Source organism: Bartonella jaculi (assembly GCF_039543045.1).
Classification (GTDB): domain Bacteria; phylum Pseudomonadota; class Alphaproteobacteria; order Rhizobiales; family Rhizobiaceae; genus Bartonella; species Bartonella jaculi.
The window spans coordinates 1-57,671 of the sequence record NZ_BAABIZ010000007.1; the positions used below are offsets into that span (position 1 = coordinate 1).

Below are 57,671 nucleotides of genomic sequence, written 5' to 3' on the forward strand. Positions count from 1 at the left end.
TGACATATGTTTCTGTTGCATTATCAATGTGATTGAACAGTTGCGTAAACATTGTGAAGCTCATGGCATTCCTCTTTAATGAATTTTCACTTTTCCATTATCTTGCAACATGGGTGCGTGTTGTATGCTTTATTTGCATTTACATAATTCACCCCAGCATTTTTCATTGGGATTGGGGTGGATTAAATTCTTGTCTGTTTCTTTAGTACGTTGAGAGAATACTCAAACTTATGTGGTTGGCTTTTCTCGAAAGCGAAGGTAAAAAGAATTGACGGCATAGGAAGAATTATTTAATACTTTTCATCGTATAGATCGTATAGTTGGCATTCCTTTATTTTCACTGTTAAGAATTTTCATATTGCGTTTATATTTTTTTTGGCTGATAAGCTCTCGTTCCGCATTGCGTAAATGCGCAACCAATTGCAATTTTACAGTTTCATTTTGAATCATGGCTAATTCACTTTTAATGTACGCTTGCAATTCGGCAATACCTTTCAAATCTTTCGTTTTGTTGATGTTATCCTTCAGTGATAGAATTTCCTTACTGCGATCATCTGTCTGCTGAAAAGCGTGCAAACTTAGAGCTTTATCGGCTGCCATTGCATACTGGCTGCGTGCTTCGATAGATTTACGTGCCTCATTGATCGAATTAGAAACTTCTTCTTCTTGTAAAATTTTCTCAACTGAAGCCGATATATCAAGATCTTTATTTTTATCTTTATTTTTATTGTAGATTGTTGCTGGATTTTTAAGAAAAAAACTGTCGTAATTCTTTGATTTCGTGCCAAGTTCTCGGTTTTCTGTTATAGAATCATGCATTTTTTTTATTAACTCTAAAAGCTCCGTTTGTTGTGGAGGAGATTTTTTGGGTTGTTCCGATGTTTTTTTTGAAACCCAATTTATTGAGCTTGGTGTCCAGCCCCAATACCAGGATGATGCTACTGTTACATTTGTTGTTCCTAAAATTGCCATTACTACTATTGAAATAATTTGTTTTTTCATGTTTCCCTCCTATCAGTTTTTACATGTTGTAAAAAAATTGGTAACCACACTGCCGGATCATCGCCTACTTTACTGATAATGCTTTCCGCTAATTCTGCGTTGTCAGGTGTACCTGATAATACCAAGAGTTCGTCACTAAAATCACGCTCGATGGTTTTTCCATCGGCTGTCATAGGAAATTTGCCGAGATTTAGCTCTGCGAGTGCGGATTGGTCACCCTGCTTGATGAGGAACTGGCGGCTAAATTCACCAAGTCCTTTAATCAGCTCAAATTCAGCATCTGTTAGTTTGAACCCTTGTGTATAATCTTCGTAATTCGCTTTAGGATTGGCTAGAAAAATGTAAGTTGCGCACTGCTGAATAAGCGTCTTGGCTATATTACTTTCTAAGGCATCACTTGGCTCTTGTGTAGCGTAAACAAAAATACCATTCTGTTTACGAATCGTTTTTTGTTTATTCTTTGCCAAATCCTCAAAATACGGGTCCTGCAAGGGTTTCCAGAACTCATCAAAAATATACATAAAGCGTTGACCGCTAATCATTCCCTCCGTTCGATAAAGCAAATACATCATCACCGGAGTACGAGTCTCTGGGTTATCTAAGAATTCGGTAATATCAAAGCCGTAAATTTGGTGTGTCGAAAGATCAAGTGCATCTTTAGGATTATCAAATAACCATCCATAATCACCACCTTCACACCATTTTATCAAACGAGCGTGAACTGATGGGCGTGCATTATAATCACTTAAATGCGGATTCGGTAAAAATTGTACCAGAAAAGACAAGCGACGCAGAGATCTGTCAATATTGCTACTCATAACAGACATGACGGCTTGGTTAATTTCTTCTTCGTCGCGGTGTGTGACTTCGCCACCAGCTTCTGCTAACTTTTTAACAAACTGTTTTAGAAAAATTAGGTTTTCTTGTGTAGGAGGGAGCTGGAATGGGTTAAAACCACTTTGCTTACCAGCTTTAAATGATAAATATTCTCCCCCCATCGCCCGAATAACAATTTCCATACCACGATCTTTATCAAAAACAACGGTCGTTGGCTTGAACTTTTGTGCTTGCGTTAATAGAAACCCGAGTAGCACTGTTTTACCAGAACCAGACTGTCCGATGATTGCAGTGTTACCAAGGAGACGCTTGTCTGTTGAATCTTCTTCAAGTCTGGAAGCATGAAAATTGAAATAAAGCGGCGTTTTACTGGTTGTTTTGAGAATTGTAACTGCGGGTCCCCATGGATTTCCAGTCGGCTTACCTGACATAAAATTATGAAAGGATGAGAATGACAAAAAATTCAGTGATGTAATTGGTGCTGGACGTGGTCGCCATTTCCAATTTGCAGGAAGCTGCGCCCAATAACCAGCTTCTATGGCTAAATCTACAGGTTTTGGCAATACTGCAACGTCTAGCAATGCTGCACTCGCTTTTGCCATATAATCGCGAACTTGTTGAATTGTATCCCCGTAGAGTGTTAGTGTGCAATGATGTTCCCCCATGACAAAATGCCCACTTACAAGCTGGTTGAGAGCTTCATCAATTTGTTCAATTTGACTCGTTGCCACATCGCGTGCGTCGATAAGATTACGCTGATGTCTCTGCAAATAATCCTTGGCAGCATGTCGCGAGAGTATAGAAAAACTTTGTGTTAAGATGAATTCGAAATCGCTTTCCAGTAAAACATTAAGTTGCCCTGGTTTGGTTGTCGTGTCGTATTCCTTAATTTCTAACATCCCAAAACGGCGTGTTCCAGCAGTCGTACGTAGCTCACCCACTGCACCCCATTTCGAGAAAAAAGGTCGATTGATAGACATATAGTCCGCAAAACGATCATGGCATATTGGCATGGGCCGGTATTCGCCGTTGACAAGCATTCCGAGAAATTCAAGAGCAGAAGAATAGGCATGCCCATTTTTTTCATAAGCACCAAGAAGTTCCGCACCGTAACGTTTCAATGATTGACCTAAAGTGCTATTGATGTCATTGAGCGCTTTGATACATGATTCTTGCCGCATTTTTTTTTGATCGAGCGTTTCGCGTTCATGCTGAGAAAAGAATGACATAACCTTATCGGCTATCGGTTGGAAAACAATCGTCAGATACAGATCATTGACCATTAGGTTATAACCAGTAAAACTTTGTCTATATTTTTCATCAAGTTGATAGCAAAACATTTGATCAAATGTTGAATTGGGATATTCATAAACGCGCCGGCGCACGATATGGGTCCATAGCGATAAATTAGCCGATGCAATACCACGTAGAGTATTGTTTAGCTCTTTTGTCCATTGGAAAATATCCTCTTGTGAAGCACTTTGATGTGAACGCCCATCAATCTTCCAGACCGATAGATATTCTGCATTTTTAGTAGAAATAATCGTATCTGTAATGTGGTGTGAGTAGGGTATGAACAGACTTACTGGCGTTTCTGATGCGAGACGTTTACTGCTTTCAACAGCCGTCATGTTTATCTCCTTTTGCGGTAGTTAGAGGGACTGTAACTTGATGCGCCCCAAAAGGCCTTATTGCGGTTACGAAATTTGGTATCGATCCACAACCACCAGATACGAAATGCTTTATCATCATTCTTGGTGATTTGCGCCATAATGAACCATAGTGGCGGTGCAATTATCCACAAAAAGATATTTACTGTCATAGCAACAGAAGCAACACCTATAACCATAATAATGAGTGGCATCATCGGCACACCCCAAATTGTTGGAACGCGAGTTGCTCCTTTAAATAAAGGAAATGCTTCATGTTTTTGTGGTTTCACGGGCTGCTCCGATTAAGTAATGTAAAACAATATACTACTCAGATAAAATGCTGCACCTGCCATGATGACACTGAACGACCATCGTATGAATGTAGCTTTTGAGATGATGCGAAACAGATAAATCAGAAGTAGAAATAAAAAAATGATAGCGCCAGCAATAGGAATAACCAAACTTAGCCCATATTGCATGCCTATAAAAACATCTATGCTTTTGGTTGTCGATTGAGCATTTGCAGGTTGAGTTGCTAAAAAGATGATCAAAGTAGAAAAAACAGCTATGCTTTCTCTACTTTTACTGTTCATTTTTGTCTGAAGAGCATTTGATTGTTTCATGTTTTAACCCTCACTATAACTGAAGTTGCTGTAAAGAAGCTCCTTCCCTTGCAGCATAAGTAAAATTATCACTGATCTGTTTACACCTGACGCATACAAACCTCACTTTTTACAAAAGAAACATCTTGTATCATACTGGTTTTATAATTGGCTTTAATTAGGAGAGAACAACATCGTGGTGAGTTGAATTGCCGATCCAGCGATAACCACGCCAATTGCCCACCGCACGAATGTATCTTTTTCGATGTAGCGTCCAGCATAACCAATTGCTAAGCACAAAAGGATGACCGCGGCGGCTATGGGGATAATGTTGCCGATAAGGTCGTTCCGCAGGTTTTCTAAAGCTTTTTTAGCATTAGCCAGTTGGGCATATGCAGGATGAGCTACAAAAAGAACAGTCATAGCTGCAGTAATTGCGATAATTCCATTTTTATTTTTTGATGGGAGGTTAATTAATCGCTTCATAAGTCCACTCTTTTTAGATTTTTAAACAACATTTTTCACTTTTCAGCATAAGTGAAGATTATCACTCGCGTATCTACAATTAATGGATAGGTGCTACCTTCGAAAAAGAACGCTTTGCTTCATATTGTTTTACAATATAATTCATTGTGGTTTAAACAACATTGTAGCAAGTTGAGTTGCTGAGCCAGCGATGACAACGCCGATTGCCCAACGCACGAATGTATCTTTTTCAATGTAGCGCCCTGCATAGCCAATTGCTAAGCACAGAAGTATAACAGCAGCAGCTATAGGGATAATTTTTTCGGTAAGGTCATTCTGCAGACTTTCTAAAGCTTTTTTAGCATTCTCTAATTTGGCATATGCAGGATGAGTTATAAAAAAAAACGTTACAGCTGCGGTAGTTGTAATAATTCTATTTTTATTTTTTGATAGGAGGTTAATTAATCGCTTCATATTTTATTCTTTCTATTTATAAATGACATTTCTTTTTTTGTGGTACAAGCGAGGTTTTTATTTATACGTCTACGACTGGTGAACATAGGTCTCGCTTCTGAAAAAACATTTTGTGTTATCCAGCTACTGGTTTAAACAACATTGTAGCAAGTTGAGTTGCTGAGCCAGCGATGACAACGCCAATTGCCCACCGTACAAATGTATCTTTTTCAATGTAGCGCCCCGCATAGCCAATTGCTAAGCACAGAAGGATAACCGCAGCGGCAATAGGGATGATGTTTGCAATAAGATCATCCCGTAATTTTTCTAAAGCTTCTTTGGCGTGCTTTAGTTCGGCATATGCAGGATGAGACATAAAAAATAAAGTTATAGCTGCGATAATTGCCATAATCTTATTATTATTTTTCTCTGATGGAAGATTATTTTGTTTCACATTCTTTGTCTTAATTGAAATTACAGTTGGCACGAATAGCTCCTTTTTCTACCGTAGAAGAAACACTTTCATTGATATGCATGAAATTACTGAAATTCAGCTCTCTCCTTAAATGCAAAGAAACATTTACATGAGATAGTTTCATGCTTCATTTTCGTTATGCTGTTTTGAATAACATGTTGGCAATTTCGACTGCTGATCCAGCAATGACAACACCGATTGCCCACCGTACAAATGTGTCCTTTTCTATATAGCGCCCCGCATAACCAATTGCTAAGCATAAAAGGATGACCGCGGCGGCTATGGGGATAATTACATTCAGTTGGACTTTAAATGCTTCTAACGCATCTTTTGCTTTAGTCAAATTTTGCGCTTGAGCATGGACGGGATACTCAATAAGAAGTACGGTTATAACTGTAACAGCTGCGATGATTTTACTGTTAATCCTCGACTGAGAAACACTTGATTGTCTCATGTTATTTACCCTAATTAAGATTGAAGTTAGCATTAATAGCTCTTTTTCCTGCAGTACAAATACATCCCCATTCTTCCTCAAAATACTGTTGAAGCCGGTATTTCTTTTCGAATAAAAGAGACATTTCATGCCTTTGTAAACAACATTGCAACAATTTCGCTTGCTGAGCCTGCGATAATGACGCCGATTGCCCACCGTACAAATGTATCTTTTTCGATATAGCGCCCCGCATAACCAATTGCTAAACCCAAAAGTATAATGGCAGCAGCTATAGGAATAATTATATCCAGCTGAGCCTTAAATGCATCTAAAGCAGTTTTTGCTTTACCCAAACCGCTTTGTTGTGCTTGGGCATAGACAGGGTGCGCTATAAAAAATACGGTCATAGTTGCAATAGTTGCGGTGATTTTATTACGAACTACTGTCTGAAACATATTGGATTGTTTCATATTTTTTATCCTAATCTAAGACTGAAGTTGTTATAAATGGTCTTTTTTAACAACAGAACTAACTTTGTCATTGATATACGTGAAATTACTGAGATTCAGAACTCCCTACGAACAAACAGGATCTCTCATGCCTTTGCTGTAAATAACATTGTAACAATCTCGGTTGCTGAGCCTGCGATAATGACGCCAATTGCCCACCGTACAAACGTATCTTTTTCGATATAGCGCCCTGCATAACCAATTGCTAAACCCAAAAGTATAACGGCAGCAGCTATAGGAATAATCCCAATTAATTCAGTTTTGAATTTGTCTAAAGCATTTTTTGCATTGTCTAATTTTTGCGCTTGAGCATAAACAGGATGCGCCATGAGAAATACGGCCATAGCCGCAACAGTTGTGGTGATTTTATTACGAACTACTGTTTGAAGCATATCGGATCGTTTCATGTTTCCCCTCTTGATTAAGTTTAAAATTACCATAGGTAACACCTCGCGTATGAAGAAATTTAAAAAGATATTTGGGATCAGCCCAAGTTCTCAGTTTCCCTCTCTGTGTAAGGAGGGTGTATTCGTTTGGTTTGCCAGTTACTGGATCATCTGCAATAAATGTAAAATACCATTCTCTTTCTGAACGCATCACAATTGTAATTTCACGTGCTGCTTTTTGGTTAAATGCTGTGTCAACACTGTTTTGCTCTATCATTTTCATTATTTTAGCCCTCGATTAGAATAGATTCTATCCAATCTTACTAATTAGAGCTTTAATATTCTTTTATCTACTGTTCATCATTGTATCCTATCAAAATTGCAGTTCTAATCCATTATCACTCTCTTCCAAAGAAGAGGCATTTGCTGCTGTAAAAGCATCACGAGCACTACTTGCCTTCTGTGTAAATGCATCTGGCAACTCTTCCGAGACGGTAGAAAGAGCTTCTGTTTTCATTGTCTGTTCTGCTTCTTCCGTATGAAATCCTACAGATTTCTGTGATTCTTGATCTAAACGCGCAGAAGTTTTTGCTCCAACATGTGAGGCAACTTTTTGTTCATAGGCGTTGGCAGAACCATTCTTGAAGTCTGCTGTGTCATAATAGCTTAGTGCAGTTTGCAGTGTAGTTTGTTCAGAGCTATTTTTCGACACAGCATGTTCATAACAATGTTCATAACAGCATACTAAAGCAGTTTGCATAGCTTTGAGATTTTTGCAGGGATAAAATAAGTTAGAAAGAGACATGCTAAACCATTCCAAGTTTCGGGCGTTGATTTGCCCTAAACCCATGTCAAAATTATGACCATTCTGTTTAAGTTGTTTGGTTGTTGCAACGTCCTCTTTTAACATGAAAGGTTGATGTGAGAGTTTGTAATTATCCTTGAAGCCTATTGCATAGATATGACTGCATGATTCTGGCATGACGACAGCTGAAAGCGTCGTGGGGCGAATAGCGTGTGCGTATGCAGCAGCGAGTATCATGAAACTTGAAACAGTCATTGGCAATACACCTGATCAGCAGTTTTATCGATAGAATCGTCAATACTGTACGGATTTTCTAAATACCACGCTGTATTGCTGTAGATTCGTAGAATGAGACCGCACAGCCCAAAATCTTGTTTCTTGTAACGATGGATTTTGTTGTTTCTGAAAACGCTTTTGATACATATCAATATGCGCTTAACGGCACAAATATGCGAGACAAAATAGAATATATCACGCCAGCTGATATTATAATCATTGAGGTTATAAAAAGAGGAAGGGCATCTAAACCATAGACATTCCTGCCGCTTCATTGCGGTTGGTTGTGTAATATAATTTTCTGCACGTTCCAGTCTTTTTTTGTATGGCTGATATGGAACAGAAATCGATTGTATATAAAAGTGCTTTTTATTGTTATGCGTAGAGGGCTTGTCCTTTGTCAAAGTTTGCCATAATTTATAAAATGGCGATTTATATTCACTTTCGACTGCTGCTTTATGGGCATCAGAGAGACGCAATAGCGTCTTCATACCCAGATTACCAATTTCAGCAATCGAACTGAAAAAGGATACGGCAGTGGTAACTGAGGCACAAATAAACAATCTTTCTTGGTTCAAAGCACAACTCCGTGAAAGTGATATATTCATCGTAATCTTAATTTCGATAACAAATAGGCAAAAATTGTCTATAATTGTGTTTAAAATATGGCGAAGTGCAATTCTTTTTTGCAAGGGGAGTATTAAAGTGAATAATCTCAAAAATATGAATCTTGATGAGCTACAAGAGATGCGGATCCAAATCGATGCAGAATTGAAAAGGCGGCAAGCAAAGGAGAAGCAGAATGCTCGGAGGAAAATTCTTGAAATTGCTAGTGCACATGGAATTAATATCGCTGATCTTGTGAGCAAAGAGCGTCATTATAGAAATCCCAATAACCAATGGGAACTATGGAATGGACGTGGACGTAAACCTAAATGGATTAAAGAATGGTTGGAAAATGGTTATGCGCTTGAAGAACTAGAAGTAACATAATTTGTAAGGTGTGAGGATCTCGAGAGATAAACATGTGTTTTTTCTGCAATATGATGCATTAAGATATAAGGCTAATGCGTTAAAATGTTGGGGCTTTAGCAGTTTACTTGTAATCTATCTATATCTTTGTAATCTTATCATGGATAGAGTTGTTGGGATAGGTAAAGGCAGCTCAAGTTTTGGGTGTTTCGATCTGCACCCTACGCCGTTGCAAAGGTGAAGGCGAAATTATTTCTGAACATACGGCAGGATGTTACTGCTGTTATGACCTTTCCAAGCTGAGACTTGAGCTTTTTCGTTCGAGAGAACTGTCTCAAAGAAAAACCATTGTGTATACTCGTGTTCGTGTATCGAGCAATGATCAAAAAGACGATTTAGAACGACAAAAACAGGTTTTCAAGCTTTATGGAGCAAGCCAAGGCTGGATTTATGAACTCATCTCTGATTTGGAATCAGGGATGAATTATCGTAAAAAGGGTCTTAAACGTTTATTGGATGCTCTCATTGAAAATGAAATTGGTCGTTTGGGTGGTTGAATAAAGCCCATATGAAGCGCGAATGTGTTCTTTCATAAGAACTGTGCTTTTGGCATATATATCCTTATGGCGCTGAAATGCTGCTCTATAGAGCAGCAGTTGAATGCTTTTATGAATTTTACTCCAATATCTTTCTGGAGGGGGACTGTCTATCAGATGTTAGCTTGTGTGTCTTACCATTTATCTAGCATAGATGAGAATGTCTTGAAAAATTTCATTTTTCTGTAATTGGTGTTGATTAGAGCACTTTTGTTTTGATAGAGTATTTGTGATAGGTGGTGTTATGTTTCTCACTAAAATTGATGATGTGGGTCAATTTAAAGCGTGCGTGAAGGCTGAAAGGAGAAACTCTCTTCCGGTTTGTCTGTTTTTTTAAGAGAGTGGTAGAAGGGGGGATTACATGCAAAATAGAACACCATTGTATTGCGAGTTCGGGCTTGTTTTAAAGAAACCTTTCTTAAGGCACCCAAGCCCATTCCACAACGGCGCTCGTGAATGGTTTTGTTTGATTCATCATGAATAGATTGGAAATGAGAGAATCTTGCGATATTCAGGTTTCTCATTCAAGTTGCAAAAAAGATAAATTATTATCATAAATCAATGTATTACATGAATGATTCATCAACTCTTGTGATGGTGTCGATTGTAGACAACTTTATTATCGTATTGTGATAAACTCTAGAAAAATTTTGGTACTTTGAAAATGAACAAAGTGGGTTATCTTAGTAAAAACGAGTCTCGTTCATAGATTGCAAAAAATGTGATAGTGCAATTTTGTGCTTATTTTTTTAGAGTGGGAAGCCGTGTAGCAGACGTGGGGCATTAGGGGTGAGTCCGGAAGCTTCTTGAATGAAATATTTTTTTATTTTTGGTGTTTGATTGACAATTCCAAGGCCAGCATCGCGGAGTATTCGCAACAGAAGGTTGTCATTGGAAAAGAGTTGGTTAAGCCAGTCATTGCTCAAGGCCATACGTACAATTTCAAACCGTCTCCAGCTTTGATAGCGCTCTAAAGCAGTGAGGGATCCAATATCAAGACCCAAGCGCGCTGTTTCAATAATGACTTCGGCGAGTGCAGCGCTGTCGCGTAACCCTAAGTTAAGTCCTTGTCCTGCAATGGGATGGATTGTATGTGCAGCATCGCCAATGAGTGCAAAACGCGGTTTAATGCATTGACGTGTTAAAGAGAGGCGCAAGGGAAAAGCTTGGCGTTTGCCATTCCACGTGAGTTTTCCAAGTCGATGACCAATGCGTTTTTCGAGTTCCGTTTCAAAAATAAGAGCATCAGCATTGAGGTAATATTGTGCAGTTTTATGGTCTTCATTCCATACAATGGCAGATCGATTGCCTTTGAGAGGGAGAAGAGCGAAAGGGCCAGCAGGTAAGAAATGTTGAATTGCTTGGCCGTGATGAGGTTTTTCATGTTCAATCGTGCAGATGATTGCTGTTTGTTTATAGGGATGAAAAGAGTTTTTAAGTCCTGCTTTTTCGCGTAATTTTGAATGTGCTCCGTCAGCTGCAATGAGCAACTTTGTTTGCCAAATTTTTTTATTGCTTAAAGTGACAGTTGTGTATTGCTCTTCTTGATGAAAATCAACAACACGCGTATTTGCGAGGACAGGGATGCTTAGATCTTTTGCACGCTTTTTTAAAACACTGATGAGCTCTTTATGTTCCACTATAGCGGCAAAGGGTTCATTGGGGGTAACATCTCCTTCAAAGGTTAAAAGCGTTGGTTTGACAGGATCATTTGTGTATGCATCTGTGATGATCATGGAATGAATAGGTTGGGCATAGGGTTTTATATGTCCCCAACATTGTAATTGTTTCAACATACGAATAGAAGCAGCAGCAAGAGCTAGTGCTCGTATATTGGAAACAGGCGTATCCTCTCGAGGAGCAGCATCAACGATATTGATTTTCAGATCAGGGGCAGCTTGTTTGAGTGCTACTGCTAGCGTCAGACCAACAATTCCACCGCCTGCAATGAGGAGATCGCATTGTTTTATGTTTTTATGAGAGCTTATATTTTTATTGGATTTTACACCTTTATTGAGATCAGAATACACAACGCTCTTTCCATTGTTCGCAGGTTGTTCGCTCTTAGACGAAAAGGGTATCTTTCTTTCATATCACTTTTTATACGATATTATAAGGGGGGGGATGATTGTGATGGTTAAAACTGTATTAATATTTTGCTGTCATAATTTTATAACTTTTTAATATGAAAGTTTTGTATTTGGAATTAATGGATGCACCAGAGTTCTTCCCCTTATGATTCATTAGAAGCGCGAAATTTTCAAGGTTCGCGGCTCATTGGAATGTTTTTACGCCAGATTGGTGTCTTTATTGGGCTTGGACTTTTGGGTTTCATTGTTTTTTGCGTTTTTGCTTTGGCAACTTGGAATGTTGCAGATCCCTCATTAACGCATGCAAGTACAAGTGAGATTACAAATTTTATGGGATGGCCAGGGGCAATTTTCTCAGATTTTTTTATGCAATTTTTTGGTTTAGCAAGTCTTGGTGTTTTGTTGCCGCCATTATTTTGGTCGTTTCTTTTGCTGGCACAAAAAAATATCCACAATTTGATCTTTCGCTTTTTCTTGTGGTTAGTCTCAACGATTTGTTTTTTGGTTGCTTTTGCTCTTATGACACCTGTTGCATCTTTTACGCATTGGCCATTGCCGATGGGCTTGGGAGGCGTTTTGGGTGATAAAGTTTTAAGTATCGCTTCTTTAATCTTCCCTTTCCCTCTCTCTTCTTTTCAGAATATGTTCTTGGGCGTTGCTCTTATCGTTTTAGGTTTTCTCATGGCTGCTTTTGCTGGCAATGTAGTGTGGCGGCGCCAGATAAATAAAAGAAAAGCGAAAAATGCTCAGAAAAACCAAATCATGGATCAAGTCTTCGATGTGTCAGAAGAGACAGAAGCTGCCACAGAGGAAATACAGCACGGCTTTTTTACCACAGCTTTTGGTGCTGTTTTACATCTTTTTTATTTTTTACAAGCGCGTTTTTTTCACCTTTTCTCTTTCAAAAAACAATCTAAAAAACAAAAAAAACCCTTTGATCGTATTGAACCAGTTTTTTTTGATGAAAAAACAAAATGTGAAGGATCTCAAGGCAAGGCACCCGATTCTCCCCGAAAAAGCCGTGTTTTCAAGCCTTTAACAGCTTCTTCAAATGGTGGTTTTCTTCTTCCACTTTTGGATTATCTTTCGGTTTCTCCACCAACCGCGAGGGATGAAAAACTTTCTCCTTCAGTCTTAAGAGCAAATTCTCAGGAACTTGAGGGTATTTTGTTAGATTTTGGAGTCAAGGGGCAAATTATTGATGCGCGTCCTGGTCCGGTAGTGACTTTGTATGAATTTGAACCGGCTGCCGGCATTAAGTCTTCCCGTATCATTGGTCTGGCAGATGATATTGCACGCTCTATGCGTGCGATTTCAGCTCGTGTTGCTGTGGTTCCAGGGCGCAATGTGATTGGAATAGAATTGCCTAATGCAAAGCGTGAAATGGTTTATTTACGGGAAATGTTGCAGGCGCAAGAGTTTATTGACAGTAAAGCAAAACTAGGACTTGCTTTAGGCAAGACAATAGGTGGTGAAGCGGTTATCGCGGATTTAGCAAAAATGCCGCATCTTTTGGTAGCAGGTACAACAGGATCAGGAAAATCTGTTGCCATTAATACGATGATTTTATCGCTTCTTTATCGGATGACACCTGAGAAATGCCGTCTCATTATGGTGGATCCAAAAATGCTTGAACTTTCAGTTTATGATGGCATTCCACATTTGTTAACACCCGTGGTAACAGATCCTAAAAAAGCTGTGATTGCGCTTAAATGGGCTGTTCGTGAAATGGAAGAGCGCTACAGTAAAATGTCAAAACTTGGCGTCCGCAATATTGATGGATTTAATGCACGTCTTAGGGAAGCAGGAAGTCAGGGAGAAACAATGGTGCGTACAATTCAAGTTGGATTTGATTGTGAGACCGGTGAGCCCCTTTATGAAACGGAAACACTTGATTTTAGTCCTATGCCCTACATTGTTGTCATTATTGATGAAATGGCTGACTTGATGATGGTGGCTGGCAAAGACATTGAAGGAGCGGTTCAACGCTTAGCGCAAATGGCACGCGCTGCCGGTATCCATGTAATTATGGCTACACAGCGTCCTTCGGTAGATGTGATTACTGGAACGATTAAAGCCAATTTCCCTACACGCATTTCTTTTTCTGTGAGTTCAAAAATTGATAGCCGAACAATTCTTGGTGAGCAGGGAGCCGAGCAATTGTTGGGACAAGGAGATATGCTCTTCATGATGGGAGGTGGGCGTATTCAGCGTGTTCACGGACCCTTTGTAGCCGATGATGAAGTGGAGCAAGTTGTGGCGCATCTTAAAGCACAAGCACGGCCTGATTATTTGGAAACCATTACCCAAGAGATTGCAGAGAATACGGAAGATGTTTCTTTTAACGCGCCTTCAGAAGATGACCCATATAGTCAAGCTGTTGCTGTGGTTCTTCGTGATCGTAAGGCTTCGACCTCTTATATTCAGCGCCGTTTAGGCATTGGCTATAACCGTGCTGCTTCACTGATTGAGCGTATGGAAGAAGAGGGGATCATTAGTCCAGCAAATCATGCGGGAAAACGCGAGATTTTGGTGCCTGCTGAAGAAGAACGCTTTTGAAATAAAAAGCTCTTGATAGTTTTTTTAAACAATAGATTTTAAAGAATTCTATGAATTCATCATTTCTGTTTATCTTAAATGAATATATAAATAATTGGAACCGTTTTTATAAAAGCGTTTTTTACCACTAAAAAAGCAACGATATTAACTGAAATCATTGTTTGTAGGTATTTAATTTTCTTGTTGAGCATTGGCTATAACAGTGCTATTTTGCCCCTTGAATATATAGAAGAAGAAAGCATTGTTAATTCAGCAAATCATGCGGGAAAATGTGAGGTTTTAGTGTCTGCGCAAGCGCAAGCAGAGACTGATTATTTGGAAACTCTTACGCAAGATATCGCAGGGAATACGGAAGGTGTTTCTTTTACCATACCTTCAGAAGATGATTCCTATAGTCAAGTTGTTGCTGTTGTTCTTCGTGATCGTCAAGCTTCGACCTCTTATATTCAGCGCCGTTTAGGTATTGGATATAATCGCGCTGCTTCACTGATTGAGCGTATGGAAAAAGAGGGGATTATTAGTCCAGCGAATTATGTGAGTAAACGTGAGGTTTTGGTGTCTGCTGAAGAAGAACGCTTTTGAAATAAAAAGCTCTTGATAGTTTTTTCAAACAATATCTTTCTTTTGTAAAGGAGGGTATTTATTCAGTGTTTGCTACTTTATTGTAAGGTAAAACTGTACTGCTTTGGAGCTTTTATGAAAACGTTTTTTTTACCACAAAAAAGAATCTTTAAGAGAAGATGCTTTGGATTTGTTGGAATCATTGTCTTTTGTTGCTTAACGTTTCCTGCTTTTTCGCAATCATATAGTAAAGTGACACAGGCGCAAAATGTCGCCAATCGCTTTACAGCAATTAAAACAATGACAGGTGATTTCATTCAGTTTAGTCCAAAGGGAAAAATGTCTCAGGGGACATTTTATTTAGAGCGTCCAGGGAAAATTCGTTTTATTTACAAAAAAATACCCTTACAGATTATTGCAGATGGTCAATTTGTGGGCATTAACAATCGCGCTCTGAATACTTGGAACTTCTCACAACTTTCTCAGACCCCGATGAAGTTTATGTTAGATGATAAAATTGATGTATCATCAGGGCGTTTATTGGCATTTCGTGAAGATCCGGGGGCAGTGACAATCGTTTTGCAGGATAAAAGCATTGGGGCAGGACAGATAAGGATGGTTTTTGATTCTAAAAATTATACTCTACGGCAATGGACAATTGTTGATCAACAGAATTTGGAAACAACTGTTCAAATCATGAATGTGCGGACAGGCGTGAGATTTGCTGATGGAATGTTTACACTTCCTTCGAAAAAATAATGTGGTGTTGCGTTATGGAGATTGAAACGAATGTTTTTTCGTATTGCAACTTGGAATATTAACTCTATTCGTTTGCGTCTTGCACAGGTTTTTCAATATTTAGAGCTCTTTTCCACAGATGTTTTGTGTCTACAGGAGACAAAATGTCCAGATGCTTGCTTTCCATGTGAAGCTTTTGAAGCAGCGGGGTATCAGTATATCGCATTGAGTGGACAAAAATCTTACAACGGTGTGGCGATTGTTTCGCGTGTGCCTTTTAAGAGCGTTGAAAAGCGCTTCTTTTGTCAAAAGGAAGACTGTCGTTATATTTCAGTTATCGTTGAAACTTGTGGCAAAAACATGCGAATTCATAATTTCTATGTTCCTGCTGGCGGTGATGTGCCTGATGCTGATGTGAATGAAAAATTTCGACATAAACTTGATTTTTTAGAAGAAATGTCTTCTATCCCAGCAGATCAGGGAGATGGACTCTCTTCTCTTTTAGTGGGTGATTTGAATATTGCTCCTTTGCCAGAGGATGTTTGGTCTCACCAGCAATTGTTGAAGGTTGTAAGCCACACCCCAATTGAAACCGACCGTTTACAAGCTTTATGCTGTCAAGGTGGGTGGGTGGATCTGGTGCGTAGGCATTTTCCTGTTCCTGCCAAGCTTTACACATGGTGGAGTTATCGTGCACGCGATTGGGCTCTTGCTGACCGTGGGCGGCGGCTCGATCATATTTGGTCTTCTCCAGATTTAGCGCCTTTTGTTGCTGATCTTTCGATTTTTCGTGACGCACGGGGATGGGAGCAGCCGTCAGATCACGTTCCAGTACAAACTGTATTTGATTTTTCATGCTGAATTTGAAATAAGTATTTAGTAAATAAAATATTAATAAATTGATTCTGAAAATATGTAGGAGAGTGGATGCATATCAGAAATTTAAAGTGTATTACTTCGAAAAACTTATTTTATAGTGCTCTTTTATGTTTTTTTAGTCTTTCAGGATGTATGGTTGGTCCTAATTATCAGAAAACATCTTTTCATGTACCAGTAGTTTGGGGACAGAAATCTACACAAATATCTGGGGATTCGGTTACGCTTGCAGGATGGTGGCGGCGTTTGAATGATCCTGTTTTAAATCTGTTAATAAATTATGCGATTTCTGGAAATAATGATGTTGCCGTTGCTAAAGCACGAATTCGCGAAGCGCGCGCTGGTTTAGGGCAAGCCGTGGGATCTCTTTTGCCAAATGTATCCAATTCAATTTCCGGAACCCGTAGTTCTGGGCAATCTGATACTTCTTTAACGCAATACCGTGGTGGTTTTGATGCAAGTTGGGAGCTTGATCTTTTTGGTGGGCATAAACGAGGCGTTGAAGCCGCACGTTATGGTCTTGAAGCCGCCGTGGAAGATATGCGTGCTACAATGGTCACGCTGTTGGGAGATGTGGCAACAAATTATGTTCAAGTGCGCGGTTGGCAACAAAAGCTGTTGATTGTGCGGCAAGTTGCTGCATCACAGCGTAAAACATATGAATTGATGCGTGCTAGATTAACAGCTGGTGATGTTGCTGAGCTTGATGTTTCAAATGCACGAGCGCAAATGGCCAATACCGAAGCGGATATATCACAGATGGAAGCCAATTTGGCAATGGGTATTCATCGTCTTTCTGTCTTAACTGGTCGTGTGCCTACAGCTTTGAAGGATCTTTTGCAAAAAGACGCTAGACGGGCAAAAATCCCGCAACCACATTGGCCGATACCAGCAGGAATTCCTGCTGATATTTTGTTAACACGTCCGGATTTACGACGGGCAGAGCGTCAATATGCGCAAGCCACAGCGCGAATTGGTCAGCGTGAAGCAGAGCGTTATCCATCCATTACTTTGACAGGTAATATTTCAACAGCGGCAACCGAAATTGGTCAATTGTGGAAAAACTCGACAATTGGATGGTCTTTTGGACCTGGTCTTCGTTTTCCCTTCTTTAACGGGGGACAACTGGCTGCTTCTGTTACGGTAGCACGTGCGCAGCGTGATCAAGCTTTTATTGCTTATCGGGCTGCTGTGTTAGGAGCTCTAGAAGATGTAGAAAATGCGCTCGTGAAATTGACTAAAGAACGTCAGCGCCTAGAAAAACTTGTCATTGCAAATGCAGCTTCTTTGCATTCTTTAAAGCTTTCAAGGAGCCTTTTTGAAAATGGAAATACCAGTTTCCTTGAATTGTTAAACGCTGATCGTTCTTATTATTCTTCACAAATGGCACTTAAAGATAGCCGCATTTCCTTAGTTACTCAATATATTGCACTGATGAAAGCATTGGGGGGTGGTTGGGATGGCGTTGTTGATGTATCCCACCCTGAAATAGTTGATGGTGCACCCCGTTCGCATATGAAGGTAGGGCAATGAAAAAAAGTTTAATCAAAAATTTCATTATAAAACACAAAAAACTTTCCTTCTTTTTAACCGCTATATTCCTTATTTTCTTGTGGTTATGGTTGCGTTCTGTTTTCTGGGGAACATCATCGCCGGATTATATGACAGCGGTGGTAAAACGGGGTGATATCGAGGAAAGTGTTTTGGCTTCTGGTCTTGTGCGTCCTTATCGGTTGGTGGCTGTTGGTGCGCGCGCAACAGGGCGTGTGGTGTCAATGCGCGTTTCCCCTGGGAGTGTTGTGAAAGAAGGCGATCTCTTGGCAGAAATTGATCCTACAGATCAGGAAAATGATTTAAAAAGAAAAAAAGCAGCATTATCGCATTATTATGCGAGTTTGGTAGAACAAGAAGCTTATCTCGATCTTGCACAGAAAAATTTAGTGCGTCAGAAAAAAATGATCGAAACACGTGCGGTTTCACGGGCGAACCTCGATGAGGCTGCAACACAGGTAAAAATACGCGAGGCGCAAATTGAACAACTTCGTCAGCAGATTGTGCAAGCACAAATTGATGTGGAGAGTGCAGAGGTCAATTTAGGTTATACACGCATCACTGCCCCTTCAGCGGGAACGGTTTTGGCAACAGTTGTGGAAGAAGGGCAAAATGTCAATGCGGTTCAGTCGGCGCCAACAATTGTTATTTTGGGTGATTTATCAAAGATGACGATCAAGGCGCAAATCTCAGAAGCTGATGTTCTTAAAGTTCAGGCTGGACAACCTCTTTATTTTACAGTTCTAGGTAATTCTCAGCGTCGTTATGAAGGCATTTTAGAAAAGGTAGAACCGGCTCCTGAAGCAATTCGTGCTGATGTGAGTATTAATCCTGGTATGGTAGGTGGTTCTAGTGCTTTAATATCGTCGGCTATCTATTACAATGGAATTCTACATGTTGATAATGCGGACAATTTTCTGCGCACTTATATGACTGCGCAAGTCCATATTATCTTAGGTCGTGCTCAAAATGTCTTGTTGATTCCAAGTGATGCTTTGCGTGATGAGACAAAAGAGCATAAAGCATGGGTTTCTGTTTTGGAGGGGCAAGACAAGGTGGTGGAAAAAGAGGTGGTCGTTGGGCTTAATAACAAGGTGATGGCAGAGATCGTTTCAGGACTGAAGGAAGGCGATGTGGTTATCACGGGCTTGCGTAATGGAATGATGCCAGAGTCTTCTGGTGCACATAATGAAGATGAGATATAAACTATGAAAACAAAGCAAGCAGATGCTGTCTTCGTTTTGGAAAATATTGTACGCAAATTTCCTGCCGGCGAGACATTCGTTACTGTTTTGAAAGATATCAATCTCACTATTAAGCGCGGTGAAATGGTGGCAATTGTGGGAGCTTCTGGTTCAGGAAAATCCACGTTGATGAACATCTTAGGGTGTCTTGATCGACCAACTTCGGGGCGCTATTGGATCTCAGAGAAAGAAATAGCCTCCCTTTCCGCTGATGAATTGTCAGCTTTGCGGCGTAATCATTTTGGATTTATTTTTCAGCGCTATCATTTGTTGAATGAATTGACAGCTCTTGGTAATGTTGAAATTCCAGCTATTTATGCAGGGTGTGCACCGGAGGTGAGAAAAAAACGTGCACAGGATCTTTTAACGCGCTTGGGTATGGGGGATCGGGTGAACCATCGTCCAAACCAGCTGTCAGGTGGTCAACAACAACGTGTGTCTATTGCTCGTGCTCTCATGAATGATGCAGAGGTCATTCTGGCAGATGAACCAACCGGTGCATTAGATAAACAGAGTGGTCAAGAAGTGTTGCGTATTTTGGATGAGCTTCATCAAGAAGGGCGCACCATTATCATTGTGACCCATGATATGCAAGTGGCTGAAAGAGCAGATCGTATCATCGAAATTAGTGATGGGGAAATTATTGCTGATAATGTTTCAAAGGCTGTAAAAACAAAAGCTAACAGTAAAGCTCTTCCTGAAACACGAAGTCTAAAAACCCCAAAATTAATGGGTTTTTTTCGTTCTTTCGCGGAGCGTTTTCGTGAGGCGTTTGTCATGGCTTTGTTGGCAATGAATGCGCATCGCATGCGAACTTTTTTAACAATGTTAGGGGTGATTATCGGTATTGGTGCGATTATTGCAATGGTCGCTTTGGGAAATGGTACACGAGAAAAAATCCTAGAAAATTTTAAGAGTTTGGGTTCCAATACATTGACAATTTTTCCTGGAAAAAGCTTTTCTGATCCACAAGCAGAGAAAATAACCAGTTTGGTGGAAGCTGATGCAGAAGCTCTCTCTGGATTACCTTATGTTGCTGGCGTGACACCTCAAGTTTCAGCAAGCGCAACGGTGCGTTTTGATGCAGTTGAAGTCAATGCTGTGATTATGGGGGTGGGAGAACAATTCTTTCAGACACAGGGGCTCAAAGCTATTAAAGGGCGGTTGTTTGATCAGAAAAGTGTGCACGACCGAGCGGTTGATCTCGTGATCGAAAAAGAAGCACTTGCTGTCCTTTTTCCCCATAGTCGTGAGAGCCCCCTTGGAAAAGTGGTGCATGTGGGTAATGTTCCTGCGCGTGTTATTGGTGTTGTGGAACCGCAAAATAACGCAAATGGAGGCGCATCAAATACGTTGCAGATCTATTTGCCCTATACTACAGTGCAAACACGTTTTCTTGGAACAACAGAAGTCCGTGCAATTACGGTTAAAATTGCTGAAGACGTCGATTCACATTTAGCGGAGAACATGGTAAAACGTTTTCTCATTATGCGCCATGGTGGGGAAGATTTCTTCATTAGAAATTCCGAATTCTTTCTTAATCGTATCATGGAGAGTACACATATTTTAACGCTTTTAGTCTCTTCTATTGCAGCCATTTCACTGATTGTGGGTGGTATTGGAGTGATGAATATTATGTTGGTTACTGTTTCTGAGCGGATTAATGAAATCGGAGTAAGGATGGCTGTGGGCGCACGACAGAGCGATATTTTGCAGCAATTTCTCATTGAAGCAATTTTGGTTTGTGTAATTGGTGGTGGTTTGGGAATCCTGTTTGGATTTTCTATTGGGGGCTTGTTTCTTCTGTTTAAGGCACCTATCCACTTGGTTTATACGATTGATTCAATTATCCTCTCTCTTACTTTTTCAACTCTTATTGGAATATGTTTTGGTTTTTCACCAGCAAGGCAGGCTTCACGGCTTGATCCCGTTGTTGCTCTCTCACGCGATTAGGCTTTGACAATTGCAGGGGATATGTTTGTTGTTTGTGAGTGCATACTGGATAAAGTGTTCGTAAAAAGGGCATTGATCAGGAAAGTAGTGCTGTATGGCATGCCTGTTTTCATAAAACAGCCGGGAGGTATGGTTGAGGGAAATGGAAGCTTTTTCTGTTACTCTTTATCGTGATAATGAAAAGTGTGTGAAGTGGTTTCCATAAGGTTCCTATACAAGGATTTTTTGTCCTCTTTAATGGCGAATATTCGTTACAGATTTCCTTTGATGATGAAGTTTTTGCAATGAGATATTTTCCTTTTTAAATGGTTAGGCAATGGAACCAGTCCTATAAAATTGCATCTGGAAAATTATCATAGGCGCTGGCGTAAAGCCCTTTAAATCCTTTGATTGTATTGCGCAAAAGTATTTCAACTTATTAAGTTGCCAAATAACTAGCATAATGCAAAAAATGGATTTGGTTTGTGATACAATTAATGCGTAATGCGAAAATCTTGAACAACGGAGCAAAAAATGTTCTTTGGAGAAGTTGACGGAGTTTGTTTCGGAGGCAAAAAAGAAGACAAACACTGCTGCAAAAAAATATTCTAGAAAATATGCGTTATTAGGTTTCAAAGAGAGTCTTTATCAGAAATGCATGATTGATATCAAAAAGGGATTGGTATGAAGAGAGTGCGGTATTGGTAATGAGTTTTGTGTAAAGAATCTATCCTTGTTTATGATCTAAAATGTTCTTTTCAATACGGCTTATATAGTGAAGAAGCTGGTTGGGAGGTTTTCAGAAAACCAGTGTGAAAAGATCAGAATGTTGTTCTGATGTATACTCCGATCATTTTAATATATTCGAATACAAGAATGCGTATTTGATTGATCTGTTGTATTGTGCTTTCCGTGTCGTTCTTTTTAACGGGATAGGCAATGAAATTTATCTCAGGCATGAGATATTTAAGTTCACGCAAGGAACGCCACATGTGGTAATCATGGGTGACGATATAAACTGTGTGGTAGTGATGTTTTTTAATCCAAGCCGCGCTTTCTTCAGCGTTCCCTTTGGTGTTGGTCGCTTCATGTCCGATGTCAACGCAACAGGTAAAGAGCTGCGGGGTGATATGCGTGCTGTACTTTAGTCTCTGGAGATTGGTTGTTGTGTTTACTCCACTGATCAAAAGCCGCGAACCAAGCCTCTTTTGTAAGAGATCCAGACCTGTTTCTATTCGGTTTTCTCCCCCCGTAAAAACGATGATTGCATCTGCTTTCGGCAAGGGACTTGGTGGTTGAAGCCGCTCAGTTCTCTCAGAAAAAATGACAAAACCAGCGCAAAAAAAGAGAACAATTATTAAAAGAGAAAGTGCTGTCGGCGGAAAATAGCGAAACCAGCAGCAAGGATGCCAGAGACTCGTGCGCTTGGAGCGAGAGTGTTCCAGATTGTCTTGTGTCAATGATCTGAAATTATATGAATTGTGGGTCATAAAATTAAAATAAGCCGTTTTCACATTGATCAATTTTTTTAAGTTGTGCCAAAATAGTCATTCGGTTTGTCAGCATGGTCAGAAAAGAAACAAACAGAATAAGGCCAATGATTTTTCCATAGGGAATGGAGCTTATGGAAAAATGTCCAAATAAAGCGGTTACTTGGTTGGCTTCTACTGTCCCTAGATTATAGTTTGTCCAGACAGAGAAAGCAGAAAACAGCAATGCGCTTGTAGCACCACCATATAATGCACCGCGTAGCGCAGTTTTAAAAAAATGCCAATCAAATTGTCGCGCAATGAAAAGAGTTTCAGTGCCTAGGAAGTAAAGGACATTGATAATATGCGCATTCTCTGCCAGTGCATTGCGTGTGGCAAAGATAACTGTGAGTATCAGTGAGCTTAAAACCAGTATTAAAATTGAAAAACCAATGAAAACAGTTGTGTGTGCCATTTTTGCAAAACGGTTTACCCAAACACGGTGATCATCAAATTGACCTCCTGGAATTTGTGTTTTAATGGCATGATTAATGGCGCTAAAGTTGATCTCTGCATCCTCTTGCAATGTGACAATGATAAGGCGGGGAAGAGGCAGTTCATTTAAGCTTAAACCCGTTCCAAGCCATGGTTCGAGCAATTTTTCAGTGGCTTTTTGATCAACAATTTTGGCGTTTTGTACACCATGAAATGTCTTAACCAAATTAACCGCATCATGAAGAGCTTTCTCGATATCAACATTTTCAATAGGGCGTATTTGAATTGTTGCTTCATAGCTAATTTGATTGCTCCAACTATTCGCAGCACGTTGCACAAAATCAACACCGATCAATGTCAAACTTGAGAGAAATGTCATAATAGCAATGACTGCAACAAGTGCTTGTCCAGAAATGTTACCGCTGGGAATGATAGGCGTTGCATGTTTTTTATCGCTTGTAAAAATTGAAAAAGACTTATTCATGAATTGTCATCCGTCCGTTATGAAGAAGCATACGCCGTGCTGCCACTTGTTCCATTAGTGCGATATCATGGGTGGCGATGACGACCGCTGTTCCAAAACGGTTTAATTCAATAAACAAGCGGAGAAGGCGTTTTGCCAAAGGTGGATCAACATTTCCTGTGGGTTCATCAGCCAGAAGGATTTCAGGTTGATCAATAAGTGCACGTGCAATCGCTACCCTTTGTTTCTCTCCACCGGAAAGAACTGGTGGTAAAACATGAATATGATTTCCAAGACCGACCCAACAGAGAAGATCTTCCACTTCACTGCGATAAGTTGCTTCTTCTTGTCCCTTAATGCGTAAAGGTAAAGAGACATTTTCATAGGTGGTCATGTGATCAAGCAGACGAAAATCTTGAAAGACAACCCCAATGCGTTGTCGTAGGGCGGGGAGCTCTTGTCGTTTGAGTAATGCTGTATCGTTTCCGAAGAGATCAATATGACCACGGGTGGGTTTCAACGCCAAAAACATAAGACGCATCAATGATGTCTTACCCGCTCCAGAAGCGCCGGTTAAAAACTGAAATGATCCAGGAGGAATATGAAAGCTGATATCACGGAGAACTTCAGGGCCCATTCCGTAGCGTAAACCAACGTTTTCAAAATGAATCACTTTTCGTTACCACTTCTGTTTTTATCTTGCGTTATTGTAAAGACCTTTTCTCTCATTGCTTTGGGCTCTTGGTTGGGGTTATGCTCTATAGTTATAAAATGCTTCTGGCTTGTTATTGAGAAATATCCTCTGTGAGAATATCATCAATACCATTTCTGTTTTTATCTTGCGTTTGTTCCATTTTTCTTTTGACTTTTATTTGTGATTTTAGCAGGAATTTCAATGTGATTCTAGCAGAAACATAAGAGCAAGCATTCCTGTTTTTTGGTGCAGAGGTCGTTGCTCTTTTTTAGTGATGAGCCAAGGGAGCTGCGCTCTTATTGCTTCAAGTTCTTGTGAGAATTTATATGCCTACAATTGTGCGCGTTTTTCTTCTACCGTTGCTGATTTGGTATTGAGAAAGAATACCTGTTGAATTGTTCTTGTTTCTTTTTACCTTCATCGGTGACTTTGAGTGTGCAGAAATAATTCCAGCAGGCACGCTAAAGTCACCGTTGGGGGTTTTCCCTATTAAGTCGTGGCTTCTCTATTTTGGCGGTTGGCAATAAGATCATCAATAACTTGTGGTTCGGCAAGGGTTGAAATATCTCCTAAGTTATCAAAGTTGTTTTCTGCGATTTTTCGCAAAATACGTCTCATAATTTTTCCCGACCGTGTTTTGGGCAGTTGAGGGGCAAATTGAACTTTATCCAATATGGCTATGGAGCCGATTTCCTTCCTGACATGCCGAATAAGCTCTTTATGTAACTCTTCACTAGCGGCTGTTCCTTCCATTAAGGTGACAAAACTGTAAATCCCCTGTCCTTTAATGGGATGCGGATAACCAACAATCGCTGCTTCTGAAACAGCAGGATGAGAAACGAGCGCTGATTCAATTTCAGCTGTTCCTAGCCTGTGTCCAGAGACATTGAGAATGTCATCAACCCGTCCTGTAATCCAATAATAGCCATCGCTATCGCGTCTACAACCGTCGCCTGTAAAATATTTTCCCTCATATGTGGAAAAATAGGTTTCAATAAAGCGCTCATGGTCATTGTAAAGAGTGCGCATTTGACCTGGCCATGAGTCAATGATGCAGAGATTGCCTTCTGCTTCTCCTTCTAGAATATCTCCTTGTTCATCAACAATTTGAGGTTGTACACCAAAAAAAGGACGGGTGGCTGATCCTGCTTTTAAGTCTGTTGCACCGGGCAAGGGGGTGATCATATGCCCTCCTGTTTCTGTTTGCCACCATGTATCAAGAATAGGGCAGTGATTATTGCCAACCGTATGATAAAACCATTCCCATGCTTCTGGATTAATCGGTTCGCCCACCGTGCCTAACAGACGTAGGGATGTTCTTTTCGAGCGTTCAACAAATGAATTGCCTGCCCCCATTAAAGCACGAATAGCCGTTGGTGCAGTGTAGAATGTATTGACTTGGTGTTTATCAACGATTTCCCAGAATCTGCCTTTATCAGGAAAGGTTGGTGTACCTTCAAACATTAAAGTGGTAGCACCATTGCATAAGGGACCATAAACTAAGTAAGAATGACCCGTAATCCAACCAATATCAGCAGTGCACCAGTAAATTTCACCAAGATGATAATCAAAAACATATTTATGGGTCATCGCCGCATAAACAAGATAACCCGCTGTTGTATGCAAAACACCTTTCGGTTTGCCTGTAGAGCCCGAGGTGTAAAGAATAAAAAGGGGATCTTCAGCATTCATTTGTTCTACAGGACAATCTGTTTTTGCATGGGGTATTTCCTCATGGTACCAAAAATCTCGTCCTTCTACCCAATTAATGGGTCCGCAGGTACGTCGTATGACCATGACTTGGTTTACATGCACGTTTTGGCGGGCGGCAATCTCAATAGCGTGGTCCACATTATCTTTTAAGTTAATTCGCTTTCCACCACGCAAACCATGGTCAGCGGTAATGATGAAGGTCGATTCACAGTCAACAATGCGTCCTGCTATTGCCTCAGGAGAAAAGCCCGCGAAAATAACCGAATGAATGGCACCAATGCGAGCGCAAGCGAGCATGGCATAGGCTGCTTCAGGAATCATGGTTAGGTAAATCGTGACTTTGTCACCTTTTTTGACGCCGTGGTTCTTTAAGATATTGGCAAAACAGCAAACATGTTCATGAAGCTCGTTATAGGTTACTTTTTTATCATGATAAGGGTTATCTCCCTCCCAAATCAGTGCGATTTGATCACCATGGTTTTTTAAGTGGCGATCAATGCAATTATAGGCAACGTTTGTTACTCCATCTTCATACCATTGAATGGAGACATCACCGTTAAATGAAGTATTTTTTACTTTTGTATAAGGTTTAAACCATTCAATACATTGACCATGTTTTGCCCAGAAGCTTTCTGGATTATTGATACTTTCTTGATACCACTGTTGATAGGTTTCCTCATTGATGAGAGCAGTTTTTTTTATATCTTCTGATATTGGATAGATTTTTTCAGACATATGTTCCCTCTTTTCATATTGTTGGGAAAAATTAGCCACTGTATCCTTTAGGCAAAACTTCCCCGTAAGCTTTTCATTTTGAGATTAGATTAAATGACAAAAATTAAAATAGTCAATTTTTAAAATTTAATGTGATGATATTGAAGAGAGTGTTTTATGCTGCTTTTATGTGCGCAAATGTGGTAAAGTATCTTATAGAGCTTTTTATAAGCACATAAAAATGAGCGTTTTTAAAACGGCTTAAAAAAGGAAGATGAAGGCGCTTTATCGCTTTGAATGTTTTTATTTTTATTCTCTTGTTTTGAAAAGAAGTATTGTTACGATATTAATATAAACCAAAATATCTACGCAAAAAATTAGAGATAAAGAACATAATAACTGACGATAATGCCATTAGAATAGACAATTTCCAACCAATACCAGTGAATATTTTAAAAGGAATGGCAATTATAGGAGTCATTATAATGAGCATGAAAAATAGTCTTACAATTTCAGAATAAATATCCATTATAACAAAATCCTTTATATTATATGATACATAATAAGTACCTCTGAAAATTATTTTTTTCAGTGTTATCGCAACTCATCCAATAAAGATTAATATAAACCGAAGTATCTACATAAAACATCAGAAATAAAGAACATAATACCTACTGATAATCCTGTTATTATAGCTACTTTCCAATCCCAACCACCGAATACTTTAGCAAAAGTAGCATATATAGGGACAAATACAATGAGCATGCAAAATAGTCTTGTAATTTCATAACGAATGTTCATTATAAAAAAAATCCAATTATTAATATTACACATAATAGATATCTCTGAAAATTATTTTTTTCAGTGTTATCGCAACTCATCCAATAAAGATTAATATAAACCAAAGTATCTACACAAACTATCCAAAATAAGGAGCATAACTCCTCCCGATAATGATGTTATGATAGCTAACTTCCAACTCCTCCCACAGCATACTTTGATAATAGTAGTATAGAGAGAGACAAATACAACAAACATGCAAAACATTCTTATTATTTCATAATGAATATTCATTATAACAAAATCCTGATTATAAGATGTGACCCATAGTAGATATCTCTAAAAATTTTTTATCCATAGATGTAGATATTTTATTTTGGTATATTCTTTCGAATATATTTATAAAACTACTAATTTCAGAGATATCTTTGTTGCTATTCTCTATAAATTAGAACCAACACTCATGAGCTTTCTGGACGAACCCCCAACCAGCACCTGCTAAGAAGCCCCCTCCGGCACCTATTAGCCCGCTTGAAAGTGCACCTGCTGGTCCTCCAGCCCAAGCACCTGCAAATGCTCCGCCTACTCCTCCATGAAAAGCTCCATTCAAGCCTCCTACAGCCATGTTATAAGCGAAATCATTAACGCTACATGCATTTCCATAAACAGGTGTTGAATCATTTAAATTATAAACTAAGCCTGAACCAAAATTACGCATATAAATCCCCCTTTAATTTTGGAATAAACGTATCATCACGATACATGCAAATGCTTATCATTTCTCTTTTTAAGGTGTCAAATATAATTTAAAAAAATAGTAATAAAAATATCTATAAACAATTCAATATATTATGAATGTAAGAAATATTCTTCTTAAAAAGATAATAATATTATTTGTAATATTTTAAAATATGAGAAATATTTCCATATTTTTTCTTAATTGAGGTTTGAAATTAGAATAATTATGCATCTGAAAAGTTGGTATTTTTTCTTGGTTTATAAAGAACATAAGGAAGTATATTCATATGGTTATTGAATTCAGTTGCATTGCCATTTTTTGCGCATGTACTGGGTAAATTCATTTATTTTTCAGGCGATTATCGACCGTATTTTACTTTTTTAGTGTGTAGAAAGCCTTTGTGCTATGCTTGGGGCATTATGATTGCTATCCATGCTGTTTTGCAAAGCTCTTAGCGATTTCTTGGGTACTTTAGGGGCTTATTTGGCTCATTGGCTTATATGAGAATTTGGGTGCTGTATTTACACTCATGTTTTAAGCCTTTCCTTGGCTTGCTTTGCACACTTGGTAAGTGCGGGATTGTTTATGTGGATTGGTGAGATTGATACAATTTATGTTTTTTAATGAGAACTATTGTGCAACTATGCGGAATTTTTTTGTGATCATTTAGCGCGCGGCACTTTTTTCACGCATCTGTCACGCACCTTTGTTGTTCTTGCCATTTTATCGTTCTCATCATTTTGCCTTTACAAATGGGGTTCTTTTTTGCGGCACTTTTGGTGAAGGTGCGCTTAGACAGGGCGTTTGCCAAATAAAGCAGAGCCAATGCGAAGGACGTTAGAGCCAAGTTGAAGAGCTGTTTTAAAGTCATTAGACATGCCCATGGAAAGCTTTGGGAGACCGGCTTTTTTTGCTAGTTTTGCTAGCAGGGCAAAATAAGGACCAGGGTTTTCTTGTACGGGGGGGATTGCCATAAGACCGATGATATCAAGTCCATAGTGATTTTTGCATTGGGTGACAAAAGATGTCACTTCTTGTGGTGCGATACCACTTTTTTGCGGCTCTAAGCCAATATTGACTTGAACATAGCAGGGGAGATGCCTTTTTTGTTTTTGCATTTCTTCTGCCAAGCTTTTGGCTATTTTTTCGCGGTCAACTGTTTGAATGACATCAAAAAGTTTCACTGCTTCTGCTGTTTTATTCGATTGTAGAGGACCGATGAGGTGAAGTTCAATGGTTGCAAATTGCTGGCGAAGGCTAGGCCATTTTTCAGCAGCTTCTTGCACTCGGTTTTCTGCGAAAAGACGCTGTCCTGCTTGCAAAAGCGGGCGTATGTTATCTGTAGAGACCGTTTTTGAAACCGCGATAAGTTCAACCTCTCTCAAGGGGCGATTATAGTCTTGACATGTCTCAGCAATGTCTTTTTGAAGGTTTTTCCATGCTTCAATGGAAGGGACATCAGGTGGGATGCTCAGTGTGCTCATATTTTTGTACTTTCCCTTTTTATTTACGGATTTGGCAATTGTTTGTAAAAACTTTGTAAAATATTTACTGAAAATGTTGACGATGGGGTTAATCCATGGTCAAGCATAAAACAAGTTTTTTAGTTCAATTTTATAAAGAGTATAATAGAAATGACGATTGAACGTTATCATTTAGGTGAACGCTATAATCCACGTGCCCGAGAACAAAAATGGCAAAAAATTTGGGAGGAAAAGAAACTTTTTCAGATCTCCCAAGAAGATTGCCGTGAAAAATACTATGTCTTAGAAATGTTTCCTTACCCTTCTGGACGCATTCACATGGGGCATGTGCGCAATTATGCCATGGGAGATGTCGTTGCACGCTATAAACGCGCTAAGGGGTTTAATGTGCTTCATCCTATGGGGTGGGATGCTTTTGGAATGCCGGCAGAAAATGCTGCCATGCAAAATAAAGTGCATCCTAAAACTTGGACTTATCAGAATATTGCTGTAATGCGCGGGCAATTAAAGCAATTAGGGCTCTCTCTAGATTGGGTGCGAGAATTTGCAACTTGTGATGTGGATTATTACCATCGCCAACAAATGCTCTTTCTTGATTTCTATCAAAAGGGATTGGTGGCACGCAAAGTGGCTAAGGTGAATTGGGACCCCGTTGACCACACCGTTTTGGCCAATGAACAAGTTGTTGATGGGCGGGGATGGCGTTCTGGCGCGTTGGTGGAACAGCGTGAATTGACACAGTGGTTTTTCAAAATTAGCGATTTTAGTGAGGATTTACTGGCAGGGCTGGAAGAGCTCGAGCAATGGCCTGAAAAAGTTCGAACGATGCAAAGAAATTGGATTGGAAAGTCACAAGGACTCCTGATTCGTTGGGCTTTGAAGTCGACAGAGGCTGCTGCTGATGAGGCTTCTGGGGCGTTTGATGAGGTGGTCTGTTATTCAACACGGCCTGATACGCTGTTTGGTGCTTCTTTTTTAGCATTGTCTTTCGATCATCCTATTGCACAAGCTCTCGCACAAAAAGATAAGATGCTCAGCGCTTTTATCGAAGAGTGTCGGTGCGGTGGCACGACAACTGTAGCACTTGAAACAGCTGAAAAACAAGGATTTCGCACGCCGCTTTTGGCTGTTCATCCTTTTGACCAAACAGTGCATATTCCTGTTTATATCACTAATTTCGTGCTTATGGACTACGGAACAGGGGCTGTTTTTGGTTGTCCTGCCCATGATCAGAGGGATTTGGATTTTGCACGGAAATATGACCTTCCTGTGCAGCCGGTGGTTTTACCAAAAGGAATTGAGAGAGAAGATTTTGTGATTGGGGAAACGGCTTATACCGGTGATGGTGTGATGATCAATTCCAGCTTTTTAAATGGTTTGACACCACAACAAGCTTTTGAAGCAGCAGCTAAAAAGCTTGAAGGGCAAATGCTTGGAGGGCAGCCTCAGGGGCAAAAAACAGTGCAATTTCGCTTGCGTGATTGGGGTATTTCGCGTCAACGTTATTGGGGGTGCCCAATTCCGATGATCCATTGTGCAACTTGTGGAGTGCTTCCTGTGCCGCGCGCTGATTTGCCAGTTGTGTTGCCTGATGATGTCACTTTTGATCAACCTGGCAATCCACTTGAGCGTCATGAAACATGGCAAAAAGTGGCTTGTCCTGGCTGTGGTCAACCTGCCAAACGCGAAACCGATACCATGGATACATTTGTTGACTCCTCCTGGTATTATGCCCGCTTTACCGCACCTTTTGCACAAGAACCTGTTAATAAACAAGCGACAACAGAATGGTTGCCTGTACAACAATATATCGGGGGAATTGAACATGCCATTCTTCATCTTCTCTATGCCCGCTTTTTTATGCGTGCCATGAAATTGATGGGGCATGTGACTGTGGACGAACCTTTTAAGGGGCTTTTTACCCAAGGTATGGTCGTTCATGAAACTTATCGGGATGAACAGGGATGGGTTTCACCAGCCGATATTTCAATTGTGGAAAAAGATGGAAAACGTCAGGCTTACAAATTGACCGATCAAAGTGAAGTGATGATTGGTTCGATTGAAAAAATGTCAAAATCTAAAAAGAATGTTGTTGATCCTGACGATATTATCGCATCCTATGGAGCGGATACTGTGCGCTGGTTTGTATTATCAGATTCTCCTCCTGATCGGGATGTTATCTGGACGGAATCTGGTGTTGAAGGCGCACATCGCTTTGTGCAACGCGTTTGGCGCTGTGTGGCTTTGGGTGCTCCAGTGTTAAGGGACGTTTTGCCTTGTGCTGGGCATCAGGGTGAAGCTTTAGAACTCTCAAAAACGGCGCATCGCATGCTCCGTGCTGTAGAGGATGATTTGGAAAAATTTGCCTTTAATCGGGCAATTGCACGCCTTTATGAATTCTTAAACATCATGGCGCCATTGTTAAATAGGATAGAAAATGCTGAGGGTGAAATGAAGGCTGCTTTGCGTCAAGCTCTGGATTTTTTCCTCGCGATGATTGCACCTATTATGCCGCATTTGGCGGAAGAATGTCATGCGGCTTTAGGAGGAAAATCTCTTGTTTCTGAGCTTCCTTGGCCGGTTTATGACCCTGCGTTAACTGTTGAAGAGTGCTATACTTTACCGGTGCAGATTAATGGTAAAAAACGTGGTGAGGTGACTGTTGCCGCAACGGCAAATGAAGAAATGATTAAAGAAGCTGTTTTGACTCTTGATTTTGTACAAGCGCATCTTGTCGAAAAAACAGTGAAAAAAATGATTATTGTTCCACAAAGGATTGTGAATGTCGTTTTCTAAAAATTTTATTCTTGTGGTTTTAGCTGGTTTATTCACACTTTTGTGTGGGTGCGAAGTTGAGCCGCTTTATCGTCAAGTGTCGCAGAGTTCGTCTACAATGAATTCTATTTCTTATGGTCCACATTCTGGCAAGGCTTCTTCGGGGCTTGCTGCAAAGCTTGCGTCTATTATCGTTGCAGAACCTGCAGATCGTTTTGGTCAAATGGTGCGCAATCATTTGTTATTTCTTTTGTATGGTAATGGCAGTAAACCCTCCATTCCGGCTTATCAATTGGCTTTGCAAACGTCCACTTTTACAAGGGAATCTGTACAAATAGAGGTTGATTATGATAGAAAAAGAGAGGGGCGGCCTTCCGTTGGAACCGTGGTGGGGAAGGCTTCTTATATCTTGCAGGATATGAAAAGTGCTCCTGTTGCCAAAGGAACGGCAACAATGCGTGCTTCTTTTGAAAGACTCCGGCAAGAATATGCAACGATGCAAGCAGAAGAAGACGCTAGGAAGCGTGTGGCTGAGGAATTGGCTGAACAGATTTTACTGTTGCTTTCAAGGGACCTTACAAATAAAACTTCTGGACGTTAAGCGATATTTTGTCCAGTTTTTTTCCAATCATCGAGGAAGAGTTGCAAGCCTTTATCGGTTAAAGGGTGTTTGACCAGCGCTTTTAAAATTGCCGGTGGAATAGTTGCAACATCTGCACCACTTAGTGCTGCTTCTTTGACATGATTAACCGTGCGAATTGAGGCTGCTAAAATTTGTGTTGCAAAATTGTAGTTATCGTAAATTGTGCGAATTTCGTGAAGCAGTTCAATGCCATCACTGCCGCAATCATCAATCCTGCCGATAAAAGGTGAAATAAATGTTGCGCCTGCTTTGGCAGCTAATAAAGCTTGATTAGCAGAAAAACAGAGTGTGAGATTTGTTTTTAATCCTTGTGCTGTAAGCGCTTTACAGGCTTTTAATCCATCGAGCGTTAAGGGAAGCTTGATGCAAATATTATCGGCAATTTTTGCTAAAATAGCCGCTTCTTTCATCATATTTTCAAACTCTGTTGCTGTAACTTCAGCAGAAACAGGTCCTTTGACGAGGGCACAAATTTCTTTTGTCACTTCAAGAATATTACGTCCCGATTTTAGGATAAGAGAGGGATTGGTGGTGACACCATCAACGAGGCTTAAATTTTGTAACTCTCGGATTTCTTCAATATTGGCACTATCCACAAAAAATTTCATCTCCAACCTCCTTGGTTTTTTAGTTCTTTACTTTAAAGCCTCTGATGTTTCAGCCTGTTTTTGTTATGCGCCATTGTTTATCACAAAAGCAAGAGGAAGGATGCGTCTCTCATAGGGTAAGTTGAGAGATGAGTTGGGAAGAGGGCAAAAATGTGGGAAGGGGATGTTTATGATGCTAGCGCTTACGGTATTTGCGTTCCCTATATGTTGAAAATGCTTATCGCTGGAAAAATTGGTACTGAAATCAAACGTGATAAAAAAGAACTTTTCGGTTTTAGTACTTCTTTATGGACTCTCTCCATTTGAAAAATAGAAAAAAGAGACATGTTCCTTTTGTTTGTATTTTAGCCATGGGGGGCGCAAAGAATCATTGTTGATAAGATATTGTTCACTGAGGAAATGAGAGATCATGCGAAGTTGTAATCCTTCACACTGGATCAGATGTCAAAAATAGCTGCTGAGATAGTGTTGGTATAAAATGAGATAGTGTTGGTATAAAAGTTGAAATAGAAGATAATGGCAAAAGTGGTAGGGGAGAGCGACGGGAAAGAGAGTCTTAATATTGGTGCCCTCTATTGGCTGCGCATGCTTATAGTTATAGGGCTTATTCTGCTGTGAAGGGAGACTTTGGTTCTTTATTTGCGTTTTGCAAAGGGGGGCGGATTGAAAAGACCATTGTTTCCAAGGTATTTGTTGGGGGAGGGAATGAGAGACCATGAAAAGGGCAGATTTTTCATAACGGATAGTGAAATGTCAAAAAGATATAAAATGCAAGGACAATATTTGATAAAAGGGGTTTGATAAAAGAGACTTGTATAAAAGGGCGCGTCTAAAAAGTTGGGACAAAAGATGAAGCCATATGTGACAAAAAACGTGAGAGAGGTGAACAAGAGAGGAGGGATATGAGAGAGAGAAAGATTGTTTCCGTATTGGTGCCTCTTCCTGTTGCTCAGGCTTATAGTTACGGGGTCCCATCTGCTATGGCGTGTGAGGTTGGGTCTTTTGTTCGTGTTCCAGTTATGGGGCGGGAAGTTTGTGGTGTTGTCGTGGATGTTGGAGAGCAAACGACAAAAGAGGGGCAAAGTGCTCCACCTGTGGCGCGTGAAAAATTACGCTCTCTCCTTCATGTTTTTGATTGTCCGCCGTTAAAGGCAGAGATGATTACGTTTTTGCGTTTTGTTAGTCGCTATACAATGGCGCCTTTTGGTCTTGTTGCTCGATTGGTTTTGTGTGTACCAGCTGCTTTAGAGCCTGAAGCGCAGATGCTAGGATTGCGCTATCGTGGAGGGAAAGTGGCGCGTCTCACACCAGCGCGATCACGGGTTTTAGAGTTGGCATGCCAAGGTGAGGTTTGGACGCGTTCTGGTCTTGCGCATGCGGCGGGAACTTCCGTTTCCGTTGTTGAGGGGTTGAAAGCGTTGGGGGTTTTTGAAGATGTTATGGTGCCTCCACCCGATCTTGTGGCGATGCCTGATCCTGATTTTTGTCTCCCCGTATTGGAGGGAGCGCAGAATGAAGCAGCGCGCCTTTTGCGAGAGGGGGTTTTGTCTTCTCAGTTTCAAGTTTTTTTGCTGGATGGCATTACCGGATCAGGAAAGACAGAAGTTTATTTTGAAGCGGTTGCTCAAGCACTGACCTGTGGTAAGCAGGTTTTGATTTTGTTGCCGGAAATTGCTTTAACACAACAATTTTTAGATCGTTTTCATATGCGTTTTGGAGCTGCTGCTGCTGAGTGGCATTCAGATTTGGCGCCGCGTCGTCGTGAGCGTGTGTGGCGGCAAGTTGCAGAAGGGCGGGTGCGGGTTGTTGCCGGAGCACGTTCGGCGCTTTTTCTTCCCTTTCCAGATTTGGGCTTAATTGTTGTCGATGAAGAACATGATAGTGCTTATAAACAAGAAGAGCGCATTTTTTATCATGCGCGTGATATGGCAGTTGCACGGGGCTCTTTTGAGCATTTTCCGGTTATTTTATCTTCAGCTACACCGTCAATTGAAAGTCAGGCAAATGTCTTGGCTGGGCGTTATCAGCGTGTAAATTTGCCATCGCGCTTTAAAGCAGCAGCACTTCCACAGTTGCGGGTGGTTGATATGCGTCAAGGTGGTGTGCAAAAAGGGCGCTTTATTTCTTCTGCCCTTGAAGCGGCTTTGACACAAACCATCGAAAAGGGTGAACAGGCACTGCTTTTTCTCAATCGGCGTGGTTATGCACCTTTAACACTTTGTCGCATTTGTGGACATCGCTTTCATTGTACGGACTGCTCGAGTTGGTTGGTGGAGCATCGCTCGCAAGGACAGCTCAAATGCCATCATTGTGGTTATCATCAGCCGCTTCCAGAAGCGTGCCCTGAATGTGGCACTTTAGACCATCTCGTGGCTTGCGGACCGGGGGTGGAAAGAATTGCTGAGGAAACACGGGGGCTTTTTCCACATGCGCGGTTGTTGATTCTCTCAACCGATCTCAAAGGTGGAATTCGTCAGTTACGACACGAATTAGAAGCTGTTGCAAATGGCGATGTTGATATTATCATTGGAACGCAGCTTGTCGCTAAGGGGCATCATTTTCCAGGGCTATCCCTGGTTGGGGTCATTGATGCTGATCTTGGTCTTGCGAATGGCGATTTGCGTGCGGCTGAGCGCACCTTTCAACTTTTGTTGCAAGTTACAGGCAGGGCAGGGCGTATGGGGTTGAAAAGTTTAGGATTATTACAAACTTATCAACCCGATCATCCGGTGATACAAGCTTTACTTGCGCAGCAACGTGAGGATTTTTATACGCACGAAATTGCAATGCGGCAGCAGTATCATCTTCCACCTTATGGGCGGCTTGCTGCTTTGATTGTGTCTTCAGAAAAGCGCCAAGCGGCAGAACAGTATGCGCGTGTGTTACGCCAAATGGCACCAAGGGAAAAAAATGTCTCGATTATGGGGCCGGCAGAGGCGCCGCTGGCTCTTATACGGGGACGTTATCGCTTTCGGCTTTTGCTACAGGGGCAACGTTCTTTTGATATGCAAGGGTTTATTCGTGCAATATTTGCAAATGCACCCAAAATGCCTTCTTCTGTTCGGGTCCAAATTGATATTGATCCACAAAGTTTTCTCTAAAAACAAAGGGGTATATCGTGGAGGTTTGTTTGCTCAAAAAATGTTTTCAAAAAGAGTCTGTGGGAAGGCTTTCTCATTGGAGATGCCCAATTATTAAAGAGGGGTAACTTTAAGCAAAAAGACAATTTTAAGTAAAAAGATTGGTTGCTTACTTTTTTAAGAGTACATTCGTTTTTATTGCTTGCTTATAAGCTTGAAGCGATGCAATTTCGGTCTTCGGTCTTCGGTCTTCGGTCTTCGGTCTTCGGTCTTCGGTCTTCGGTCTTCGGTCTTCGGTCTTCGGTCTTGGGTCTTGGGTCTTCGGTCTTGGGTCTCGGAGATTCTTTTGGTGCAAGGGCATTTTAAGGAAAATGTCCCGTTTTAAAACTAAAGATGATTATTTTTTGCCTCTCGTTTCAGATCTCTTACCGAACATGAAGAAAAGGGACTTGAAAAATTTGTCAGAGAATGCCAAAAAAGAGATGTAGAAAACGGATGGTTCTCTGAAAAATCGTTTCCGAAAATATTTTGAGCGTTTTATTCAAAAATTTTCAGAAAGCGTCGGTTTGTGGTGTTGCGAGTCGGTTATGTCTATGCTAGAAACCGGAAAGTTTTTTGTTCTGGGTTTTAAGAAAGAGATTCTTAAAATTTGGAATGTCTGATCCATTTCATCTGATAACTATCAGAGAGTCGCTCAAGGGAAAGAGGCGGTATTTCGTGTCGGATTCATTTTCTCTTATACCGCTGCCATTGGTAGATCAACGCTATGCGCAAGCGCTTTTTGATTTTGTTCAAGAAGCAGGGGCCATTGAAAATGTTGAAAAGGCAGTGGCATCTTTTTTGGTCGTTTTAGATAAAAATAAAGATTTAAAACGCTTCGTTCAAAGCCCATTCTTTTCGGCTAAAGAGCAGATTAAAGTGATGCATTCTATTTGTGAAAGCATCAGCTTTGCTGATAAGGGCGCTGGTCAGATTATTGGTGATTTTGTGCGTGTTGTTGCGCTAAATCGTAGGCTTTCTGCCTTATCTGGCATTTTACATGCTTTTCAGCGCCGTGTTGCTCTTGCGCGTGGGCAAGTTTCGGCGCAGATCGTTTCTGCTTGTTCGTTGAGTTCTCAACAAGAAAAAGAGTTGCGTAAGGCTTTGGAAAGTGTCGTTGGAGGAAAGGTTTTGCTACATATGTGTGTTGATCCAACAATTCTTGGTGGACTGATCGTTCGCGTGGGGTCATCTCAGATTGATACGTCGCTTGCGACAAAATTATCTTCGCTTAAGCTTGCATTGAAAAAAGAGGTCAGCTGATGGATATTAGACCGTCTGAAATTTCAAAAATTCTAAAAGAGCAAATCAGGGACTTCGACCAAAAGGCTGAAGTTTCAGAAATTGGTTGGGTGCTCTCTGTGGGAGATGGTATCGCCCGCGTTTATGGTTTGGATAATGTCCAAGCAGGTGAAATGGTTTCCTTTGCAAATGGCGTGCATGGTATGGCTTTGAATCTGGAAATCGATAATGTCGGGGTTGTGATTTTTGGATCAGATCGTGATATTCGTGAAGGTGATACCGTTAAACGGTTAGGCGCTATCGTCGATGTTCCTGTGGGACCAGCTTTGCTCGGGCGTGTTGTCGATGCATTGGGAAATCCTATAGACGGAAAGGGCCCCATTAAAGCAACAGAACGTCGTCGTGTCGATGTCAAAGCTCCTGGGATTATTCCGCGTCAGTCAGTGCATGAGCCAATGTCAACGGGATTGAAAGCTATTGATGCACTCATTCCCATTGGTCGTGGACAACGTGAGTTGGTGATCGGTGATCGTCAAACAGGAAAAACAGCAATCTTGCTTGATACATTTTTAAATCAAAAGCCTTTCCATGAAAAAGATGCTGGAAAAAACCAAGACAAAGTCTATTGTATCTATGTCGCTATTGGCCAAAAACGTTCAACAGTTGCTCAGTTCGTTAAAATTTTGGAAGAGCGTGGAGCTCTTGAATATTCCATTATCGTAGCAGCTACCGCTTCTGATCCTGCTCCTATGCAATTTATCGCTCCTCTTGCTGGTTGTGCAATGGGGGAATATTTCCGTGATAATGGCCAACATGCTTTGATCGGTTATGATGATCTTTCAAAACAGGCTGTTGCTTATCGTCAAATGTCTCTTTTGCTGCGTCGTCCGCCTGGTCGTGAAGCTTACCCTGGTGATGTGTTCTATCTTCATTCGCGTCTCTTAGAGCGGGCTGCAAAGCTTAATGCTGAAAATGGTTCCGGATCTTTGACCGCTTTACCAGTTATTGAAACACAAGCAAATGATGTTTCTGCTTATATTCCTACAAATGTGATTTCTATCACCGATGGGCAGATTTTTCTAGAAACAAATTTGTTCTATCAGGGAATTCGTCCTGCTGTGAATGTTGGTCTTTCTGTGTCACGTGTTGGTTCTGCTGCGCAAATTAAAGCAATGAAGCAAGTTGCCGGTTCGATCAAGGGTGAGTTGGCGCAATATCGTGAAATGGCAGCTTTTGCACAGTTTGGTTCAGATTTGGATGCATCAACACAACGTCTTTTGAACCGCGGTGCACGTTTGACTGAGCTTTTGAAACAACCGCAATTCTCTCCACTGAAAACAGAAGAACAGGTGGTGGTTATCTTTGCTGGTGTGAATGGTTATCTTGATGCATTGGCTGTTTCTGATGTTGGTCGTTTTGAGCAGGGGCTCTTAACGCTTCTGCGTAATGATCATCAAGATCTTTTGCAGGCAATTGCGGACCAAAAACAGATAACCGATGAACTTAAGGGTAAGTTGATTGCTGTCCTTGATACCTATGCGAAAATTTTTTCGTAATGAATTGATGGAAGGCTCGTATGGCTTCGCTGAAAGATCTTAGAGACCGTATCGCCTCGGTTAAGGCAACACAGAAAATTACCAAAGCCATGCAAATGGTTGCGGCAGCAAGGTTGCATCGTGCGCAAGAGGCAGCTGAATCTGGACGTCCTTATGCACAACGGATGGCAGCTATCTTAGCCAATGTTGCTACTGATGTTGATGGGATTGATGCGCCTCCTCTTATGCGCGGTACTGGTCGAGATGATGTGCATCTTTTGGTGGTATGTACTGCTGAACGTGGACTTTGTGGGGCTTTTAATGTGCAAATTGCACGTCGTGCGCGTGAAGAGATAGAAACACTGCTTTCCGATGGTAAAATCGTTAAAATCTTAACCGTGGGCAAAAAGGGAGCAGATATTTTATCGCGTGATTACAAAAATTTGATGATTGATCACGTCGATTTGCATGCTGTAAAGCGGATTGGTTTTGCAGAGGCGGCAATGATCAGCCAACGGATCGTTGAGTTATTCGATAAAGGTGCGTTTGATGTGTGTACGCTGTTTTACTCTGAATTTGTTTCAGTGATTAATCAGCGTCCAGTGGCTTTTGGATTAATTCCAATGTTTTCTCTCAAAAACGCTGTTGAAGCAGGAGAGAGCATTGGAAAAATAGACAAAAGCGGAGAGCAACAAGCGATGGTTTATGATTATGAACCTGATGCAGCTTCCCTTTTGGATGTGCTGGTGCCCCGCAATCTTTCTGTGCAAATCTTTCGGGCTTTGCTTGAAAATGTTGCCGGGGAAATGGGCGCAAAAATGACTGCTATGGACAATGCATCGCGTAATGCGGGTGAAATGATTAATAAACTGACGGTGGCTTATAATCGTCAACGTCAGGCACAGATCACGACAGAATTGATCGAAATTATTGCGGGCGCTGAAGCGCTGTAAATTGAAAAGGTAAGGATTGATGGTAAAAGCAGTGACGTCAAGCAAAGGAGCAGAAAAAGTTGAGAAAAAGAAAACAACTGCTCGTTCAAGCGTGAAAAAAGCCGCATCAAAAGCTCAAACTAGCATAAAGGATTCCTCTGGTGCTGCGCGCTCATCTTCTAAAAATGCACGTGCAAAAGGGGCCGTGGGGGTGATCAAACAGGTTATTGGTGCTGTCGTTGATGTGCAGTTCCAAGGCGCGTTGCCAAATATTCTTAATGCATTAGAAACAGACAATCTAGGTAATAGGCTGGTTTTAGAAGTTGCTCAGCATTTGGGTGAAAATACCGTGCGTACGATTGCTATGGACACAACCGATGGGTTGGCGCGTGGACAAAAGGTTTTTGATACAGGGACACAGATCAGTGTCCCCGTTGGAGAGGCAACGCTTGGTCGTATTATGAATGTGATTGGTGAACCGGTTGACAATGTTGGGCCTATCGCTTCAACTAAAACGCGCTCTATTCATCAAGAAGCTCCCCAGTATGTTGAACAATCAACAGTATCAGAAATTCTTGTTACTGGTATTAAAGTCGTTGATTTGTTAGCACCTTATTCTAAAGGTGGTAAAGTTGGTTTGTTTGGCGGTGCTGGTGTTGGTAAAACCGTTCTCATTATGGAACTCATCAACAATATTGCAAAGGCCCATGGGGGATATTCAGTATTTGCTGGTGTGGGAGAACGTACACGTGAGGGAAATGATCTCTATTATGAGATGATCGAAAGCCGCGTGAATGTGAATCCGAAAGACAATAATGGTTCAACAGAAGGGTCAAAATGTGCCCTCGTGTATGGACAAATGAATGAGCCACCAGGAGCGCGTGCTCGTGTTGCTCTTTCCGGATTGACTATTGCAGAAAGTTTTCGTGATGAAGGACAAGATGTTCTTTTCTTCGTGGATAATATTTTCCGCTTTACACAGGCAGGGGCTGAAGTGTCAGCTCTTCTAGGGCGTATCCCTTCTGCTGTGGGCTATCAGCCAACTTTGGCAACAGATATGGGGGCTTTGCAAGAGCGTATTACAAGTACAAAAACAGGGTCTATTACCTCTGTGCAGGCTATTTATGTGCCAGCTGATGACTTGACTGATCCAGCACCTGCGACATCTTTTGCCCATTTGGATGCAACGACCGTTCTTTCGCGTTCAATTGCCGAAAAGGGTATTTATCCAGCGGTTGATCCACTCGATTCTTTCTCACGTATGTTGGATCCACTTATCGTGGGAGAAGAGCATTATTCTGTTGCAAATCAGGTTCAAACTATCTTGCAACGCTATAGATCACTCCAAGATATTATTGCTATTCTTGGAATGGATGAGCTTTCTGAAGATGATAAATTGCTGGTAGGACGGGCGCGTAAAATTGAACGTTTCCTTTCGCAGCCTTTCCATGTGGCTGAAGCCTTTACCGGTTCACCAGGAAAACTCGTGCCTTTAGAAGAGACAATCAAAGGGTTTAAAGGTCTTTGTGCTGGTGATTATGATGATCTGCCAGAAGCGGCTTTTTATATGGTTGGTTCGATCGATGAAGCCATTGAAAAGGGAAAGCGTCTTATTGCAGAAGCTTCTTCATAAGAAGAAATCTGTGATGGATGCTTGTTGTAGAGAGACAAGCGGTTCTTGGAGGGCGCTTCGTGGAGGTCACTTTGGAAAACAATAGAGTAAAGCATTTTTTGTTTGAGCTTGTGTCGCCTGAGAAACTTGTTTTTTCAGAACAGGTGGTGTCCGTTGTTCTTCCTTCAGCTTCAGGTGCTTTAACGGTTATGGCCAATCATGCCCCTGTATTGGCAAGCATTGTATTGGGGAGCGTTCGTGTTCTCACCTCTTCAGAGGAAAAGTTATTTGCTGTTTGTGGAGGTGTTGCTGATATTACCTCTTCGGGGTGTTCTCTTTTGGCAGAGCGCGTTGTTGCTGTTGAAAACCTTTCTTTTGATGATTTGGAACAGAAGATTTTGCAAGTTCGAGCAACTTTGGAAGAGGATGCTAATGGCGGGATAAGTCATAAAGTAGAAGACTTTTTTCATCAGCTTACGGCTGCTGGTAGCGTACTGACAGAGGCATAACACATTATGCAGGGAAAGGTGACGTGAGCGGCAGAAAAAGTACTGTTATATCTGCTAAAAGGATGAGAAAGCCTTTCCCCCATCCGGGTGTCGTTTTTGCAGGGCCTTTACCAAAATGTTTTGTTTATATTTTGGCCTCTTGTGTTTTGCAATGGGCTTATGGCTTGGGCGCGAATATTGTTCAGTCTAACATTATCTATCTTACTGGTGACTTCCACGCGACACTGACTGAAACTACATGGTTGGTTGCTGCCTATATGGCACCAAATGTCAGTGTTGCGATTATGTTAATCAAGATTCGCTACCAATTTGGGCTTCGTGCTTTTGCTGAATTATCAATTCTTAGTTTCGTTTTAGTCTGTATTTTACAGCTCTTTGTGACGGATTTGCGCTCCGCACTGATTATTCGTTTTTTTGCCGGTATTGCCGCGGCACCATTGGCTTCTTTAGCACTGCTTTATATGATGGAGGCTTTTGCTCCAGCAAAAAAGTTTACTATTGCCCTTAGTTTGAACTATATGAATGCCGCTTTAGCAGTCCCTCTCTCGCGTTTGATTTCACCTGATTTGTTAGAAAGTGGCGGATTTTCTAGCCTTTCAGCGTTGGAAATGGGCTTGGTTCTTATCAGTTTGGGATGTATCTATGCTCTCCCTCTTACCCCTGTTGTGCGCAACAAGGTTATTCAGAAGTTAGATTGGGTGAGTTATAGCTTGATTGCATTTGGTCTTGGACTCAATGCTGTGATTATGTCTGTTGGTAAGTTATATTGGTGGTATGAGGCTCCGTGGATTGGTTGGGGACTTGCACTCGCTGTTTTCTCTTTGGTCACAGCGACGATTATTGAACTTAATAGAGAAAAACCATTGATTGATTTACGCTGGCTGTTCAGTAAAGAAATGGTACAATCTGTTCTCATTTTATTAGTCTTTCATGTTTTTTTATTAGAGCGCTCAACTTTAGCCGCAGAGTTTTTTAATCTTTTTGGTTTGTTAAATCGTGAGATGATACCCATGTATCTTGCGATTGTATTTGGAACCCTTTTGGGAGGGGGCGTTTGTGTCCTTTTTTTACGCTCTGGTCGTGAAGACTATTTTTATCTTTTATCTTTAAGTTGTTTGGCGCTGGGAGCTTATTTAGATAGTCATGTAAATCAGTATACACTTCCGAAAGATATGATGTTGAGTCAGGGCTTGATCAGCTTTAGTTATGCGCTTTTTTTACCTCCTGCTCTTTCCAAGGGGTTTGTGATAGCCAATAAGCGAGGACCAAGTTATGTTTTAAGTTTTATTGCTGTCTTTCTGCTCACCCAAGTCACTGGGGGATTAATGGGGTCGGCTTTTTTTGGTAGTCTGCAGCTTTTTTTCGCCCATAAAAATTTCGAGTTCTTAACACAAAATATTGTTGGTACGGATCCCCTTATTTCAGGTGAGATAAATACTTTGTTTTCAGCCTCTTATGGTGTTTTTCTTCCCAATGCCTTGGGTGATGAGCAAGGTGTCTCTAGATTGCTTGAGAAGTTTAAGTTAATGGCAAATATTTTTGCTTACGATGATGTTTTTCGGCTTTATTTTTATGTTGCAACAGTTGTCTTCGCTATTTTTCTTGCCAAAATATTTTTAAAATCATGCTCTTTTGCTGCCTGCAAAAAACAGAGCAATGCCAGTGAAGGGGAGTGTAAAAAATGATAAAAGCATTACGGTCAAAAGCGACAATTGTTGCATCCCTCTCAGGTGTTATAGGTGTTTTGCTTATTTTATGGGCTTGGAAACTTCCCCCTTTTGTCAGCACAATTCAAATAACCGATAATGCTTCCATTAAAGGCAATGTGACTCTGGTGAGTTCGCAGATCTCTGGGGTGGTTGCACGGATTTATGTGCAAGATTATCAACGCGTTGAACAGGGAATGCTTTTATTTGAACTCGATGATTCCCTCTTTCGCCAACAGCTTGCACGCGCACAGGCTGTTTTGGATTCAAAAAATGCAAAACTTGCAAGTATTGGGTTACAGGCTCAGCTCTTACAGGGAGAGATTAATACAGCAGAAGCCGAATTAACACGATCAAAAGCATTTTCCAATATTCTTCCTGAACACAAAAAGTCAAGCTTTGGTGATGCTTCAAGTTCAGTTTCTCGTCCTCTTTCGCAATTATTGGCTGCACTTGAAACAAAACGCCAATTGCAAAAACAATTGGATCTTGAACGCCAAAGTTTACAGTCAGAGGTTGCTGGAGCAAAAGTTGGTGTTGAGTTGGCTAAGCTCAATCTGAAACACACAAAAATTGTTTCGCCTAAAACCGGACATGTTGGATTGATTGGGGCGCGGGTGGGACAATATGTTTTGCCTGGTACGCAATTGGTATCGGTCATTTCTGATGATATTTGGATTATTGCTAATTATAAAGAAACACAACTTTCTCAGATGAAGGTTGGGCAACCTGTTATCTTTTCTGTTGATGCATTGAACAATCAAAAATTAACAGGACGTGTGGTGCGTTTTGCACCTGCCACAGGTTCAGAATTTTCATTATTAAAAACGGATACTGCAATCGGTAATTTCATCAAAATTGCGCAACGTATTTCAGTTCGTATTGCTTTGGATCCTGGACAGCCAGGTGCTGAAAAACTTATCCCTGGTATGTCTGTGGTCACCTATGTAGATACTTCACAACGCGCTTATGGAGGGTAAAATATTGGGTTTTTTGAGTTTGATTTTTATATCCTTTGCTGATAGTAAATGGGTTTTTACTTTGGAAGATTTCGTTTGGTTTGTTCTGTTCCGTCTCTTAAAATACTTTCTATACTGAAAAGGGCAGGGTGTTTTATAAGCTTTTCTCAAAAATATAGAAAATGCCCGCCTCAAAGCGGGCATCAGGGCCTTGTGGTGAAAAATGGCCTTGTTGTTGGCATGTTTTAATTTTTACGTATCAGTAAAAAGCTCGCTAAAGCTAACCCTGCAGCCAATGCAAGGGCCGTTTTAGGGTTTTCTTTTGCTTTTTGCTTCAATTGTGTAGCTTGCTCGTTGAGGTGGCAAAGCGCATGACGGCCTTTCTGTTTCCATGTGTCAAATACGTCAGATATATAACCGAAACTGCTGTTATCAGAATGCCAACGGTTCACAGGGACGAGTTCATTTTTTAATTGTGCAATATGCTTTTTAATTTTAGCATTTTTGCTGTAGCTTGAAAATAGACCCATGGGTTTCCTCCTTCATGGTTTATACTTGTTTTATGACAATTAGAATTGTGTTTGGTGTTTTGCTATAACGGCTTGAAAATTGAAAGGTTGCATACCATTGGCTGCTTATCGATAGGTGCGGAAAGTCAACAGTTTTGGCGAGATAAAGTCTTTTTCTTTCATCGCTTTTTAAAATTATATTTTTTTTAAATTGTACTCTGGCAAGCGTTGTCATAATAATGATTTATGGGTGCCAAGTTTTGAAGATTTGAGGACTTGATGAGCACAGCGTATCCTTTATCTAAACCTTTAGAGCGTCGCAGGTCTGTTGCTGTTGCGGTGGGCGATGTGGTGGTTGGTGGTTATAGCCCGATAGTGGTGCAATCAATGACCAATACGGATACTGCCGATGTGGATGCAACCGTTGCACAAATTGCTGCCCTTTGGCAGGCCGGTTCGCAGTTGGTGCGCATTACTGTGGATCGTGATGAAGCTGCTGCTGCCGTGCCAAAAATACAAGAGAGATTGGAACGGTTAGGCTTGGTTGTACCGTTGGTAGGGGATTTTCATTATATCGGACATAAGCTTTTAGCAGAACATCCTGCATGTGCGCAGGCGCTGGCAAAATATCGGATCAATCCTGGAAATGTTGGCTTTGGTGCAAAAAAGGATCGCCAATTTGCCGAAATTATCGAGATTGCTTGTCTATACCGTAAACCTATTCGTATTGGTGTGAATTGGGGATCCCTTGATAATGTGTTGTTGACACGGCTTATGGATGAAAATGCACTGCAGGAAAATCCCTTACCTGTTGCTGAGGTCATGCGGGAAGCTGTTGTTCAGTCGGCTCTGCATTCGGCTGTTTGGGCTGAAGAGATGGGTTTGGGACGTGATCAAATTATTCTTTCTGCTAAAGTAAGCGATGTTCAAGATCTTGTTGCTGTCTACACTACCCTAGCAGGACGTTGTGATTATGCACTCCACTTGGGATTGACAGAAGCTGGGATGGGAACAAAGGGCGTTGTTGCTTCTTGTGCGGCTTTGGGAATTTTATTACAACAAGGGATAGGGGATACTATACGTATTTCATTAACACCTGAACCCGGTGGAGATCGCACACGAGAAGTCAAAGTTGCTCAAGAGCTTTTGCAAGTAATGGGATTCCGGCAATTTTTGCCTGTGGTTACCGCTTGTCCTGGATGTGGGCGCACAACCTCGACAGTGTTTCAACAATTGGCACAAAAAATTGAAGCGGATTTATACAAAAATATGCCCGTGTGGCGTGAAAAATACCCTGGTGTTGAAAGTTTGAAGGTTGCGGTGATGGGCTGTATCGTCAATGGACCGGGCGAGTCAAAACATGCTGATATTGGGATTTCATTGCCTGGAGTGGGGGAAAGTCCAGCAGCGCCCGTTTTTATTGAAGGAAAGAAGGTGAAAACTTTGCGGGGTGACCATATTGCTGAAGAATTTGAAGCTCTCTTGAGTGATTATATTCATACCCGCTTTGGGCAAGGTTGAAGCAAACCGTTGAAGGAGGCTTAAACAAAGCTTCATTTTGTTTGCTTTCCTGCTTCATGTTTTGCTGTTGGTAAAGCCAATGAACTGTTAATGTTGGCGTGTTGCACTAAAGCGGGCGGCTTGTTTGAGCAATTTCGCTTTGGTACCAAACGGATCTAGAAGCGATTCTGCTTTCTCAATCAGTTCGTCTCGTTTTTTTTGTGTTTCTTCGATGCCATAAAGACGAACAAAAGTGGCTTTATGTGCCGTTTCATCTTTACCAGCAGTTTTGCCTAAAATTTCGGTGCTTGCGGTGACATCAAGCAAGTCATCCGTCAATTGAAAAGCAAGCCCGATATTGGTGCCAAAATCAGCAAGGTTTTGGGTTAGTGTTTTGGAAGCATTGCCGATAATGGCTCCTGCTTGGCAAGCAAAGCTTATAAGAGCAGCTGTTTTCATGCGTTGGAGAGTCATGATGCTATTGCACGCTATGCTACTGCACGCTTGCGGTTTTTTTTCCGCTTCAAGGTCGAGCATTTGTCCGCCTAACATACCACCAAGCCCTGCGGATTGTGCAAGAGCTGTGATGAGCTTGATTCTGGTGTCAAAGGGGAGTGCACAGGCTTTATGAGAAATGATTTCAAAAGCAAAAGTTAAAAGAGCATTGCCTGCTAGAATCGCTGTGGCTTCATTAAAGGCTATATGGACCGTGGGCTTTCCTCGCCGCAGTGTGTCGTTGTCCATAGCAGGCAGATCATCGTGAATGAGCGAATAACAATGGACGCATTCTAAGGCACATGCGATATCAAGAGAGTGTTCAGCTGGGATACCAAAAAGAGCTGCGCTTTCTGTAACAAGAAAAGGACGGAGACGCTTGCCGCCATTGAACACACCGTAGCGCATGGCTTTAAGCAAGATTTCAGGACGAGAAATTTCACCATGTTGGACTTGATCATTTAACAGTGTATCAAGCCGTCTTTCTATGGTGCGGGCATGTCTTGCAAGAAGAGTGCTGAATTCGTGCATTCTTGCTTCCTTTATTTTTTGCAAAAAGGGAATCCTAAAATTTAGAGAATAGAAGCTACAATCAAGCTTATCTTATTATAGGCAGTTTGCATGGGGGTTGATCTCTGTTTTTTAAACAATTTTCTCTTTTAGTGCTTCTCCATACTGTATGCGGGAGTCGCGTTAAAGCCAAACAAAAAATTGAATGAAAGTGTTCTTAAAAGGCTTTCATGAATATATAAAATTGTCATTATTTTATAATAATTGTATCATTTTTGATAAGAGTCTTGTCGTTTTGACATTGCCTCTTCTTTGTTATCGGTGTATAAAGTTATCAAATTTTCTGATTTTTTGACAAAGGCTTTGTCATTTTTGACATTGCCTCTTCTTTTTTAGTGGATTTGGAGTGTCTCTTTATGGCTGTACCTAAACGAAAAACCTCTCCGTCAAAACGGGGTATGCGCCGTTCGGCTGATGCCTTGAAGGCGCCGACTTATATTGAGGATAAAAATTCTGGTGAGCTGCGTCGTCCTCATCATATCGATTTGAAAACTGGAATGTATCGCGGACGTACAGTTTTAGTGATTAAAGACTGAGTCCCCCCCCTTTCTATCAGTAGCAAAGTTCATTTTATTGAGAGAATAAGTAGAAAGCACGGGGTGGGCGTGTTTTTCTATTATCTGCCGAAAAGAAGATATGGAGGCACTAGGGTTTCTGGATTTTCTGGGGTTTCTGGTTATGCTGAGTGTTTTCTTGGGACTTTCTTGTTGTCTTGGCAGATAATTTACAAGGATGTGTGCGCTTTGTGTGGAGTTACTGTGTAAGGGGAAAATTTCTGTTCCTGTTTCAGAAAAACGATTGATAACAGCAATTTATGTGACATACTGTCAAAATTAGCGGCATAACGTTGGCATTTGGAATAAGATTGTTCAGGCTGTAGGTTTGAGCAAAAAAGATAACGCGCTCCTCGATGTTAATCGAATAAATTTAGCGGATAAACTTGGCAGATAAATCTAGCAAAATAAACTTGTTAACAGAATCATTTGCCTCAATAATCTTCTTAAGAGCATAGCCGCTAGGCGGGAAAAAAGAGTGAAAAATCAATTTTATCATAGGATATGAAATTTCATATCTTAGCCTACGCATACCGTATTCTGCCAAAATAGAGCGCTGCTATGGGAAGATTGGTAGATTTCGTTTCAAATATTCTTCTGTCTCGGAAGATTTCTTCATAAAAAACAAAACCAGCTTTTCGCTGGCTTCGTTTTATTATCAAAATCTTACAATTTATTACACAGCATAGACAGCTTTACTCTCTGTATTCGCCTTTTCTCTTTCGGCTTTAAATTCGCGCTTTGGCTTATCCGAGAGATGCATTTCTATGAGATTAATAGCTTCTGTTTCAGAAAGACTATTAATAACAGCAATTTCACGCGCCATCCTTTCAAGGGCAGCGGTATAGAGTTGGCGTTCGGAATAAGATTGTTCAGGCTGTAGGTTTGAGCGAAAAAGATCACGCACCACTTCAGCGATACAAATAAGATCTCCCGAATTGATTTTAGCATCATACTCTTGAGCGCGGCGTGACCACATGGTCCGTTTAACCCGTGCTTTTCCATGCAAGATTTTTAATGCGCGTTCAACAGAATCACCAGCAGATAATTTGCGCATTCCAACAGAAATGGCTTTTGCAATGGGCACTTTAACATCCATTTTATCTTTAGCAAAATGAATGACAAAAAGTTTTAATTTATGTCCTGCCACTTCTTGATCTTCAATCGCTATAATCTGCCCTACACCATGGGTTGGGTAGACGATATATTCAGAGGTTGAAAATCCTTTAACACTGGAGGAGGTTCCATGTTGGGATGCCATATTTTAATTTACTCCCTTTATGACCAATAAATGTACCGGAAAACAGGCTAAAAGCCTGAACGTTGAGTGTTCTTTGACCAAGTATATTACATCAATTTAATGAGCATAAAAGTTAAGTACTTTTAAATCCAAGAAAAAAACCTCGCTCTACAATAAGAGAGCAAAGAAAAATACTTAGAAAGATGATCATGTAAAAATAACATTAACATCAAAATTTATAAGAATCAATCATTTCACTCAGGAAATTTTATTTTTACAAGAGAATGATCTCAATTTTTGAAAACGCATGGTGGGCATGGCGTCGTTATTATTCACCGCTTCCTGGATTTTCTGAAAAATACTTTTCTAATTTGTTGGGAACGCCATCCATTTCTTTTGCTTGAGGAAGTGGGTCTTTCCGAGTGGTTAAATTAGGCCATTTGTTCGCGTAATGGAGATTGAGCTCTAGCCATTTTTCTAGTCCTGGTTCTATATCAGGCACAATAGCTTCTGCTGGGCACTCTGGTACACAGACACCACAATCAATACATTCATCGGGATGAATAACAAGCATATTCTCACCCTCATAAAAACAATCAACAGGGCAGACTTCAACGCAATCCGTATATTTACAATGAATGCAGTTGTCGGTTACTACATGGGTCAAGATCGAACTCCATTTTTATTTTAGTGACCTTTAGAAGAAAGGTCATACGTGCTTTTATCTTTATCCTTATTTTTTATGAGTTGATCGCGTAGCACTGTTAATTTTGCAAAAGGAGAATCAGGGTTAGGGAGTTTTTCTCTCTGAGATGACTGATTATGTGCGCGTTTGCTGTATGGTTTGTTGGACTTATTATAAGAATGTTTGCTGTGTGATGTGGCTTTTTGAGGGCTGTCTTCATTTGTACTTCCCCCTTTCTTAAAAGTCTTTCTCTGTTTGTTTTGCCACTTGTGTCCCGATTTATCACGTTTTTTTTGTGAGTTGTGGTAAAAGTGATGGTTATAACGCCATAGTAAAATAACCTTCTCTTCTGCTGAAACGCGTTTTTGTTTGGCAAAATCGCCAACAGGTTCTGCTGCCGGTAAACAATCTGTTGGATTGGGGGGTGTTTCAACAGAAGTGGGTAAAGCGCCTTTTTCTTGTTTTGTTGTTTCCGATGTGCACATTGTTTGCCAGTAATCACCAACAAATTCTGCTGCTGGAATATCCGCTGCTGCCTTATATATAGGGGAACAGGATTCCTGTGCAAGGAGGCTTTGTTCAAAAATAGCATTACTTATAGCATGCGATTGATAACCAAGCCCTTTTAAAATTTCTTCCATATCAGTTCCATTGGCACCAAGAATAGACATCATTGTGGAGGTGACAAAAAAACTTTTGCCATCATAGGCTCCCTCCGGTTTGGGGGAATCTCCCGGTTTCCAATGAAGGGCGGGGCGGATTAGGTTCGCAAGACGTTCTAAAATATCAATCCTTACAGCACGTTGACCTAAAATCCGATAACCAGCTAACTGATAAAATTGGCGATTGTAAGTGGGGTCTACAACCAAAGAGGTTCGTCCAGCAGACAAAGCAGAAAAAATTTCACTCAAACCAGTTTGGTCATGTCCCTCATTTTGAAGGCTCCACAGCAGCGTAATCGCCTGAACCGGAGCGGGTTTAAGCATTCCTGCAACATAGATATGAAAAGCGCCAAAACGTACTCCTAGACGCCGGAGCACCGCTCGCGATTCTTGGTCAAGACTTTTGACAAGTTCAGCTATCTCTCGACGCGCTATCACTCCTAGAGAGTTGATAAGTTGTAAAGCAAGAGGGCGGGTCGAATCTGTCAAACTATCGGCATTGCGCAAATCAAACAATGGCTTTAAAGCCGTTTCAAAATGAAAGGTGACAAAACGCTCTAATCGTCTTACCACTTTATCGCGGGCTTCTCCCGTTAATTGCGTATCTGCTAAAACAATGAGTTTGGGTTTTAAAAAATCTTCCGTGGCAACAAGTTGCCCTACAGGTTGGCCAATCCAACGGACAATTCCATCAGAATTGAGAGTAAAATCTCCATTGGCACAAGCACAAAAACGCGTCGCACGTTTGGAAAAAGCAAGAATTAAATTTTCATTATTTGCTAAATTTTGTGTCTCAGATGCTTGATCGATATTGTTCTTATTGGCATAAAAACGAAAACCTTCAAATTTGCCATGTCCATGTTTTTCAATAAGAATATCATCCTGAAGAATATCATTCTGTTGAATAATCTTGCTATCCATGATCATTTTCTTTCTCAGTGCTATGCCGGTAAAAAGCTTCTTCCCGAAAACTGTGTAATTGTGTTGCTCCTTTAACACGTTTGTTGCGTTTGCTTCAATCATTCTTGTCGTTTTTTTGACACTTCCACTTTAGGTGTTTCTTTTTTTCATACATTTTGGATGTTTTATATATATTCATTGCACGTAATGGTTGTATTATCAAGTTGGAAGCATAAATAAATTCTTTACGTAAAAGGTAAGTAAGCCAATGAGTAAACAAAATAACATCTATTTTATTTTTTTATGAGATTGTTACAAAGAGATGAGAAAAAAGTTTTCTCCCGTATTTCTTAGGGTAAGAGCCGTATTGATATTGTCATTTGGTGCATGAAACTGTGTCTTATGACAAGAAGTTTTACCATAATAATAAAAAAACAATTGCGATTATAAAAATACACGTTAAAGTAGTGACCTACAAAACAAACAACTTATGCGTTCTTCTTGAGAAGAACGATGATGTCGTTGCCAAATCAACTTTGATAATTTTAATCGCAAGGGGTTATTATGGGTAATCTTTCAAATGCTGTTTATAAAAACAGCAAAAACTATAGCGATACGGACAAAAGCTTGGGACGCAATATGATGCGTTCTGCTATGCAAGCACCTTATCTTGAACGACAAAAAGAGCATGATTTGGCTCTGCGATGGAAAGACAAACGTGATGATGACGCTATGCATCAAATTGCTGCGGCTCATATGCGTCTGGTTATTGCGATTGCTAACCGTTTTAAACGTTTCAAAATGCCGTTGGGGGATCTGGTACAAGAAGGTTATGTGGGACTCTTGGAAGCTGCTGCGCGCTTCGAGCCGGATAGGGAGGTGCGTTTTTCAACTTATGCAACATGGTGGATCAGAGCTTCTATTCAAGATTATATTTTACGAAATTGGTCAATCGTTCGAGGGGGAACCAGTTCTTCGCAAAAAGCGCTTTTCTTTAATCTGCGGCGTTTGCGGGCAAAATTGGTGCAGGATGATAGTGCCCTTTCAAAACAAGATATTTTTCGCACAATCGCTGAAAAGCTTGGTGTTTCAGTTCGCGATGTTGAAACAATGGATTTCCGTTTTTCTAGTTCTGATAATTCCTTGAGTGTTTCGGTGTCTGAGAATAGTGATAACCCTGTTGCTAAAATGGATGCTCTTGTGGATGAAAGTCCCCTTCCTGATGCTTTAATTGAGCAAGTGATTGACGGTCAACGGCGGACACAATGGCTTTATGATGCGTTGCAAATTCTCAATGAAAGAGAGCTTGAAATTATTCGTTTCCGTCGCCTCAATGAAGAGGGAGCAACTTTAGAAGTCTTGGGTGAAAAGTTAGGAATTTCGAAAGAGCGCGTGCGTCAAATTGAAGCACGGGCTTTGCAAAAGCTGCGTTCGGCTTTGCTTACTGCTAATTCAGCAGATGCCTATGATGTGTAAGCCAAGTTGAGAATTTTTCAGGAAAAATCCTAGAGTATATCTACGCCGAGGGGGGGAGCAATGAAGCTGGTTTTTAAAGGTTGGGCAGATATCCATGCGAGCAATCTTTGAGAGTGCAGAGTCATTTAAAAGGACATAGGCGAATCAAGAGTGCAGGGTATGATGAAAAAATTGGCTTTATTACTGTGTGATAATTTTAACGTGCGTTCCTGCGGATAAAGTTTGGGTTGGTGTAAGCGCATTAAGAATGCGGAACAGTTTTTCTTTGTGTGTGGTTTCTTGCATTTTATTCGAAAGGCTTGCAACGCTTTCTCCTTCTTTAACGCGGACAACACGGATTCTCAACGGTTTAAGATTGTTTAACTGTGATGCTGAAAGGGAATGAAAACTTTGTAGCGTTCTTTTAGCAACAGCTTCAAAATTTTGAGAATCATGAGGAGCAGCAGTAAGAAAGCGAAAGATGTGTTTATTGAACAAAATAACCGCTACGTCAAATTGCCATTGCTCATTGGTAGCACGAGCCTGTGCTCCAGGAAAACCGTGGATTGTGATGGGGCGGACAGAGGATTTATCCAGTCCCATAATCCATCCGCTTTGCAAATAATCACTCGCAGACATGTCAGCAGGGTGTGGTATAGCATCAAAACGAATGGCAATTTTATCTGGACTACTGGCCCAAACCGTGTGCACTGAATGTTCTATAGTGAAAGTGTTGGGAACGGAAAAGGTTACGCGCAATTGCGGATGAATAAATTGGTTTCCTCGCAGAAAACCAGTATGAAAACTTCCCCCAAAAATCATGCCATCAATGTTCTTGAGAAAAGAATCATGATCAGTATTGCTAATGTTTGCTGTACTGATTTTACGTGCTTTTTCTCTCGCAAGGCGAATCCGTTGCGGGGTGGTTGGATGTGTTGCTAGAAAATCTAAGGAAGCATGTGTGCTGCCTGACAGACTACGAAAGGCACTATACGCTTCCATGGACTGAAGAAAGCGCGGTGAAGCAAATGGATCAAATCCTGCTTGTTGGAGCATTTCGAGTGCAATTGAATCGGCTTCTAGTTCCTGATTGCGTGAAAATTGTGCAAGTTGTCGCTTGTCTTTAAGGGGGCGGTGATGTTTTCTTTGAGCGTGAGAGAGAAGATTGGGGGACATGCACTCTGTCATCTTCAATTCCGCTTCTTTTTTTAGGCGTAAAATGCCATGATTGGCAGTGATATGGGCTATTTCATGCGCTAAAATTGCCGCAACTTCTGAAGAATCATTGGCCAATGCGAGCATACCGCGGGTTAAGTAAATATAGCCGTTTGGTAGGGCAAAGGCATTGACACTTGGCGAGTCTAAAATGGTTATAGAATAGGTTTTGTGAGAATTTTGTGACACAACAGTGAGTTTACGCGCAATATCTGTTAACATACGTTCAAGTTTGGCATCATGATAGGCGCCGCCATATATTCGCAAAATACGGGGGTGTTGTGTAGCACTTAATGAAGCATAGATATCGTTCTTATTGATGTGTTTGATTCTTGCTGAAAAATCGCAAGAAGAAGGCATCTCATTGGGAAAAAGACCCAGATGACAAGCAGAAAGGCACAACATTAAGCTTAAAAAAGGTACTTTATACATCTTGGTGCCGAAAAAAATGTTCGCTTAAAACTTTGATGCCAACGCGTATGCACTTGGTTTTCTGATTGTGTTTTGACAAATTTCATGGGTATCTCATATGTCTTTTTACAATAAGGAAGCTATATTACGGTTATTATTTAAAGATGATTTAAAGAAAAGCATTACGAAAGGCAAAGTCTGTCATGACAACATTTACAATATTGTTAAATGGAGACATTTGTATTACCGATCGTTTGCGTAATCAAATTCGCGGGAGCCGAGTGATTGCTGCCGATGGGGGAATGCGACATGCTGAAGCGCTGAATGTTGTGCCAGAGTTATGGTTGGGGGACTTTGATTCCTCTGATCAGGCTTTAAGGCAAAAATATAACGACATTCCTTGTGAGGTTTTTCCTGCTGATAAAGATATGACCGATAGCGCATTGGCATGTGAGAAAGCGCTGCAAAAGGGAGCTAAACAGCTTATTTTGTGTGGTGCTTTTGGAGGGGAACGAAGTGATCATAGCCTTTCTCATATGACGCAAGCACTGGTGATGGCCGAAAAAGGCATTTCAGTGTTATTGACAAGCGGTTTTGAGGAAGGATGGCCAGTTTTGCCGCAGACTTTTTCTGCTGATTTACCTGAAGGGTGTCTTTTTAGTATTATCGGTTTTTCTGATTTACAGGGATTAACCCTCTCAGGCGTAAAATGGCCAATTTATGGCAAAAATGTACCGTTTGGATCTTCTTTAACAGTGTCTAATCGTGTTTGTGGAACTTTTTCTTGTCATTTGTGTTTTGGAAAAGCTATATTGCTGGCGTCTGTACCTATTCCGTAAAGCTCTTCCAGTAGATTTGAGTAAGGTAGGGGGGGGCATAGTGATTTAAGTGCCGGCATGAATGATATACTTTGATCTCGAGAAGGAGAGTTTTTATATGTTAAAATCAATTTTGAAAGTGGCTGTCGTTTCAGCCATTGGTTTAAGTTCAGTAGCTTGTTCTGTCAATGATCAACGCGTTGCACGTTATGGTGTAGGCGGAGCTGCATTGGGCGCTTTGGCTGGAACAGCAATTGCTGGAAGCACTCCTGGGGCAGCACTTACTGGTGCAGCATTTGGTGCAATTGCAGGGACTGTAACAGGTGCTGCTGCAAATCAGAAAAAACAACAGTCTCAGGTTGGACAATTGTGCAGATATCGGGATTATAGAGGCTATGTTTATCAAGCCCCTTGTCCTCAAAGAGTACAGGAAAGAGTGCGGGCAAAAGTGCGGGCACCACAATTGTGTACTTTCCGTGACGGAAGAGGTGTGATGTATAAAGCACCTTGTCATCGTAGACACGCTCGTTAATGGCGGTGCCGCTGCTGCGGCTTGAGCGTGTTTTCCTAACCTTTGGGAAAACTCCCTTGCTCAACCAAGCTAGTCTATCGGTTGAGCAAGGTGCACGTATTGCGTTAGTAGGGCGTAATGGGTGTGGAAAATCGACGCTGTTGAAAATTGCCGCTGGAATGAATGAACCGAATGAGGGGGAAATTTTTCGCCATCCGAGGGCGACGCTGCGTTATGTATCTCAGAACCCTGAGTGTTCAGGCGTTGAAGATATTCGTACTTCTGTAGAAGCGGGGCTGGATGATACTCCGGATGTGCAGTGGATAAACACACTTTTGGCAAATCTTGGTTTTTTGGGAACCGAGAAATTAGCAACGCTTTCTGGTGGTGAAAAGCGGCGCGTTTCATTATTACAAGCTATTGCTGCAAAACCAGATATTCTGCTGTTGGATGAACCAACCAATCATCTCGATTTACCAACCATTGAATGGCTTGAAAGGACTTTATGTTCTTTACGTTCAGCAATTGTGGTGATTTCCCATGATCGGCGATTTTTGGAAAATGTTACGCGTTCAACGGTATGGCTTGATCGGGGCATGACCAAAAGATTGGAAAAGCGTTTTGCGGAGTTTGAAAATTGGCGCGATAAGGCGCTTGAAGAAGAAGCGCTCGAGCAACATAAATTAGGGCGACAAATTGCCCGTGAAGAACAATGGTTGCGCTATGGAGTAACAGCACGGCGTAAACGTAATGTGCGCCGTTTGGGGGCGTTAAAAGAACTAAGACAACAGCATCAAACATATAAAGGGCCAACTGGAAGTGCGCTTTTGGCAGCTGCTAAAAGTCATGATTCAGGACAATTGGTGCTTGAAGCAAAGCGAATTTCAAAATCTCATAGTGAGCGCGTTCTTGTGAAAGATTTCTCTTTGCGCATTCAGCGC

The 57,671-nt window shown here is 40.9% G+C and carries 51 protein-coding genes and 3 pseudogenes (1 of these 54 running past the window's edge); 27 read left to right on the forward strand and 27 right to left on the reverse strand.

The window, feature by feature from the left end:
- Nucleotides 1-300: 300 nt before the first annotated feature.
- From ABD915_RS04330 to ABD915_RS04390, 13 genes are all read right to left on the reverse strand, one after another.
- On the reverse strand, nt 301-1,002 hold the full coding sequence (locus ABD915_RS04330; RefSeq protein WP_345115655.1) for a TrbJ/VirB5 family protein: 702 nt from the start codon (nt 1,000-1,002) through the stop codon (nt 301-303).
- A complete protein-coding gene (locus ABD915_RS04335) occupies nt 999-3,470 on the reverse strand; it encodes a VirB4 family type IV secretion/conjugal transfer ATPase (protein WP_345115658.1) in 2,472 nt (823 codons plus the stop codon). Before ABD915_RS04335 ends, ABD915_RS04330 begins: the two co-directional genes overlap by 4 nt.
- Before the next feature lie 2 nt (nt 3,471-3,472).
- Nucleotides 3,473-3,781 (reverse strand): VirB3 family type IV secretion system protein, encoded by a 309-nt coding sequence (locus ABD915_RS04340; protein ID WP_345115661.1) that lies wholly within the window; start codon nt 3,779-3,781, stop codon nt 3,473-3,475.
- A gap of 12 nt (nt 3,782-3,793) precedes the next feature.
- A complete protein-coding gene (locus ABD915_RS04345) occupies nt 3,794-4,114 on the reverse strand; it encodes a conjugal transfer protein (RefSeq protein WP_345115664.1) in 321 nt (106 codons plus the stop codon).
- 153 nt (nt 4,115-4,267) lie between these two features.
- On the reverse strand, nt 4,268-4,579 hold the full coding sequence (gene trwL, locus ABD915_RS04350) for a VirB2 family type IV secretion system major pilin TrwL (RefSeq protein ID WP_345115667.1): 312 nt from the start codon (nt 4,577-4,579) through the stop codon (nt 4,268-4,270).
- A gap of 141 nt (nt 4,580-4,720) precedes the next feature.
- Complete coding sequence (gene trwL, locus ABD915_RS04355; RefSeq protein WP_345115670.1) at nt 4,721-5,032, reverse strand: VirB2 family type IV secretion system major pilin TrwL; 312 nt, start codon at nt 5,030-5,032, stop codon at nt 4,721-4,723.
- A gap of 115 nt (nt 5,033-5,147) precedes the next feature.
- Nucleotides 5,148-5,465, reverse strand: a complete 318-nt coding sequence (trwL, locus tag ABD915_RS04360; RefSeq protein WP_345115839.1) for a VirB2 family type IV secretion system major pilin TrwL — start codon at nt 5,463-5,465, stop codon at nt 5,148-5,150.
- 157 nt (nt 5,466-5,622) lie between these two features.
- Entirely contained in the window at nt 5,623-5,940 is a 318-nt protein-coding gene (gene trwL / locus ABD915_RS04365; protein ID WP_345115674.1) for a VirB2 family type IV secretion system major pilin TrwL, read from the reverse strand.
- A 125-nt stretch (nt 5,941-6,065) separates the two neighbouring features.
- A complete protein-coding gene (gene trwL, locus ABD915_RS04370) occupies nt 6,066-6,389 on the reverse strand; it encodes a VirB2 family type IV secretion system major pilin TrwL (RefSeq protein ID WP_345115677.1) in 324 nt (107 codons plus the stop codon).
- A gap of 125 nt (nt 6,390-6,514) precedes the next feature.
- The gene (gene trwL, locus ABD915_RS04375; protein ID WP_345115681.1) at nt 6,515-6,835 is read right to left on the reverse strand and encodes a VirB2 family type IV secretion system major pilin TrwL; all 321 of its coding nucleotides are present in this window, start codon (nt 6,833-6,835) and stop codon (nt 6,515-6,517) included.
- Nucleotides 6,798-7,097, reverse strand: a complete 300-nt coding sequence (gene korA / locus ABD915_RS04380) for a KorA family transcriptional regulator (protein WP_345115683.1) — start codon at nt 7,095-7,097, stop codon at nt 6,798-6,800. Before korA ends, trwL (ABD915_RS04375) begins: the two co-directional genes overlap by 38 nt.
- A gap of 90 nt (nt 7,098-7,187) precedes the next feature.
- Nucleotides 7,188-7,874: a lytic transglycosylase domain-containing protein gene (locus tag ABD915_RS04385; protein WP_345115686.1), complete on the reverse strand. Its 687-nt coding sequence runs from the start codon at nt 7,872-7,874 to the stop codon at nt 7,188-7,190.
- Entirely contained in the window at nt 7,871-8,473 is a 603-nt protein-coding gene (locus tag ABD915_RS04390) for a hypothetical protein (RefSeq protein WP_345115689.1), read from the reverse strand. Before ABD915_RS04390 ends, ABD915_RS04385 begins: the two co-directional genes overlap by 4 nt.
- Before the next feature lie 127 nt (nt 8,474-8,600).
- On the opposite strand from ABD915_RS04390, the gene ABD915_RS04395 reads away from it, so the two are divergent.
- Together ABD915_RS04395 and ABD915_RS04400 are read left to right on the forward strand one after the other, a co-directional pair.
- Nucleotides 8,601-8,888: an H-NS histone family protein gene (locus ABD915_RS04395; protein WP_345115691.1), complete on the forward strand. Its 288-nt coding sequence runs from the start codon at nt 8,601-8,603 to the stop codon at nt 8,886-8,888.
- A 139-nt stretch (nt 8,889-9,027) separates the two neighbouring features.
- A pseudogene (locus ABD915_RS04400) lies at nt 9,028-9,415 on the forward strand (recombinase family protein); the annotation flags it as partial.
- A 797-nt stretch (nt 9,416-10,212) separates the two neighbouring features.
- Here ABD915_RS04400 and ABD915_RS04405 read toward each other — a convergent pair.
- Complete coding sequence (locus ABD915_RS04405; protein ID WP_345115695.1) at nt 10,213-11,493, reverse strand: ubiquinone biosynthesis hydroxylase; 1,281 nt, start codon at nt 11,491-11,493, stop codon at nt 10,213-10,215.
- A 183-nt stretch (nt 11,494-11,676) separates the two neighbouring features.
- Between ABD915_RS04405 and ABD915_RS04410 the strand changes: the two genes are divergently transcribed.
- The 7 genes and pseudogenes from ABD915_RS04410 (at nt 11,677) to ABD915_RS04440 (ending at nt 21,035) form a co-directional block, all read left to right on the forward strand.
- On the forward strand, nt 11,677-14,112 hold the full coding sequence (locus ABD915_RS04410) for a DNA translocase FtsK (protein WP_345115697.1): 2,436 nt from the start codon (nt 11,677-11,679) through the stop codon (nt 14,110-14,112).
- Between the two features lie 291 nt (nt 14,113-14,403).
- Nucleotides 14,404-14,694, forward strand: a pseudogene (locus ABD915_RS04415) (DNA translocase FtsK); the annotation flags it as partial.
- A 114-nt stretch (nt 14,695-14,808) separates the two neighbouring features.
- Nucleotides 14,809-15,432 (forward strand): LolA family protein, encoded by a 624-nt coding sequence (locus tag ABD915_RS04420; protein ID WP_345115699.1) that lies wholly within the window; start codon nt 14,809-14,811, stop codon nt 15,430-15,432.
- Nucleotides 15,433-15,462: 30 nt separating this feature from the next.
- A complete protein-coding gene (locus ABD915_RS04425) occupies nt 15,463-16,272 on the forward strand; it encodes an exodeoxyribonuclease III (protein ID WP_345115842.1) in 810 nt (269 codons plus the stop codon).
- A 66-nt stretch (nt 16,273-16,338) separates the two neighbouring features.
- Nucleotides 16,339-17,820: an efflux transporter outer membrane subunit gene (locus ABD915_RS04430; protein ID WP_345115702.1), complete on the forward strand. Its 1,482-nt coding sequence runs from the start codon at nt 16,339-16,341 to the stop codon at nt 17,818-17,820.
- On the forward strand, nt 17,817-19,043 hold the full coding sequence (locus tag ABD915_RS04435; protein ID WP_345115706.1) for an efflux RND transporter periplasmic adaptor subunit: 1,227 nt from the start codon (nt 17,817-17,819) through the stop codon (nt 19,041-19,043). Before ABD915_RS04430 ends, ABD915_RS04435 begins: the two co-directional genes overlap by 4 nt.
- Nucleotides 19,044-19,046: 3 nt before the next feature.
- On the forward strand, nt 19,047-21,035 hold the full coding sequence (locus ABD915_RS04440; RefSeq protein WP_345115709.1) for a MacB family efflux pump subunit: 1,989 nt from the start codon (nt 19,047-19,049) through the stop codon (nt 21,033-21,035).
- Between the two features lie 800 nt (nt 21,036-21,835).
- Here the strand turns inward: ABD915_RS04440 and ABD915_RS04445 are convergent.
- The 6 genes from ABD915_RS04445 to ABD915_RS04470 all read right to left on the reverse strand — a co-directional run bounded on the left by ABD915_RS04445 (nt 21,836) and on the right by ABD915_RS04470 (nt 29,565).
- Nucleotides 21,836-22,504 carry a YdcF family protein gene (locus tag ABD915_RS04445; protein ID WP_345115711.1) on the reverse strand — a complete coding sequence of 223 codons (669 nt, stop codon included), beginning with the start codon at nt 22,502-22,504 and terminating at the stop codon, nt 21,836-21,838.
- Between the two features lie 4 nt (nt 22,505-22,508).
- Nucleotides 22,509-23,462, reverse strand: coding sequence for a cell division protein FtsX (locus tag ABD915_RS04450; protein WP_345115714.1), 954 nt, complete (start codon nt 23,460-23,462; stop codon nt 22,509-22,511).
- On the reverse strand, nt 23,455-24,114 hold the full coding sequence (gene ftsE / locus ABD915_RS04455) for a cell division ATP-binding protein FtsE (RefSeq protein ID WP_345115717.1): 660 nt from the start codon (nt 24,112-24,114) through the stop codon (nt 23,455-23,457). Before ftsE ends, ABD915_RS04450 begins: the two co-directional genes overlap by 8 nt.
- A 510-nt stretch (nt 24,115-24,624) precedes the next feature.
- Nucleotides 24,625-26,583 (reverse strand): acetate--CoA ligase, encoded by a 1,959-nt coding sequence (gene acs / locus ABD915_RS04460; RefSeq protein WP_345115720.1) that lies wholly within the window; start codon nt 26,581-26,583, stop codon nt 24,625-24,627.
- Between the two features lie 1,207 nt (nt 26,584-27,790).
- Entirely contained in the window at nt 27,791-28,060 is a 270-nt protein-coding gene (locus ABD915_RS04465) for a hypothetical protein (protein WP_345115723.1), read from the reverse strand.
- Nucleotides 28,061-28,872: 812 nt separating this feature from the next.
- A complete protein-coding gene (locus tag ABD915_RS04470; RefSeq protein WP_345115726.1) occupies nt 28,873-29,565 on the reverse strand; it encodes a YggS family pyridoxal phosphate-dependent enzyme in 693 nt (230 codons plus the stop codon).
- A gap of 150 nt (nt 29,566-29,715) precedes the next feature.
- Here ABD915_RS04470 and leuS point away from each other — a divergent pair, with 150 nt between their 5' ends.
- Both leuS and lptE read left to right on the forward strand, forming a co-directional pair.
- Nucleotides 29,716-32,361: a leucine--tRNA ligase gene (gene leuS, locus ABD915_RS04475; RefSeq protein WP_345115731.1), complete on the forward strand. Its 2,646-nt coding sequence runs from the start codon at nt 29,716-29,718 to the stop codon at nt 32,359-32,361.
- Nucleotides 32,348-32,941: an LPS assembly lipoprotein LptE gene (gene lptE, locus ABD915_RS04480; protein ID WP_345115734.1), complete on the forward strand. Its 594-nt coding sequence runs from the start codon at nt 32,348-32,350 to the stop codon at nt 32,939-32,941. Before leuS ends, lptE begins: the two co-directional genes overlap by 14 nt.
- Here the strand turns inward: lptE and fsa are convergent.
- The gene (gene fsa, locus ABD915_RS04485; protein ID WP_345115737.1) at nt 32,938-33,591 is read right to left on the reverse strand and encodes a fructose-6-phosphate aldolase; all 654 of its coding nucleotides are present in this window, start codon (nt 33,589-33,591) and stop codon (nt 32,938-32,940) included. The two genes, lptE and fsa, sit on opposite strands and share 4 nt — an antisense overlap.
- A 150-nt stretch (nt 33,592-33,741) precedes the next feature.
- On the opposite strand from fsa, the gene ABD915_RS04490 reads away from it, so the two are divergent.
- The 10 genes from ABD915_RS04490 (at nt 33,742) to ABD915_RS04535 (ending at nt 45,226) form a co-directional block, all read left to right on the forward strand.
- The gene (locus tag ABD915_RS04490; protein WP_345115740.1) at nt 33,742-33,897 is read left to right on the forward strand and encodes a hypothetical protein; all 156 of its coding nucleotides are present in this window, start codon (nt 33,742-33,744) and stop codon (nt 33,895-33,897) included.
- Between the two features lie 596 nt (nt 33,898-34,493).
- Complete coding sequence (locus tag ABD915_RS04495) at nt 34,494-36,692, forward strand: primosomal protein N' (protein WP_345115743.1); 2,199 nt, start codon at nt 34,494-34,496, stop codon at nt 36,690-36,692.
- 177 nt (nt 36,693-36,869) lie between these two features.
- Nucleotides 36,870-37,037 (forward strand): hypothetical protein, encoded by a 168-nt coding sequence (locus ABD915_RS04500; RefSeq protein ID WP_345115746.1) that lies wholly within the window; start codon nt 36,870-36,872, stop codon nt 37,035-37,037.
- 351 nt (nt 37,038-37,388) lie between these two features.
- A complete protein-coding gene (locus tag ABD915_RS04505; RefSeq protein WP_345115749.1) occupies nt 37,389-37,973 on the forward strand; it encodes a F0F1 ATP synthase subunit delta in 585 nt (194 codons plus the stop codon).
- On the forward strand, nt 37,973-39,508 hold the full coding sequence (gene atpA, locus ABD915_RS04510) for a F0F1 ATP synthase subunit alpha (protein WP_345115752.1): 1,536 nt from the start codon (nt 37,973-37,975) through the stop codon (nt 39,506-39,508). The genes ABD915_RS04505 and atpA overlap by 1 nt, the downstream gene beginning before the upstream one ends.
- A gap of 20 nt (nt 39,509-39,528) precedes the next feature.
- Nucleotides 39,529-40,440, forward strand: a complete 912-nt coding sequence (locus ABD915_RS04515; protein ID WP_345115755.1) for a F0F1 ATP synthase subunit gamma — start codon at nt 39,529-39,531, stop codon at nt 40,438-40,440.
- Nucleotides 40,441-40,459: 19 nt separating this feature from the next.
- Complete coding sequence (gene atpD, locus ABD915_RS04520; RefSeq protein WP_345115757.1) at nt 40,460-42,052, forward strand: F0F1 ATP synthase subunit beta; 1,593 nt, start codon at nt 40,460-40,462, stop codon at nt 42,050-42,052.
- A gap of 71 nt (nt 42,053-42,123) precedes the next feature.
- Nucleotides 42,124-42,540 carry an ATP synthase F1 subunit epsilon gene (gene atpC / locus ABD915_RS04525; RefSeq protein WP_345115845.1) on the forward strand — a complete coding sequence of 139 codons (417 nt, stop codon included), beginning with the start codon at nt 42,124-42,126 and terminating at the stop codon, nt 42,538-42,540.
- A 23-nt stretch (nt 42,541-42,563) separates the two neighbouring features.
- Nucleotides 42,564-44,225: an MFS transporter gene (locus ABD915_RS04530; RefSeq protein ID WP_345115762.1), complete on the forward strand. Its 1,662-nt coding sequence runs from the start codon at nt 42,564-42,566 to the stop codon at nt 44,223-44,225.
- A complete protein-coding gene (locus tag ABD915_RS04535; RefSeq protein WP_345115765.1) occupies nt 44,222-45,226 on the forward strand; it encodes an HlyD family secretion protein in 1,005 nt (334 codons plus the stop codon). The genes ABD915_RS04530 and ABD915_RS04535 overlap by 4 nt, the downstream gene beginning before the upstream one ends.
- Nucleotides 45,227-45,450: 224 nt before the next feature.
- Here ABD915_RS04535 and ABD915_RS04540 read toward each other — a convergent pair whose 3' ends face one another.
- On the reverse strand, nt 45,451-45,735 hold the full coding sequence (locus ABD915_RS04540; protein WP_345115768.1) for a hypothetical protein: 285 nt from the start codon (nt 45,733-45,735) through the stop codon (nt 45,451-45,453).
- 258 nt (nt 45,736-45,993) lie between these two features.
- Between ABD915_RS04540 and ispG the strand changes: the two genes are divergently transcribed.
- Entirely contained in the window at nt 45,994-47,235 is a 1,242-nt protein-coding gene (ispG, locus tag ABD915_RS04545; protein WP_345115770.1) for a flavodoxin-dependent (E)-4-hydroxy-3-methylbut-2-enyl-diphosphate synthase, read from the forward strand.
- 87 nt (nt 47,236-47,322) lie between these two features.
- Here ispG and ABD915_RS04550 read toward each other — a convergent pair whose 3' ends face one another.
- Nucleotides 47,323-48,240: a polyprenyl synthetase family protein gene (locus ABD915_RS04550; protein WP_345115773.1), complete on the reverse strand. Its 918-nt coding sequence runs from the start codon at nt 48,238-48,240 to the stop codon at nt 47,323-47,325.
- A gap of 395 nt (nt 48,241-48,635) precedes the next feature.
- Between ABD915_RS04550 and rpmF the strand changes: the two genes are divergently transcribed.
- On the forward strand, nt 48,636-48,815 hold the full coding sequence (rpmF, locus tag ABD915_RS04555; protein ID WP_345115777.1) for a 50S ribosomal protein L32: 180 nt from the start codon (nt 48,636-48,638) through the stop codon (nt 48,813-48,815).
- Nucleotides 48,816-49,509: 694 nt separating this feature from the next.
- On the opposite strand, the gene ABD915_RS04560 is transcribed toward rpmF, so the two are convergent.
- The 3 genes from ABD915_RS04560 to ABD915_RS04570 all read right to left on the reverse strand — a co-directional run bounded on the left by ABD915_RS04560 (nt 49,510) and on the right by ABD915_RS04570 (nt 52,341).
- Nucleotides 49,510-50,094 (reverse strand): CarD family transcriptional regulator, encoded by a 585-nt coding sequence (locus ABD915_RS04560; RefSeq protein WP_345115780.1) that lies wholly within the window; start codon nt 50,092-50,094, stop codon nt 49,510-49,512.
- A 307-nt stretch (nt 50,095-50,401) separates the two neighbouring features.
- A complete protein-coding gene (gene fdxA, locus ABD915_RS04565) occupies nt 50,402-50,740 on the reverse strand; it encodes a ferredoxin FdxA (protein WP_345115783.1) in 339 nt (112 codons plus the stop codon).
- A 20-nt stretch (nt 50,741-50,760) separates the two neighbouring features.
- A complete protein-coding gene (locus tag ABD915_RS04570; RefSeq protein WP_345115785.1) occupies nt 50,761-52,341 on the reverse strand; it encodes a hypothetical protein in 1,581 nt (526 codons plus the stop codon).
- A gap of 543 nt (nt 52,342-52,884) precedes the next feature.
- Here ABD915_RS04570 and ABD915_RS04575 point away from each other — a divergent pair.
- On the forward strand, nt 52,885-53,796 hold the full coding sequence (locus tag ABD915_RS04575; RefSeq protein ID WP_345115787.1) for an RNA polymerase factor sigma-32: 912 nt from the start codon (nt 52,885-52,887) through the stop codon (nt 53,794-53,796).
- A 180-nt stretch (nt 53,797-53,976) separates the two neighbouring features.
- Here ABD915_RS04575 and ABD915_RS04580 read toward each other — a convergent pair.
- Nucleotides 53,977-55,508, reverse strand: a pseudogene (locus ABD915_RS04580) (M48 family metalloprotease).
- 96 nt (nt 55,509-55,604) lie between these two features.
- Between ABD915_RS04580 and ABD915_RS04585 the strand changes: the two are divergent.
- The 3 genes from ABD915_RS04585 to ABD915_RS04595 all read left to right on the forward strand — a co-directional run.
- Nucleotides 55,605-56,240 (forward strand): thiamine diphosphokinase, encoded by a 636-nt coding sequence (locus ABD915_RS04585; protein ID WP_345115793.1) that lies wholly within the window; start codon nt 55,605-55,607, stop codon nt 56,238-56,240.
- A 97-nt stretch (nt 56,241-56,337) separates the two neighbouring features.
- Nucleotides 56,338-56,751 carry a hypothetical protein gene (locus tag ABD915_RS04590; protein WP_345115796.1) on the forward strand — a complete coding sequence of 138 codons (414 nt, stop codon included), beginning with the start codon at nt 56,338-56,340 and terminating at the stop codon, nt 56,749-56,751.
- Nucleotides 56,751-57,671: the beginning of an ABC-F family ATP-binding cassette domain-containing protein gene (locus tag ABD915_RS04595; protein WP_345115799.1), read on the forward strand. It continues 960 nt past the right edge of the window; 921 of the gene's 1,881 nt are visible here — the first part of the coding sequence; the start codon lies at nt 56,751-56,753; its stop codon lies off the right edge, out of view. Before ABD915_RS04590 ends, ABD915_RS04595 begins: the two co-directional genes overlap by 1 nt.

Excerpts from the sequence above, each read along its gene's own strand:
- ABD915_RS04330 (WP_345115655.1), bottom strand. The coding sequence starts at position 1,002 with ATGAAAAAACAAATTATTTCAATAGTAGTAATGGCAATTTTAGGAACA.
- ABD915_RS04335 (WP_345115658.1), bottom strand. The coding sequence starts at position 3,470 with ATGACGGCTGTTGAAAGCAGTAAACGTCTCGCATCAGAAACGCCAGTA.
- ABD915_RS04345 (WP_345115664.1), bottom strand. The coding sequence starts at position 4,114 with ATGAAACAATCAAATGCTCTTCAGACAAAAATGAACAGTAAAAGTAGA.
- trwL (WP_345115667.1), bottom strand. The coding sequence starts at position 4,579 with ATGAAGCGATTAATTAACCTCCCATCAAAAAATAAAAATGGAATTATC.
- trwL (WP_345115670.1), bottom strand. The coding sequence starts at position 5,032 with ATGAAGCGATTAATTAACCTCCTATCAAAAAATAAAAATAGAATTATT.
- trwL (WP_345115674.1), bottom strand. The coding sequence starts at position 5,940 with ATGAGACAATCAAGTGTTTCTCAGTCGAGGATTAACAGTAAAATCATC.
- trwL (WP_345115677.1), bottom strand. The coding sequence starts at position 6,389 with ATGAAACAATCCAATATGTTTCAGACAGTAGTTCGTAATAAAATCACC.
- trwL (WP_345115681.1), bottom strand. The coding sequence starts at position 6,835 with ATGAAACGATCCGATATGCTTCAAACAGTAGTTCGTAATAAAATCACC.
- korA (WP_345115683.1), bottom strand. The coding sequence starts at position 7,097 with ATGAAAATGATAGAGCAAAACAGTGTTGACACAGCATTTAACCAAAAA.
- ABD915_RS04385 (WP_345115686.1), bottom strand. The coding sequence starts at position 7,874 with ATGACTGTTTCAAGTTTCATGATACTCGCTGCTGCATACGCACACGCT.
- ABD915_RS04410 (WP_345115697.1), top strand. The coding sequence starts at position 11,677 with ATGCACCAGAGTTCTTCCCCTTATGATTCATTAGAAGCGCGAAATTTT.
- ABD915_RS04420 (WP_345115699.1), top strand. The coding sequence starts at position 14,809 with ATGAAAACGTTTTTTTTACCACAAAAAAGAATCTTTAAGAGAAGATGC.
- ABD915_RS04425 (WP_345115842.1), top strand. The coding sequence starts at position 15,463 with ATGTTTTTTCGTATTGCAACTTGGAATATTAACTCTATTCGTTTGCGT.
- ABD915_RS04430 (WP_345115702.1), top strand. The coding sequence starts at position 16,339 with ATGCATATCAGAAATTTAAAGTGTATTACTTCGAAAAACTTATTTTAT.
- ABD915_RS04435 (WP_345115706.1), top strand. The coding sequence starts at position 17,817 with ATGAAAAAAAGTTTAATCAAAAATTTCATTATAAAACACAAAAAACTT.
- ABD915_RS04440 (WP_345115709.1), top strand. The coding sequence starts at position 19,047 with ATGAAAACAAAGCAAGCAGATGCTGTCTTCGTTTTGGAAAATATTGTA.
- ABD915_RS04445 (WP_345115711.1), bottom strand. The coding sequence starts at position 22,504 with ATGACCCACAATTCATATAATTTCAGATCATTGACACAAGACAATCTG.
- ABD915_RS04450 (WP_345115714.1), bottom strand. The coding sequence starts at position 23,462 with ATGAATAAGTCTTTTTCAATTTTTACAAGCGATAAAAAACATGCAACG.
- acs (WP_345115720.1), bottom strand. The coding sequence starts at position 26,583 with ATGTCTGAAAAAATCTATCCAATATCAGAAGATATAAAAAAAACTGCT.
- ABD915_RS04465 (WP_345115723.1), bottom strand. The coding sequence starts at position 28,060 with ATGCGTAATTTTGGTTCAGGCTTAGTTTATAATTTAAATGATTCAACA.
- ABD915_RS04470 (WP_345115726.1), bottom strand. The coding sequence starts at position 29,565 with ATGAGCACACTGAGCATCCCACCTGATGTCCCTTCCATTGAAGCATGG.
- leuS (WP_345115731.1), top strand. The coding sequence starts at position 29,716 with ATGACGATTGAACGTTATCATTTAGGTGAACGCTATAATCCACGTGCC.
- lptE (WP_345115734.1), top strand. The coding sequence starts at position 32,348 with ATGTCGTTTTCTAAAAATTTTATTCTTGTGGTTTTAGCTGGTTTATTC.
- fsa (WP_345115737.1), bottom strand. The coding sequence starts at position 33,591 with ATGAAATTTTTTGTGGATAGTGCCAATATTGAAGAAATCCGAGAGTTA.
- ABD915_RS04490 (WP_345115740.1), top strand. The coding sequence starts at position 33,742 with ATGTGGGAAGGGGATGTTTATGATGCTAGCGCTTACGGTATTTGCGTT.
- ABD915_RS04495 (WP_345115743.1), top strand. The coding sequence starts at position 34,494 with ATGAGAGAGAGAAAGATTGTTTCCGTATTGGTGCCTCTTCCTGTTGCT.
- atpA (WP_345115752.1), top strand. The coding sequence starts at position 37,973 with ATGGATATTAGACCGTCTGAAATTTCAAAAATTCTAAAAGAGCAAATC.
- ABD915_RS04515 (WP_345115755.1), top strand. The coding sequence starts at position 39,529 with ATGGCTTCGCTGAAAGATCTTAGAGACCGTATCGCCTCGGTTAAGGCA.
- atpD (WP_345115757.1), top strand. The coding sequence starts at position 40,460 with ATGGTAAAAGCAGTGACGTCAAGCAAAGGAGCAGAAAAAGTTGAGAAA.
- ABD915_RS04535 (WP_345115765.1), top strand. The coding sequence starts at position 44,222 with ATGATAAAAGCATTACGGTCAAAAGCGACAATTGTTGCATCCCTCTCA.
- ABD915_RS04540 (WP_345115768.1), bottom strand. The coding sequence starts at position 45,735 with ATGGGTCTATTTTCAAGCTACAGCAAAAATGCTAAAATTAAAAAGCAT.
- ispG (WP_345115770.1), top strand. The coding sequence starts at position 45,994 with ATGAGCACAGCGTATCCTTTATCTAAACCTTTAGAGCGTCGCAGGTCT.
- ABD915_RS04550 (WP_345115773.1), bottom strand. The coding sequence starts at position 48,240 with ATGCACGAATTCAGCACTCTTCTTGCAAGACATGCCCGCACCATAGAA.
- rpmF (WP_345115777.1), top strand. The coding sequence starts at position 48,636 with ATGGCTGTACCTAAACGAAAAACCTCTCCGTCAAAACGGGGTATGCGC.
- ABD915_RS04560 (WP_345115780.1), bottom strand. The coding sequence starts at position 50,094 with ATGGCATCCCAACATGGAACCTCCTCCAGTGTTAAAGGATTTTCAACC.
- ABD915_RS04570 (WP_345115785.1), bottom strand. The coding sequence starts at position 52,341 with ATGGATAGCAAGATTATTCAACAGAATGATATTCTTCAGGATGATATT.
- ABD915_RS04575 (WP_345115787.1), top strand. The coding sequence starts at position 52,885 with ATGGGTAATCTTTCAAATGCTGTTTATAAAAACAGCAAAAACTATAGC.
- ABD915_RS04585 (WP_345115793.1), top strand. The coding sequence starts at position 55,605 with ATGACAACATTTACAATATTGTTAAATGGAGACATTTGTATTACCGAT.
- ABD915_RS04590 (WP_345115796.1), top strand. The coding sequence starts at position 56,338 with ATGTTAAAATCAATTTTGAAAGTGGCTGTCGTTTCAGCCATTGGTTTA.